The organism is Halomonas garicola (genome assembly GCF_031935715.1).
In the GTDB taxonomy this organism is placed as follows: Bacteria; Pseudomonadota; Gammaproteobacteria; order Pseudomonadales; family Halomonadaceae; genus Vreelandella; species Vreelandella garicola.
Map to the genome: position 1 here is coordinate 1 of NZ_JASSZF010000003.1, position 57671 is coordinate 57671.

Here is a 57671-nt window from a genome sequence, read left to right on the forward strand (position 1 = left end):
ATTGAAACCGTATCGCGCCATTGCGACGCGCTACGATAAGCTCAAACGAAATTACGAAAGCATGGTGGCCTTGGCATGCGGCTTTTTATGGCTACCAATGTGAAACGTCAACAGGCCCTAGGCGCCAGGCACAAAAAAACCGGCGGCCCCGGGTAAAAGGGGTCGCCGGTTTTTTTTATCTGCGGGGCATCGCCCGGCCTAGCTGATATCCATGCACAGGTACTTGGTCTCGAGGTATTCATCCAGCCCCTGGTGGCCGCCCTCGCGCCCCAGCCCCGAGGCTTTCATACCGCCAAACGGCGCCGCGGCGTTGGAGATCGCTCCGGTATTGATCCCTACCATGCCGTACTCCAGCGCATCGGCAACGCGCCAGGTGCGCGCCAAATCCCGGGAATAGAAATACGAGGCCAGGCCGTAGCGGGTGTCGTTGGCCATGGCCACGGCGGTTTCTTCGTCATCGAAGGGGAAAACCGCCGCCAGCGGGCCGAAGGTCTCTTCCTGGGCCACGCGCATGTCCGCGGTCGCCGCGCTGATCAGCGTCGGCGAGAAGAAGTTGCCGCCCAGCGGGTGCGGATGGCCGCCCAGCAATAGCTCGGCACCTTTATCCACGGCGTCCTTGACGTGCTCGTTGACTTTGTTGACGGCATCCTCGTCGATCAGCGGACCAATATTGTTGCTGGCTTCCTCGCCGTCGCCCACGTGGAGTTCGCTGTGCATGGCCACCGCGAGCTTTTCGCAGAAGGCATTGACCACGCTTGTCTGTACCAGAAAGCGGTTGGTGCAGATGCAGGTTTGCCCGGTGTTGCGGAACTTGGCGGCCATGGCGCCTTCCACCGCGGCGTCCAGGTCGGCGTCTTCAAAGACAATGAAGGGCGCGTTGCCGCCAAGCTCCAGGGAGATTTTCTGCACGTGCTCGGCGGCCTGGGACATCAGCTGGCTGCCGACCTCAGTGGAGCCGGTAAAGGTAATCTTGCGCACCTTGGGCGAGTGGGTCATGGCCTGGCCGATGTCCCTGGCGCTGCCGGGCACCACGTTGAATACGCCGCGGGGGATACCCGCCCGCTCGGCCAGCAGTGCCAGGGCCGTGGCCGAAAACGGCGTCTGGCTGGCGGGCTTGACCACGATGGTACAGCCGGCGGCAAGCGCCGCCCCGGCCTTGCGCGTGATCATTGCCGCAGGAAAATTCCACGGGGTGATGGCGCCCACTACGCCCACCGGCTGCTTGGTCACCACGATACGCTGGTTGACCTTGGCCGCGGGCACGGTTTCGCCGTAGGCGCGCCGCCCCTCTTCGGCGAACCAGCGCAGAAAGCTGGCGGCGTAGGCAATCTCGCCCTCGGCTTCCTTGAGCGGTTTGCCCTGCTCGTGGGTCATCAGCATGGCCAGGTCCTGCTGGTGCTCGAGCATCAGCCCGTACCACTTGAGCAGCAGGTCGCCGCGCTCCAGGGCGGTCATCCCGCGCCAGGCGGGCAAGGCGGCATCGGCGGCGTCAATGGCGCGCCGGGTTTCGTCTCCGCCAAGGCGCGGCACGTTACCGATGAGATCCCCGGTCGCCGGGTTGTAGACGCTGATTTGCTCGCCGCTGTCAGCGGCCACCCAGCTGCCGTCAATGTAGGCAAACGGACAGTAAAGCTGGGTCTCTTTTAGCGATTCCATGAGTGCTCCAGACCAGTTCGTGGCGTTAAGCATGAAAGACCGTCGCCTTCATGCTAGGACGAAATACTCTTCATGACCAAGAAAACAAAGCTTGCCGGTGCTTAGCTGATCAGCGTCAAGAATTCCTGGCGAGTGGACTGATTACTGCGGAAGGTCCCGAGCATTACCGAGGACGACATGCTCGAGTTCTGCTTTTCTACGCCGCGCATCATCATGCACAGATGCTGGGCTTCGATCACCACCGCTACGCCGCGAGCCTGAGTCACGCTCTGAACCGCCTCGGCGATCTGCAGCGTCAGATTTTCCTGGATCTGCAGGCGGCGGGCGAACATGTCGGTGATCCGGGCAAACTTGGACAGCCCCAGCACCTTGCCGTTGGGCATATAGGCCACGTGGCACTTGCCGATAAAGGGCAGCAGATGGTGCTCGCAGATGGAATATAGCTCAATATCCTTGACCAGCACCATCTCGTCTGTATGGGAGTCGAACACCGCGCCGTTGACGACTTCGTCAAGCGTCTGGTGGTAACCCGCGGTCAAGAACTGCATGGCCTTGGCCGTGCGTTTGGGGGTGTCCTTGAGCCCTTCACGATCGGGGTCCTCCCCCAGCTGCTCCATGATCTGGCGGTAATGCTGGGCTATTGCATCGGTCTCATTAGTCATCAATAGGGTCTCGTTGGTCATTCTTGTGAGTCATCCCGGGGCGTTGGCCTGGCGAACACCCCGAGAACGGGCAAGACTATACAGCAGGCAGCCGGCAATGTTGTCTGGCGCGTGGCGCTCGGGCGGCTGGCGTTGGCGGGTCATCGGCAAAACCTCATGCTGTGATATAATCGCCGGCATTATTGACCCGTTAATCCGTAGCTACCCAACACGCGAGACTCCGCTATGCCTTCCATCAACATGCCTCTCTTCTCCGCCTGCATGTCTGCCCGCACGGGCGCTGGCGCCCTGTTAGCGGCGCTGCTGGCCGCCCCGGCCGGCGCCTTTGCCGCCACGCTCAGCCTGCCAAGCGATGCTACCGTGGACGTGGAAGTCGTCGATACCATCAGCTTTGCCGGGGGCGAGTCTCGCCAGGAAGGCATTTTATTAAGACCGGCTGATATTAGCCAGGCCTCAGCCACCCTGCCCGAGTACTGCGTCATCGTCGGCGACGCCCAGCGTGACGATGACCGCATGCGCATCACCACACACGACGTCACCTGCATCGAAACTGACAGTGCCACCAGCTCGATTTTTTCCGGCGAAATAGACGCCGCGGCCTACGATAGCGACGGCCAGTACGGCATTCAGTGTGAGGGCGACGACTGCCGCCTGCCCGCCGGGCACGCCTTTACCCTGACCCTGGGCGCGCCGCTTGAGATCACCGAGCAGGCCAACCCCTCGGAAGAAATCAACAAGCAGCGTCGCGAAGCCAGCGGTGCAGGCGTGGCCAACCCGATTCCCTCAGAGCGGCCCGACCCCGAAGATAGCCAGAGCGCCGGGGACTGATTACAGTCGTGGCACTGCTCTAAAGCCGGATAGCCTCTATCTCTCGGGCTCGCCTGCCTTCAGGCGAGCCAGCGCGTTGTTTCCAGCCGCACCCGCTGCTGCTCCAGCTGGCGAATATGCGCGTCCCAGTAGCCGCTTTCGCCAAGCCAGGGAAACGCCCGGGGGAAAGCGGGGTCTTCCCAGCGCGCCGCCAGCCAGGCGCTGTGGCGCACCATGCGGTGGCTGCGCAGCGGCTCGATCAGCTCAAGCTGCTCCTGGGGAAACGCCCGCTCTTCTTCGTAGCCTTCGCTGATTTCGCTGAGCTGGGCGCGCCAGGCGTCGGGCTCGCCCGTGGGCAGCAGCATCCAGATATCGTGGACGGCCGGCGCCATCAGGCAGTCATCGAAGTCCACCAGGGTAAAGGCCTCGTCGCGCCCCAGGATGTTGCCCAGGTGGCAGTCGCCGTGGCAGCGCGTCAGTGCCGGCATGGCGTAGCCTTCCAGCGCCTTCACCAGGCGATGCGTCACCGCTTCGTAGGCGCGCCGCTGCTGCTTGCCCAGCCAGCCGCTGGCGAGCACGTCGGCGCTTGCCCGGGCGGTGTCCGCCGCCGGTGACAGTCGCGGCCGATGGGTAAAGGCGCGTCGACCGGCGACGTTGTGCAGCCGCCCGAGCAGCCCGCCCAGCGCAAACAGGTGGGCGGGGTTGTCAAGCTCCGGCGCCTGGCCCGGCCGCTGGGGAAACAGCGTAAAGATAAAGCCGTCGAACCGATGCAGCGTGTTTCCGCCGTCCAGGCGCACCGGCGGTGCCACGCTGACCCCGGCGGCGTGAAGTTCGAGCAGGTAGTCGTGCTCTTCCTGAATAGCGGCCGCCGTCCAGCGCTCGGGGCGGTAGAACTTGACCACCCAGCGCCCGCCGTCGTCATCGCGAAACATCAGCACGCGATTTTCGTAGCTGTTCAGCGCAAAGGGCTCGCCGGCCGGATACACGCCGACCGACTCGATGGCCGCCATAACAACAGACGGCGATAAGGCGCTAAACGCGTGATTCATGGAAGTCTCCGCCGGGCAAAACGCCATGGTATCAGGACGCGCCCAGCGATGTACGCGCCAGCGCGTAGACCACCACTTCCCGGGCGCCGGCCCGGCGAGCGGCCAGCGCCAGGGCGTTGACCGTAGCGCCGGTGGTCATGACGTCGTCGACCAGAGCCACCCGCTCGGGTAACGGCGTTGCCACCGCGAAAGCCTCCGCCAGGTTGGCAAAACGCTCGCCGCGAGAGAGCGGGCGCTGGCTGGGCGTATCGACCCGGCGGCTCGCCTCAATCACGGGAAGGCCCAGGCGCGTGCCCAGCTGGCCGGCAAGCCACCGGGCCTGGTTAAAGCCGCGCTGCCGCGCCCTCGCCGGGTGCAGCGGCACCGGCACCAGCGCCTCCGCTGGCGTCTCATCCAGCGCCGAGACAAACAGCTCCACCAGCAGCGTGCCGGCGCGCGGCGAGGCATGAAACTTGAAGTCCTGCACCAGCTCGCGCACCGCCCCCTGATACACTAGCGGCACCCGGGCGCGCGCAAATGCCGGCGACGCCGCGCGGCAGCGGCGGCACAGCGCCTGCGCCCGGCTCAGCGGCTCGGCACACAGGCAACAGCCGTTGCGGTTCCAGGCAAGCTCCCGATAGCAAGGCATACACCAGCTTTGCTCCGGCGCCGGCTCGCCCAGGCAGAACGCGCAGTGCCCGGGCATGGCGCGGCGCAGGTGCTTTTCCAGCGTCGCCAGCGCACCGGCCACCCTGTTACCCGCCGCCCGGCCGTTCGCCACACGTTTTTTGTCAATGAGTGGGCGCACCTCCGTCCCCCCTTCGCTGTCCCGAACTCTCGCGGGCTATTCGACGCTCCCCGCCAGCGTTGACTTTACGCTCATGGTCAGTAAAATCCGCATTCGATCTGCGGATGTGGTGGAATTGGTAGACACGCTAGATTTAGGTTCTAGTGCCGCAAGGCGTGGGAGTTCAAGTCTCCCCATCCGCACCAGCTTATAATGTAACCCACTGATTTTACTGCTTTTCATAAGCCTCCCTGCCCAAAATCAGACAGCCAGTAGCCAAATATCGGGCGTTCCCCCCGCCCTTACTTGCCGATTCCAAACGCCGCTGCTTACCTGAACTCGGGCAAAAACGTTGTCTATTTCGGGCGTATTGCTCTGTTTCTTGCCTGCCTTTCTGACTACAATCGGTTTCAATTATCCAGGCTTAAAATAAGGAAAACCAATGGATTGGCTCAACGAAAACAGTCAGGCCATCTCGGCTGTTACCAGTGTCGTGACGGTGTTCGTGTGGATATTTTATGCCCAGCTGCTGTACGACGGCTACGCGCGCCAACGGCGTCCGCGGATCATCATCAACCGCGGCAAGGGCGTCGGCATGGAAGCCCTGTGCCTGATCAGCAACATGAGTGTCGAAGCCATTTACGTACAGCACCTGATCGCCGTGCTGCACACCCGGGATAAAAGTTACAGCCTGGACGTGGTCGAATACCAGCAGGAAGGCGATGAGGAGGTAAAAGGTGGCTATCGCACTCACCAGGGACCGCTGGCTTCCGGCAACCATCTGCACGTCGAGACGTTCAACTCGATTTTGCACCAGATTCTTCGCTACTGGGAGCTCGACAACGACATCCTGGACCAGGAAGGCCTCTGCCTTGGCATACGCGTCGTTGCTATCTACGGCTCCGAAGACATGCCCACCGGTGCCTGGCGTACTTTCGAAATGGACCTTTCTCAACCCCCTGAGCGCCAATTAACTCCCAGCACCATCGACACCCACCGCATGAGCAGCAAGCGTCAGCGCAAGCGCGTACTGGAATGGGTGAAAGATATCGAAATACACAAGGTATACTGACCCCGGAAGTCATCACCACAACTCAGGGATGGCCTGCCGGCGTCGTTACGGCGCCGGTATCGTGCCGCACCCGATGCCTGGATAACGCGGCATGAGATTACGCTTTACCTACCTGTTATTGACGCCGCTGGCTTGCGCCTTATCCGGCCATGCCGGCGCCGAATCCGGCGACTCCGCCGCGCCGACCGATAGCGACCTGCCCGACTGGGCCATCGAGCAAGTCGAGCCGCTGCGCAACAGCCTGGGCACCTGGGTCGACAATACTTCGCGCAGCCTCGACGGTTTTTTTGGCACCCCGGAAAGCCACGACGTCGACAACGAGTCCTACCTTCGCATCGGCCACGAGGTCGACTGGATGGAAGGCGACGGCGTAGATAACGATTTCAATCTGCGCTACCGGGTCGACTTGCCCACCGCGGAAGAGCGCCTGCGGCTGATCATTGAAAGCGACCCCGAGGAAACCCAGGGGACGCTTGCCGAGCAGGGGTCAGGAAGGCTGGCCAACGACCAGCGCGACCGGCGTACCTCAACGCTGGGCCTGGGTTGGCTTGAAAGCAGCGACAAACGCAAGAGCTGGAGTAACCGCGTAAGCGCCGGCGTACGCCTGCGCCTGCCGCTGGACCCTTACGTGCGCTTCACCAGCAAACGCCTGTGGCAGCTAAGCGACGGCCCCTGGCAGCTGGAGTCCGACAACCGTCTTTCCTGGTTCAACCACAACGGCTACTCGGCGCGTACCCGCTGGGACGTCGGCCGCCCGCTGTCCGCCTCCCGTCACCTGCGCTTTATCACCAACGTGCAGTGGCGCGAAGAGGAAGACACCCTAGAGTACGGCGAAAGCGCCGAGCTCAACCATCGGATCAACCGCCGCAGCGCGCTGCGCTACTCCGCCATTGCCATCGGCTCAAGCGCGTCTAACCCGCGCATGACCGACTACTATCTACAGACCCGCTACCGGCGCGATCTGCACAAGGGCGTGCTGTTTGCCGATGTCATCCCCGAGCTACACTTCCCACGCGACGCCAGCTACGAATCGCGCTGGGCCATGACCCTGCGCCTGGAAATGTACTTTCAGCGCCGGCTTTCCCGGAATTACTTCAACTGACCCGCCTGTACGGCCGGTCGAGCGCTTGTTTTACCCGCATGCTGCCACCATATTCTGGGCAACGATCTCAACAACGTGACGGAAAACGACCTCGAAGCGATCGTGAAAACGATTTTTAAAACAGCGCCACTCAACCCTACTCACCTTGTCGCGCCTTTGGAATACAGCTTGAGCGAGCCGGAGCCAGCCCATGCCGATATTGCTTTTCATCACCCTGTTTACCCTGCTCGATTTTGTCGTGCTGTTCAGCATCGGCGGCCAGATCGGGCTGTTGGCCACCCTGGCGCTGGTGCTGATCACCGGCATCGGCGGCCTGCATCTGATCCGCCGCGAAGGCGCCTATACGTTTGCCCGGGCGCGGGCGCGCCTCAACGCCGGCGAGCTGCCCTCAAACGAGCTTGCGACCGGCGCCGCGCTCATTTTCGGCGGTGCCCTGCTCATGGCACCGGGATTTTTGTCCGACGCCCTGGGCCTTGCCTGTTTGATTCCCAACGCCCGACGCCTGCTGTTCAAACTGCTCACCTGGCTTGGTTTTCGCGCAAGCATGGCCGGCTACCGGCAAGAAGGGCCGTCCTCCCACGCTCACCGCCAGGCCGGGGACCCCAGCGACTGGAACAACGCCCGTCCGCGGCATCGCCAAAAAGACTCGCCCACCGGCGGCCGCCATCAGCAGGAAGACGATGCGCTGGAAGGCGAATTCATCGCCCGGGACGAGGCGTCGCGGCGGCGTTAGCGGGCTTAGGCGCTAGCGTCATGAAAAAAGTCGCTTTTTTTCATTTACGCCCCTTGAAAGGAAGCTGCCAGCCCCCATTTTTTAGCCAGCACACGGAATCGACGGAGCCTGCAGGGCTCCGTCAGTAACAAAGAGGGTACGTTGTGCCTTCGGCTCCTGCCGGCCTGCCCGGCAAGAGCGCCATGAAAATCGCCTGTAAAGGCATTTTGTCGAGACTTATCGTCAATACCAGGAGAGCGTGAATGAATATCCGTCCCTTGCACGACCGCGTCGTTATCCGTCGCGTCGAAGAAGAACAGACCACCGCTGGCGGCATCGTGCTTCCGGGCAACGCCCAGGAAAAACCCACCCGCGGCGAAGTGCTGGCAGTGGGTAACGGCCGGATTCTCGACAGCGGCGATGTGCGCCCGCTGGACGTGAAAGTCGGCGACACCGTGATCTTCAAGGACGGCTTTGGCGTCGAAAAGGAAGAAATCGACGGCGAAGAAGTCCTGATCATGAGCGAAGCCGACGTCCTGGCCGTTGTGGAAGGCTAACCGCCCCGCGCTTTTACGTTTCCCGTTGACCGTTTCACCATTCAGGAAAAATCAACATGGCAGCTAAACAAGTCAAGTTCTCCGATGATGCTCGCAAACGCATGACTCGTGGCGTTGACGTCCTCGCCAACGCGGTGAAGGCCACGCTTGGCCCCAAGGGCCGCAACGTCGTGCTGGACAAATCCTTTGGCGCGCCGACCGTGACCAAGGACGGCGTTTCCGTGGCCAAGGAAATCGAGCTCAAGGACAAGTTCGAGAACATGGGCGCGCAGATGGTCAAGGAAGTGGCTTCCCAGACGTCCGACGCCGCCGGTGACGGCACCACCACCGCCACCGTTCTGGCCCAGGCCATCGTTGCCGAAGGCCTCAAAGGCGTCACCGCCGGCATGAACCCCATGGACCTCAAGCGCGGCATTGACCACGCCGTCACCGCCGCGGTCAAGGAAATCCAGGCGCTGTCCGTGCCCTGCACCGAGACCAGCTCCATCGCCCAGGTGGGCACCATTTCCGCCAACGGCGACAAGGACATCGGCGCGATCATCGCTGACGCCATGCAGAAAGTCGGCCAGGAAGGCGTCATCACCGTCGACGAAGGTCGCGGCTTTGACAACGAGCTGGAAGTGGTCGAAGGCATGCAGTTCGATCGCGGCTACCTCTCGCCCTACTTCGTCACCAACCAGGAAACCATGGCGGTTGAGCTTGAAGACCCCTATATCCTGCTGGTCGACAAGAAGATCTCCAACATCCGCGAACTGCTGCCGACTCTGGAAGCCGTCGCCAAGTCCAGCAAGCCGCTCGCCATCATCGCCGAAGACATCGAAGGCGAAGCGCTGGCCACTCTGGTGGTCAACAACATGCGCGGCATCGTCAAGGTCGCCGCCGCCAAGGCGCCCGGCTTCGGCGACCGTCGCAAGTCCATGCTTCAGGACATCGCGATTCTTTCCGGCGGCACGGTGATTTCCGAAGAAGTCGGTCTGACCCTCGAGCAGGTGACCCTTGACCACCTGGGCACTGCTCGGCGCATGACCATGTCCAAGGAAAACACCACCATCATCGACGGTAACGGTGCCGAGGCGGACATCGAAGCGCGCGTCAGCCAGATCCGCGCCCAGATCGAGGAAACCTCCTCCGACTACGACAAGGAAAAGCTCCAGGAGCGCGTGGCCAAGCTGGCCGGCGGCGTCGCCGTCATCCGCGTGGGTGCCGCTTCCGAAGTCGAGATGAAAGAGAAGAAAGCCCGGGTGGAAGACGCCCTGCACTCTACCCGCGCCGCGGTCGAGGAAGGCGTCGTGCCCGGCGGCGGTACCGCCCTGGTGCGCGTGCTGACCAAGGTCAAGGGCCTGACCGGCGACAACGAAGACCAGAACCACGGCATCAACATGGCCCTGCGCGCCATGGAAGCGCCGCTGCGCCAGATCGTCATCAACGCCGGCGAAGAGCCCGCGGTCATCATCAACCGCATCAAGGACGGCGAAGGCAACTTCGGCTACAACGCCCAGACCAGCGAGTTTGGCGACCTGTTCGAAATGGGCGTGATCGACCCGGCCAAGGTGACCCGCAGCGCGCTGCAGTCAGCGGGCTCCGTCGCCGGCCTGATGATCACCACCGAGTGCATGATCGCCGACGATCCGGACGAGCAGGAAGCCGCGCCGGACATGGGCGGTATGGGTGGCATGGGCGGAATGGGCGGCATGATGTAAGCCGTCAAGCCCACGCCTGACCCGCGAGTCTTCCTGAAAGGCTCGCCCGTAAAAAAAACCCCGCTGCGGCGGGGTTTTTCTGTTTTCATGGCCTTTCCGGCCCTCGTTTCCATCACTCAGGAGGCGCTGTTGTGCTATCCCGACTCCGCATCGTGCTGGTGCAGACCTTCCACCCTGGCAATATCGGCGCCGCCGCCCGGGCGATGAAGACCATGGGGCTTGCCGAGCTTGTGCTGGTCAACCCCCGGGCGTTTCCCGACGACGAGGCCACCCGGCTTGCCGCCGGCGCCGCCGACGTAGTGGACAATGCCCGAGTGGTCGAGTCGCTTGATGAGGCCGTGGCCGACTGCGTGCAGGTCATCGGCGCCAGCGCCCGGCTGCGCAGCCTGCCGCTTCCCCACTTCGACGAGCCCGACGCCATGGCGCAAAGCGCGTTACATAACGCCCAAAGCGCCCCGGTGGCGCTGGTATTTGGCCGCGAGCGCTCGGGGCTGACCACCGCCGAGATCCGCTGCTGCACCCATCAGGTCAGCATCCCCGCCAATCCCGACTACGGCATCCTCAACCTCTCCCAAGCGGTGCAGATACTCGCCTACGAGCTTCACCGGGCCTGGCGCACTCGGGAAGACAGCGGCTTTATTTACCAGACGCCGACCCAAGCCACGCCGCCCACCCGGGAGCAGTTCGGCCACTTTCAGCGCCACCTGCACGAGGTGATGGAGAAAAGCGGCTTTTTGACCCAGCCCCACGCCCGCACCGAAGAGCAGCTGCAGGCGCTGTTTGCCCGGGCCGAGCCCTCGCGCCGCGAGCTTTCGCTACTCAGGGGCCTGCTCAGCGCTCTGGAACCCGAAAGCCCAGACGATCCCGAGAGAGCCAACGAGGGGGACGGTTAGAGTAGCATCGCCGCCGCCCAGCCAAAGGCAATCATCGGCAGGTTATAGTGCAAAAACGTCGGCACCACGCTGCCCATGATGTGGTCGTGCTGGCCGTCGATGTTGAGCCCCGAGGTCGGCCCCAGGGTGGAGTCCGACGCCGGCGAGCCGGCATCCCCCAACGCCGCCGCCGTGCCCACCAGCACCGTGGTGGCCAGCGGCGAGAAGCCGAACTGCACCGCCAGCGGCACGAAAATAGCGGCGATGATGGGAATGGTAGAAAACGACGAGCCGATCCCCAGGGTAATGAACAGCCCCACCAGCAGCATGGCAATGGCGGCCAGGCCGCGGTTATCGCCAAACAGGGCAAAGGCCCCCTGAACCAGGGCGTCGATCTCACCGGTGGTTTTCATCACCTCGGCAAAGCCGGCGGCAGAGATCATGATAAAGCCGATCAGCGCCATCATGCGCATGCCGCTGGTGAAAAGGTCGTCGGCCTCGCGCCATTTGAAGATGCCGCCCAGGGATAAAAGCGCAATGCCCACCAGGCCGCCGAGAATCATCGAGCCGCTGTAAAGCTGCAGGCCAAGGGCGGCCACAATGGCAAGCCCGGACATCACCAGCCCCAGCGCGTGGGGCGCGGGGACAGTATGGCCGTCGCCGGCACCGATGCCGGCCACTTCCCGAGTTTCGTAGGTGCGCGGCCGGCGGTAGCTTATAAACACCGCCACGGCGAGCCCCACGGCCATGCCGCCCACGGGCACCGCCATGGCAAGCGGCAGCATGCCTCGGGTGATCTCAAGGCCCAGCGGCGCGCCGGCACTGTTGATGTTGGCAAGCAGTATGTCGTTGAGAAAAATCGAGCCGAAGCCCACCGGCAGCAGCATGTAAGGGGCAGTCAGGCCAAACGTCAGCGCGCAGGCAATGGCCCGGCGGTCCAGGTGCAGCTGGTTCATCACCTTCAAAAGCGGCGGAATCAGGATAGGGATAAAGGCGATATGCACGGGGATCAGGTTCTGGGACGAGATGGCCACCAGCAGCACGGCCCCCAGCAGCAGGTACTTGACCCGGGCCTGGCGGGCGGCGTCGGCTTCCTGGCCCAACATGCTGATCAGCCGACGAGCCAGCATGTCCGGCAGGCCCGAGCGCGAAATAGCCACGGCAAATGCACCCAGCGTGGCGTAGGCAAGCGCCACCTGCGCGCCGCCTCCCACGCCCTCATTAAAAGCATCAAGGGTTTGTTCAAGCGTCAGCCCACCGGCGATCCCGCCCACCAGCGCCCCCAGCACCAGGGCAAACACCACGGAAACCCGCGCCAGCGCGAGAGCGACCATCACCAGGACGGCGAGAATGACTGCGTTCATCGGCAATATCCAGAAACGTCAGGAGTGAGAGAAAGTCAGAAAAGCGCCCGATTTTAGCAGATAAGATGCCGCTCGCCGCTGGTGTTGACGCCGAGAAACGGTAAAATGCCGACGCGATCCGACCCCTTCGCCGGGGGTCGCCGCGCCGTTCCCAGGGAGGCCAACGCCGCTATGCCTTACGCCAACATGCCCGCCGGGCGCTGCCCGGGCGCCAACGCCACGCCTTACCCTCATGCTTGAAGTCGTCACGCTGTCGTTTGCCTTCGTGTTCGGCATCCTGGTGCGCCAGATCGGGCTGCCGCCGCTGGTCGGGTTTCTCGGGGCGGGGTTTGCGCTCAACGCCTTCGGCCCCGCCGTGGGGCTGCCCACCGATGCCGGGCCGATCCTTGAGCATACCGCGCACCTGGGCGTGCTGCTGCTGCTTTTCACCATCGGGCTCAAGCTCAACGTCAAGAACCTGATTGAGCCGGTGGTGCTGGGCAGCGCCTTTGCTCACCTGCTGATCAGCGGCGCGATATTTACCGCCGGGTTTATCTGGCTGGCCGGCCTGCCCTTGGAAACCGCCATTCTTCTCTCTATTGCGCTGTCGTTTTCAAGCACGGTGCTCGCGGCCAAGGTGCTTGAGGGCAAGGGCGAGCTGCGCGCCTTTCACGGGCGCATCGCCATCGGCATTCTGGTGATGCAGGATTTGATCGCGCTTGCCGTGCTCAGCGTCTACAGCGGGCAGACCCCGTCCATCTGGGCGCTTTGGGTGCTCGCCCTGCCGCTGCTGCGTCCGCTGTTCTACTGGCTGATGCGGGTGGCCGCCCACGACGAGCTGCTGGTGCTGATGGGCGTGGTGCTGGCCGTCGCCGCCGGCGGCATGGGGTTTCAGGCGGTGGGGCTGAGCTCGGAGGTGGGGGCGCTGGCCATGGGGCTTACGCTCTCGCGCCACCCCCGCGCCCAGGAGCTGTCCCAGGCGCTGTGGGGGATCAAGGAAGTGTTTTTGATCAGCTTTTTCCTGCAGATCGGCATGTCCGGGCTGCCGGATACCGAGGCGCTCACCTTCGCCGCGATTTTTGCCCTGCTGCTGCCGCTCAAGGGCGTGCTGTTCTCCGCCCTGCTCATCGCCTTCCGGGTACGGGCGCGCAACGCCTTTCTCGGCGGGCTGAGCCTGTCGGCGTACAGCGAGTTCGGCCTGATCGTCGCCGCCAGCATCATGGAGGAATGGCTGGTGCCGCTGGCGGTGACCGTGGCGCTGTCTTTTGTCATCGCCGCCCCGCTCAACCGCTTTGCCCACCCGCTGTTCGACCGCCTGGAAAAATACCTGGTGCGCTTTGAAACCAACACCCGCCACCCCGACGAACAGCCCGCCGACCTTGGCCAGGCTAACGTGCTGGTGCTGGGCATGGGGCGAACCGGCAGTGCGGCCTACGACTTTTTTGTCGAGCAGGGGGTGAGCGTCATCGGCCTCGACTCGGACCCCAACAAAGCCGAACAGAAAGGGCGCCACGTTCTCTACGCCGACGTCGAAGACGCCGGCTTCTGGCATCACCTGGACATGACGCAGCTGAAAGCCGTTACGCTTGCCATGCCCACCGTCGAAAGCAAGCTGATGGCCACCCGGCAGCTGAGAAAAGGCGGCTTTCACGGCAATATTATCGCCGGCCTGCACTTTCAGGACGAAGCCAGCACCCTCCAGGCCGCGGGCGTCGACCATACCTATCTGCTGATGTCCGGTGCGGGCATCGGCATTGCCGAAAAAACCTGCGAGTGCCTCAAGGCTCAGGCCTAGCGCATCAGGCTTGCGCCGCTGTCGTCATCCAGCGCCACGCCTTCCACGCCGATGTCGGACTCCAGCGCCAGCAGGTAGTGGCGCAGGCCGCGCCTTGTGGCCTGCTCGTGCAGGCTGCGCCGCACCTGGTCGGTCACTTCGTCGTAGGGCAGCTGGCGGCTTTCTTCGCGGTGATCCACTATCACCAGATGCCAGCCGTAGCGCGAGGCCAGGGGCCGGTCGTGCAGGCCCACCGGCAGATGCTTAAGCGCCCGGTCAAGCTCGGCAACGGTTTGGCCCGGCATGAGCCGGCCCAGGCTCCCGCCGTCGTCCTTGGACGGGCAGTCCGAATGACGCTGGGCAAGCTCGGTCATACGCTCGGGGTGTTCGGCGAGCTCGGAAAGCAGCGCCACTCCCTTGTGATACTGGGCATCCCTGGCTTCGGCGTCGTCCGGCGGCGCGGCCAGCAAAATGTGGCGCACCTCGATCAGCACCGGCTGGCTGAAGCGCTCGGGGTGGGTCTCGTAAAAACGCTTGCAGTCGTCTTCCGAGGGCTCGGGCACGGCAAGCTCGGCTTCCAGCAGCGCGGCGATGGCGTCACCCGACGCTTGTGCTTCGCTGTCTTGCGCCGCCAGCCCCAGCATCTGGGCTCGCTGGTGCAAAAGCTCGCGCACCACCAGCGCCCGGGCGGCCTTTAGCTGGGCACTGCCGGCGCTGTCCGCCGGGTGGTACTGCATCTCGGCGGCAATGTCCGCCTCGCTGATCTCGCGGCCGCCAACGCTCACCGGCGGCGGGGTTTGCGTCCCTGGCAGCTGTTCCACATCAATCATCTGCATGGCGATACCTTTGTCACTGTCGAATGATTCCGCTGACTTTTACCCCCGCTTGCGCACCAGCTGGTAGCGCCGAGTGACGTAGCCAAAGGGTATGCTCCAGACGTGCACCAGGCGGGAAAACGGGAACAGCAGGATGATGGTCAGGCCGAGGAAGACGTGGATCTTGTAGATCCAGGCCACGTCGGCCATGTAGTCCGCCGCGCCGCCGCTGAAGAACACGATGGCCTGGGCCCAGGACGCCAGGGTCAGCATCATCGCGCCGTCCAGGTGGCCAAGGGAGAAGAACACGGTGGTCACGCCGAGGGCAGCCTGCAGTACCAGAATCGCCAGGATCAGGGTATCCATGGTGCTCGAAGACGCCTTGACCCGAGGGTTATACAGGCGCCGATAAAGCAGCATGCCGCCGCCGATCAGCACCATCACCCCGGCGATGCCGCCGATGACAATGGCCACGATCTGCTTGGCGCCGGCGCTGATGAACGGCGCATAGATCCAGTGCGGGGTGAGCATGCCGAACAGGTGGCCGAAAAAGATCACCAGGATGCCGATGTGGAAGACGTTGCTCGCCAGGCGCATGTTCTTTGACGAGAGCATCTGGCTGGAGCCGGTCTTCCAGGTGTACTGGCCGTAGTCGAAGCGCAACAGGCTGCCCACCAGAAACACCGTACCGGCCAGATACGGATAGTAGCCATAGATCAGGTGCTGCAGGTATTCGATAAACATGGCGTTTCTCCTTTAGCCAGCGGACGGGCCGGACGGCATGATTTTCACGGGGTCACTGGGTACCGTGTTCTTGCGCTCGGCGAGCCGGCGTCCTTCTGCCGACTGCATCGCGCAGTCCTGATCCGATTCGGCGGTGAAGCTTACCGCCTCTTCTTCCCAGACGGCGTCCAGGGCTTCCGGCGTATCGTCGCGCTCCTCGGTGCGCGCGGCTTCGCGGTGGGCCTCGACCTCGCCTTCGGCGCCGATCAGCGCCAGCAGCGCCACGGGCACCAGGGCGTGTTCGGCGTCGCGCTCTTCCATGCGCGCGGCGAGCAGCGCCAGAATATGGCGGATTTCGCCCAGCCAGCGGGCAATATCCGCCTCGCCCCGGGTCGACAGGTACTCCAGAAACAGCGGCAGGTAGTCCGGAAGCTCCCGGGCATCGAGTTCAAAGCCGGCGTTCTCGTACTCGTTCATCAGGTCGACCATGGCCTGGCCGCGATCCCGGGACTCGCCGTGGACGTGCTCGAACAGCAAAAGCGAGGTCGCCTTGCCCTTGTCAAAAAGCGCTACGTACTCGGCCTGAAGCTCCAAAAGCTCGGCATCGGCAATGCGCTGGCACCAGTTCATCAGGGTGCGCCGGCGCGAGGTCGTCCAGCGGCGCTCGGCGTCGATGATTTCGATCATCTCGCCGGCGGCCTCCTGCAGCTCGGCGGTGGGATAGTCCAGAAGTCTCGCCAGCACCCGCAGGCTGAGCATTTCCACGTCCGACCCCGGCGCCTGCGCGCCGGGCCCTTGCGCGTCCGGGGTGTACGCTTCGGCCGCGTTACTCATGGGTCACCTCCATCTTGGTCTCCGACGGGGCATTTTTCTCGGGCTCATAGACGTCCACCGGCTTTACCATGGTGGCGGTAGTGGGATGGCCGTTGAACAGGCTTGGCGAGCTTTCGCCGTGGCAGCCGTCGCCGAAGCTGAAGCCGCAGCCGCCGCGCTCGGGGAAGGCGTCGGTGGCCAGTTCCCGGTGGCTGGTCGGAATCACGAAGCGGTCTTCGTAGTTGGCAATCGCCAGGTAGCGATACATATCCTCGACCTGAGCTTCGGTCAGGCCGACCTCTTCGAGCACGCTGGCATCAAGCTTGCCCTCCACGTGCTTGCCGCGCATGTACAGGCGCATCGCCATCAGCCGCTTGAGCGCCAGCACAATGGGCGCCTCTTCGCCCGCGGTGAGCATGTTGGCCAGGTACTTCACCGGAATGCGCAGCGATTCGATCTTCGGCATGATGCCGTCGAACTCGACGTCGCCGGCCTCGGCTGCCGACTGGATCGGCGACAGCGGCGGCACGTACCAGACCATGGGCAGAGTGCGGTATTCCGGGTGCAGCGGCAGCGCCAGGCCCCAGTCCATGGCCAGCTTGTACACCGGCGATTCCTGGGCCGCCTTGATGACGTTGTCCTGCACCCCGTCCTTCTTCGCCTGGGCGATGACCTCGGGATCGTGCGGGTCGAGGAAAATCTCGCGCTGGCGGTGATAGAGATCCTGCTCGTCCGGGGTGCTGGCGACCTCTTCGATGCGGTCAGCGTCGTAGAGCAGCACGCCCAGATAGCGGATGCGACCCACGCAGGTTTCCGAGCACACCGTGGGCTGGCCGACCTCGATGCGCGGATAGCAGAAGGTGCACTTCTCGGACTTGCCCGACTTCCAGTTGTAGTAGATTTTCTTGTACGGGCAGCCGGAAATGCACATCCGCCAGCCGCGGCACTTGTCCTGGTCGATCAGCACGATGCCGTCTTCCTCACGCTTGTAGATCGCGCCGGACGGGCACGCCGCCACGCAGGTGGGGTTCAGGCAGTGCTCGCAGAGCCTCGGCAGATACATCATGAAGGTGTTTTCAAACTGGCCGTAGATGTCGGCCTGCACCTTTTCGAAGTTGATGTCCTTGCGCCGCTTGGCAAACTCGGTGCCAAGTATCTCTTCCCAGTTGGGGCCCCACTCCACCTTGGTCATGCGCTGGCCGGAAATCAGCGAGCGCGGCCGCGCGGTGGGCTGGTGCTCGCCCTGCTTGGCATTGTGCAGGTGCTCGTAGTCGAAGGTGAACGGCTCGTAGTAGTCGTCGATTTCGGGCAGGTCGGGGTTGGCGAAAATATTTGCCAGCACCCGCCACTTGCCGCCGATGCGCGGGGTGATCTTGCCGTTCTTGCCGCGCATCCAGCCGCCGCGCCACTTGGCCTGGTTTTCCCATTCCTTGGGGTAGCCGATGCCGGGCTTGGTCTCGACGTTGTTGAACCAGGCGTATTCCACGCCTTCGCGGCTGGTCCAGACGTTCTTGCACGTCACCGAGCAGGTGTGACAGCCGATGCACTTGTCGAGGTTCAAGACCATGCCGACCTGGGAGCGAATTTTCATTTAACGGCCTCCTGAACGTAGTCGTTGTTTTCGCCGTCGAGCCAGTCGATGTTGTGCATCTTGCGCACCAGCACAAACTCATCGCGGTTGGAGCCCACGGTGCCGTAGTAGTTAAAGCTGTAGGAAAGCTGCGCGTAGCCGCCGATCATGTGAGTCGGCTTGGGGCATACCCGAGTGACCGAGTTGTGAATGCCGCCCCGGGTGCCGGTGATCTCGGAGCCGGGGATGTTCACGATGCGCTCCTGGGCGTGGTACATCATCGCCATGCCGTTCTTGACCCGCTGGCTGACCACCGCCCGGGCGGCAATGGCGCCGTTGGCGTTGTAGGCTTCGATCCAGTCGTTGTCTTCCACGCCGATGGACTGGGCGTCGTCTTCGGACATCCAGATGATCGGCCCGCCCCGGGACAGCGTCTGCATCAGCAGGTTGTCCGAGTAGGTCGAGTGGATCCCCCACTTCTGGTGCGGGGTGAGGAAGTTGAGCGCGATTTCCGGGTTGCCGTTGCCCTGGGGCTCGGACACGCTGGCCGCCGCCTTGGTGTCGATGGGCGGACGATACACCAGCAGGCTCTCGCCGAAGGCGCGCATCCAGGGGTGATCCTGATACAGCTGCTGGCGGCCGCTCACCGTGCGCCACGGAATCATCTCGTGAACGTTGGTGTAGCCGGCGTTGTAGGACACGTGCTCGTCTTCCAGGCCCGACCAGGTGGGACTTGAGATAATCTTGCGCGGCTGGGCCACCACGTCGCGGAAGCGAATCTTTTCGTCTTCCTTGGGCTTCGCCAAGTGGGTGTGGTCGCGACCGGTGATTTTCGACAGCGCCCCCCAGGCTTTTACCGCTACCTGGCCGTTGGTTTCCGGCGCCAGGGTGAGAATCATCTCGGCGGCGTCAATGGCGCTGTCGAGCAGCGGCTGGCCTTTCGCCGGGCCGTCGAGTTTGCGGTGGTTGAGGTTGCGCAGCAGCTCGACTTCACTTTCGGTTTGCCAGTTGATGCCCTTGCCGCCGTTGCCGACGCTCTCAAGCATCGGGCCCACCGAGGTAAAGCGCTCGTAGGTTTCCGGGTAGTTGCGTTTGACCTCGACCAGGCTCGGCATGGTCTTGCCCGGAAGCGGCTCGCACTCGCCCTTCTTCCAGTCGAGCACCGCGGTTTGCGCAAGCTCCCCGGGGGAGTCGTGCTGCATGGGCAGGGTGACCAGGTCGGTCTCCTCGCCCAGGTGGCCTACGCAGGCCTTGGAGAACGCCTTGGCAATGCCCTTGTAGATGTCCCAGTCGCTGCGCGACTCCCACGCCGGGTCGGTGGCCGCGGTCAGCGGGTGGATGAAGGGGTGCATGTCCGAGGTGTTGAGGTCGTTTTTCTCGTACCAGGTGGCCGTGGGCAGCACGATGTCGGAATACAGGCAGGTGGTGGACATGCGAAAGTCCAGGGTCACCAGCAGGTCGACCTTGCCTTCCGGGGCCTCGTCGTGCCACTTGACCTCTTCGGGCTTGTGCGCGCCGGCCTCGCCCAGGTTCTTGCCCTGGATGCCGTGGCGGGTGCCCAGCAGGTACTTGAGCATGTACTCGTGGCCCTTGCCCGAGCTGCCCAGCAGATTGGAGCGCCAGATGAACATGTTGCGCGGGAAGTTCTGCGGGTTGTCCGGGTCTTCCGAGGCAAAGCTTAGCTTGCCGCTCTTGAGCTGGTCGACCACGTAGTCGGCGGTGCCCATGCCGGCCTTTTCCGCCGCGCCTGCCAGGTGCAGCGGGTTGGTGTTGAGCTGGGGCGCGGACGGTAGCCAGCCCATGCGCTCGGCGCGCACGTTGTAGTCGATGAGGTTGCCGGAGTAGTCCTTGGCCTGGGCCAGCGGCGAGAGCAGCTCCTTGATCTCGAGTTTCTCGTAGCGCCACTGGCTTGAGTGGTTGTAGAAAAACGAGGTGCCGTTCATGTGGCGCGGCGGGCGCTGCCAGTCCAGGCCGAAGGCCAGCGGCGTCCAGCCGGTTTGCGGGCGCAGCTTTTCCTGGCCCACGTAGTGCGACCAGCCGCCGCCGGTTTGGCCGATACAGCCGCACATGATCAGCATGTTGATCAGGCCGCGGTAGTTCATGTCCATGTGGTACCAGTGGTTCATCCCGGCACCGACGATGATCATGGAACGGCCGCTGGTCTTGTGGGCGTTGTCGGCGAACTCCCGGGCAATGCGGGTCGCCTGTTCGGCGGGCACGCCGGTGATCTTCTCCTGCCACGCGGGGGTGTAGGGGCGCAGCTGACCGTAGTCGGTAGCGCCGTCGTCTTCGCCTTCGGCGCCAAAGCCGCGGTCGATGCCGTAGTTGGCGCACATCAGGTCAAAGACGGTGACCATCAGCACTTCCGTGCCGTCGGCTTTGGTGACCCGCTTGACCGGCAGGCTGTGGTAGAGGATCTCGTCGTGGACGCCTTCGTTCTTGACGCTTTCGAAGTGCTTGTGCTCGATGCCGCCAAAGTACGGAAACGCCACCCGAGCCACTTCGTCACGACGTTTGTCGAGGCTCAAAAGCGGCGCAAGCTCGGCGCCGTCGGCGTCCAGGGACTCCAGGTTCCACTTGCCGCGGTTGACCTCGTCCTCGTCCCAGCGAAAGCCGATGGAGCCGCGCGGCACCACCAGCTGGTCCCGGGCTTCGTCCCAGACCACGGTTTTCCATTCGGGGTTGTTGCCCTGGCCAAGGCTCGCCTCGAAGTCGCTGGCGCGCATCTGCCGGCCCGGCGCGTAGCTGCCGTCTTCGCGCGGCTCGAGCTCGACCAGGCACGGCATGTCGGTGTAGCGGCGCACGTAGTCGGTGAAGTAGGCGCTGGGGTTGTCGAGGTGGAATTCCTTGAGGATCACGTGCCCCATGGCCAGCGCCAGCGCGGCGTCGGTGCCCTGCTTGGCGGACAGCCACTCGTCGGTGAGCTTGGAGACTTCGGAATAGTCCGGGGTGATCGAGACGGTCTTGGTGCCCTTGTAGCGGACTTCGGTGAAGAAGTGGGCGTCGGGCGTGCGCGTCTGGGGCACGTTGGAGCCCCAGGCGATGATATAGCCGGAATTGTACCAGTCGGCGGATTCGGGCACGTCGGTCTGCTCGCCCCAGGTCTGGGGGCTGGCCGGCGGCAGGTCGCAGTACCAGTCGTAGAACGACAGGCAGACGCCGCCGATCAGCGACAGATAGCGCGCCCCGGAGGCGTAGGAAATCATCGACATGGCGGGAATCGGCGAGAAGCCGATAATGCGGTCCGGCCCGTACTGCTTGGCGGTGTAGACGTTGGAGGCGGCGATGATCTCGTTGAGCTCGTCCCAGTCAGCGCGGACGAAGCCGCCCATGCCCCGGGCGCGCTTGTACTGCTTGGTATGGGCCGGGTCTTCGACAATCGCCGCCCAGGCCTCAACCGGGTCTTTCTTGTCCGCGAGCACCTTGCGCCACAGCGCCAGCAGCGGCTTTCTGATCAGCGGATACTTGAGCCGGTTGGCGCTGTACATGTACCAGGAGTAGCTGGCGCCCCGGGGGCAGCCGCGGGGCTCGTGGTTGGGCAGGTCCGGGCGGGTACGCGGATAGTCGGTCTGCTGGGTTTCCCAGGTGACCAGGCCGTTCTTGACGTAGATTTTCCAGCTGCACGAGCCGGTGCAGTTGACGCCGTGGGTGGAGCGCACGATCTTGTCGTGCTGCCAGCGGCGGCGGTAGCTGTCTTCCCACTGGCGAGACTCCTGGCGCCGCTCGCCGTGGCCGTCGGCAAACGGCTCGCGAGGCTTGCGGAAAAAATTCAGCCGGTCAATGAAGTGACTCATGGTCGATCTCCCTGGCTTTTACAAAAACGCTTCAAAAAAAGGCTTTCATAAAACGCGATGGTCTAAAGCACTTACCTGGTAGCAGGTATCTTGAGATCGATTTTGACGGATTGAACGGCCGATTTCTGCCCGGTTACCTCTATAAACTCACCCCCTACCACTAAGGGGATAGGGGGTGAGGTCAAACCTTCGCGATCGGCTGAGGCGCGGCGTGCCGCGCGGGCGGCTTAGGCGGCGCTTAGCGCCTTGGCCGGGCCGAAGTATTCATAGTGGCGGTGGGTTTGAGGCACGCCCAGGTGCGCAAGCCCCTGATTCACCGCGTCCATGAAGCCGTGGGGGCCGACAAAGTAGCAGCGCGCGCTGTCGGGCAGGCAGGCTTCCAGCAGCGCCTGGTTCACTCGGCCCTGGTAGTCCGCCGCATCGCCCTGCTCATGCACGGTGACGGCTTTCAGCGTCTGCGGGTGCTGGCGCGCAAGGCTTGCCAGCGCATCGGCAAAGGCGTGGTGCTCGGCATCTATTGCGGCGTGCACGTAGGTGACCCGGCGGCCTTCGGCAAGCGCCTGGCGCGCCATGGGCAGAAGCGGCGTCTGCCCCACCCCGCCGCTGATCAGCAGCAGCGGCTCGTCGCCCTGGGCCAGGGTCAGCTCGCCGGCGGGCGGCAAAAGCTCGATGCTGTCGCCGACATTCAGACGGTCGTGGAAGTGGCGGCTGGCAAGGCCTTCGGGCTCGCGCTTGATCGACAGCCGATAGCTCTGCCCGTTGGGCACGTCGGACAGGCTGTAATGGCGATATACCGGCTTGCCGTCGATCTCGAGCTTGACGCCGATATACTGGCCCGGCGCATGCTCGGCTACCGGATCGCCGTCTTCGGGCTCGAGGATAAACGAGCGGATCACCCGGCTTTCCTGGTGGGTCGCCGCAATGCGGAACCGCCGGGTGCCGCGCCAGCCGCCGGGGCTGTTTTCAAACTGCTGATAGCGCTGCTCTTCAAGCTCGATCAAAAGCCCGGCGAGCTCGTTGTAAAGCGCCGTCCAGGCGTCGGCTACCTCGGGGGTGACGGCGTCGCCCAGCACCTCGGCGATGGCTGCCATCAGGCACTCGCCAACGATGGGGTACTGCTCGGGCTGGATATCCAGCGAAACGTGTTTGTTGACCACGGTTTCCAGGGTGGCGCGCGCGGTTTCCGGGGTCTGACGCAGCTGCACATAGGCCAGAATGGCGCTGGCCAGCGCCCGGGGCTGCCCGCCGTCCTGCTGGTGGGCCTGGTTAAACAGCGAGGCTACCTCGGGGTAGCGTTCAAACATCAGGGGGTAAAAGCGCTGGGTAATGGCGTCGAGGTGTTCGGCGACCACGGGGGCGGTGGTATCGATGATCTGTTCTTGGGCCTGCGTAAGCATGGCTACCTCTTGTGTCAAGCGTGTATTGCTATCAAACGTTGCTACCGGCTCATCTCAAGGCGAGGGGGAACGCCATAAGATGTATATAAAATGCATCTTAAATATACCAAGCATGCCCCCTCGCGGCAATTAAACCGCGACAATTGACCGCCGCTAGCCGAGCCTTTTGGCGCCCTTCCGCGTTAGCAAAATACGGCAGAGCTCGTACAATAGAGGAAAGGTTTTTCAGGCGACATTTTATGCATTTAACGCGATTTACCGACTATTCCGTTCGCGTGCTGCTTTATCTGGCCACCAAAGGGGAAGAGCGCTCGACCATCAGCGAAATCGCCAAGACGTTTGATATTTCGCGCAACCATCTGATGAAGGTCGTCCAGGAGCTGAACCAGAAAGGCTACCTGAAAGCCATGCGCGGCAAGCACGGTGGGCTTTTGCTCAACCGGCCGCCGTCCAGCATCAACCTCGGCGCCGTGGTCCGCGATACCGAGCAGGAAATGGCGCTGGTCGAATGCTTCCGCGAAGACAACGCCTGCGTGATCACCCCCCACTGCCGATTGCAGCCGATTCTTGCCGAGGCGCTGAACGCCTTTCTCGGCGTGCTCGACAAATACACCCTGGCCGACATGCTCGACGGCCGCAGCACAGAGCTTGCCCGGCTGCTGAGAATTCCCGCCGCCAACGTCTCTTGACGCCCGCCGCGCCACCGCGGCCATCAGCCCAAAGAGGTAGCGCGACCACTTCTTATACCTCCAAAGACGTAATACACTGCCCGTGCCCAGGGATGATCCACAGGCCGCGCCTTACCCTGGAACTGATTCGCTCACGGGAGTTGCATGAACGCTTTACGGCATTCGCTTGTTGCGCGCATTGTCGCTTATCTGGTGCTGATCAGCAGCCTGGCACTCGCCAGCATCGGCCTGACCGTGGTCATGGCGAACAGCACCCGGGGCAATGCCGCGGCGATCAACGAAGCCGGCGCGCTACGCCTGGCCGGCGCCCGCATCATCCATGCCCTGAGCCTGGCTGACGCCGAACCTCTCGACCGGGTGCTGGCGCTGGAAAACCGGCTGGATAGCACCACCCTCGAGGCCCGTTCGCACTGCGACGTCATCGGCCGACAGGCCGCCGATAATATCAACGCCGCCCTTGAGCAGCTGCGCGATCGCTTTCACCGCCACGTCGTACCCGCCGTGGACGCGGCGGAAAACGGCGGCCGGGCGCAGCGGACCCGAGCCACCGCCCAACTCAACGCCTATATCCGCGAGGTTGACCGCTTCGTCGCCCTGCGCGCCCGCACCACCGAAGCGCGGATCAGCCTGATGGGCACGACCCAGGTGGTGTTTCTCGGCATAGTGGCGCTTTTGCTGCTGGTTGCCCTTGTCGACATGCGCCGCAGCCTGGCCCGCCCGGTGCGCCGGCTGATGGAGCTCAGCCGCCAGTTCAGCCAGCGCCGCTTTGACGGCCGCAGCCATTTCGCCAGCCGCAACGAGATGGGCAAACTGGGACGTACGCTTGACCACATGGCCGCCGAGCTGGATGTCAGCTACCAGGCGCTGGAAGACCGAGTGGCGCAGAAAACCGCCGAGCTCGAGCGCCACAACCACGCCCTGCAGATCATACACGACAGCAGCCACGCCCTGTACGGCGGCGGCAACGACCTCTGCGCCAGCGCCGCGCCGCTGCTGCGCCGGCTGGAAAACGTGCTCGACATCGGCCCCATTGTGCTGTCGCTGCACAACGAGCACGACGGCAGCGACATGGAGATTCTGGCCACTCATTCGCCGGAGCGCCCGCTCTACTGCCGGGATCTTGACTGCTTTGCCTGCCTGGGCACCGACGACGACACGTCTGGCGCCAACAACATTCCCCTGGTTGACGCCAACGCTCGGGCGCTGGTGCTGCCCATGGTGGCCGGCCGCCTGACCCTGGGCTACCTCACGGTGAGCTACCTAAAAGCGCCCGGCGCGTCCACGCACCGGCTGCTGAACACCCTGGCCGACCAGCTGGCCACCGCGATCTATTTAGAGCAGCGCATCGAAGAGCAGCAGCAGCTGTCGCTGATCAAGGAGCGCACGATCATTGCCCGGGAGCTGCACGATTCGCTAGCCCAGTCGCTTTCATATCTCAAGATGCAGGTCGCAAGGCTTGAGCGCATGCAGACCAAGGGGCTGCCCGCCGAGCGCCAGACCGAGGTGATCGGCGATCTGCGCGAAGGGCTCAACAGCGCCTACCGCCAGCTGCGCGAGCTGTTGACCACCTTCCGCCTGTCGCTGGACAAGTCCGGCCTGCAGCCTGCCCTCGAGCAGACCGTGCAGGAGTTCAGCGAGCGGCTGGAATTCGACATCGAGCTGATTTACCAGGTGCCTCCCCACCTGCTCAGCGCCAACGAAGAGGTTCACCTGCTGCAGATCACCCGCGAGGCCCTGGCCAATACCGTCAAGCACGCCCACGCCCACTGGGCCCGCGTCAGCCTCACCTTTCGCCAGGCACGCCTGCACCTGGCCATCGAGGACGACGGGATCGGGCTGGAAAACGATGACTCGCCGCCCATGCACTACGGGCTTGTGATCATGCGCGACCGGGCGCGGCATATCGATGCCCAGCTTGACCTGCACAACCGCGCAGGGGGCGGTACCGGGGTGCATCTTTACATGACCCCCCTGGCTGACCGACTGATTAAAGAAGAGAGTTTGTGACCATGACAACTGTCGACACCGAATCTCCCGCCACCATCATGGTGATTGACGATCATCCCCTGCTGCGCCGCGGCGTCCGCCAGCTGCTGGAAATCGAAGATGACCTGACGCTGGTGTTTGACACCGGCTCGCCCCGAGAGGGATTGGAACAGGCCCTCGCCCAGGAGCCCGACATGCTCCTGCTGGACCTGAACATGCCCGAGATTGACGGTCTGGAGCTGCTCAGGCGGCTGCGCGACGGCGGCTTTGCCGGCCGCATCATCATGTACACGGTATCCGACCAGGAAGACAACGTAGTCGATGCCCTGCGCAGCGGCGCTGACGGCTACCTGCTCAAGGACATGGAGCCTGAAGAGCTCGTCCACCAGCTGCGCCAGGCCACGCTGGGCCGCATGGCCATCAGCGACGACTTGACCAACCTGCTGGCCCGGGCCCTGCGCAGCCAGCGCCACGCCGAGACCGCCCCCACGCTGGACGTGCTTACCCGGCGCGAGCGCGAAATTCTCCACGAGCTCGCCGCCGGCATGTCCAACAAGCTGATCGCCCGCAAGCTGGAGATCACCGAAGGCACGGTCAAGGTCCACGTCAAGCACCTGCTGAAAAAGCTCCGCCTGCGCTCCCGGGTCGAGGCCGCGGTCTGGGCCGTGCAGCAGGGTCTTGCGCCAGATCATTAAAGCGCTCGTTCCCGGCGGCTACCTCCAAAGAACCGGGTGGTAGCCGGAAAAGCGCATCCGGCGCCGACGTATCGTGAAAACAACAGCAAAAACAGATGATTAGCCAAAAACAAAGCTACCCCAAAAGGAGTAGCCAACGGGAACGCCGCCCGCCATGCCCCCGTTTATTCCCGTCCCGGCAATGCGTATCTTCCCCGTAGCGCTGCTTTTTGCGGTAACTGCGTCCAAGGGGATACGCCATGACCAGAAAAAACGCCGATATTGACCGCTGGGATATCGAAAACTCCGACTTCTGGGAAAAGGAAGGCAAAGCCGTCGCCACCCGCAATCTCTGGGTTTCCATCCCCAGCCTGCTGCTCGGGTTTGCGGTATGGATGATGTGGGGCATGATCACCACCCAGATGCAAAACCTGGGGTTTGACTTCAGCGTCGATCAGCTGTTCTCGCTCACCGCCATTGCCGGGCTTGCCGGCGCCACGCTGCGCATTCCCGCCTCCTTCATGATCCGCGTCGCCGGCGGGCGCAACACCATTTTTCTGACCACTGCGCTGCTGATGATACCGGCACTGGGGACCGGTATTGCGCTAATGAATCCGGCCACGCCGTTCTGGATATTTCAGGCATTGGCGCTGCTGTCAGGAATAGGCGGCGGCAACTTCGCCTGCTCCATGAGCAATATCTCCGGCTTCTTCCCCAAAAAACAGCAGGGCTATGCGCTGGGCATGAACGCGGGCCTGGGCAACTTTGGCGTTACCACCATGCAGATTCTGGTGCCGCTGGTGATGACCGTGGGGCTATTCGGCTCCCTGGCCGGCGGCCCCATGGCCCTGGAAAGCGCCAGCGGCACGCTGATCGGCCGCATCGACGCCGGCACCGACACCTGGATCCAGAACGCCGGCTTCGTCTGGATGCTGTTTTTGATTCCGCTGGCCTTTGCCGGCTGGTTCGGCATGAACAACCTCAAGACGCTCTCGCCCCAGACCGGCAGTCCCGCGACGGCGTTCGGCAAGATACTGGGTCTCTACGCGCTGGGGATGGTCGCCACGCTTGCCGGCGTGCTGGCGCTTGGCTGGATCAACATGTGGCTGGCGCTGCCCTTGACCATTCTGCTCACCCTGGGGCTTTTACTGCTGCTGCCGGGTAGCCTCAAGCCGGCCATCCGCAACCAGTACCGGATATTCGGCAACTCCCACACCTGGGCGATGACGATTATCTACACCGCCACCTTCGGCTCCTTTATCGGCTTTTCCGCCGCGCTGCCGCTGTCGATCAACATTATCTTCGGCAACATGATGGACGTGGCCGCCGACGGCAGCGTCACGCGCATTACCAACCCCGACGCCCCCAGCGCCCTGACCTGGTCGTGGATTGGCGCCTTCGTCGGCGCATTGATCCGCCCGGTGGGCGGCTGGATCGCCGACAAGTTTGGCGGCGCCATCGTTACCCAGATCATTTCGATAGTGATGGTGCTGGCATCCGTTGCCACCGGCTACGTGATGATGCTGGCCTACAACGCCACCGACCCCAACCAGTATTTCTGGGCCTTCCTTGCGCTGTTCATCGTGCTGTTTGCCGCCAGCGGCATCGGCAACGGCTCCACCTTCCGCAGTATCGGGGTGATCTTTGACGCCACCCAGAAAGGCCCGGTGCTCGGCTGGACCTCGGCCATCGCCGCCTACGGCGCCTTCATCGCCCCACGGGTCATCGGCGACCAGATCAAGGCCGGCACGCCGGAGCTCGCCATGTACGGCTTCGCCGCCTTCTACGCCGCCTGCCTTGTGATCAACTGGTGGTTCTACCTGCGCAAAAATGCCTACGTCAAAAACCCATAACCCTGCCGCGCCGGGCGCCTTCCGAGAGCCCGGCCACAAGGGGTAGGCAGCGCTACCCCATAGGTAATAGCTCGCCGGTCTTTCAGAGGTAGACACAGCAAACGCTTGATGTGTATCAAGAACGTTCGACGGCGGGGCGCCAGACTGAAACAGGCAACCTCAGTCGCCACCCATGGAGAGACATCATGAAACATCTCGAGGGGGTCACCCGCCCCCAACAGTATCGAGCCCTGTCGTTCAGTACTCTGGCGTTTACGGTCTGCTTTGCGGTATGGACCATCTTTTCCATCATCGGCGTCAAGATCCAGCAGGACCTGGGCCTCAGCGAGACCCAGTTCGGGATTCTGGTGGCCACGCCGGTATTGACCGGCTCCGTGAGCCGTATCTTCCTGGGTATCTGGACCGAACAGCTGGGCGGACGGCGCGTATTCAGCCTGCTGATGCTGGTCACGGCGGCCTGCGTCTTTTTACTCTCCTACGTCGAATCCTACGCCATGTTCCTGGTCGCCGCCCTCGGCGTAGGCCTGGCCGGGGGCTCCTTCATCGTCGGTATTGCCTACACTTCCTACTGGTTCGAGAAGGAGGCGCAGGGCACGGCGCTGGGTATCTTCGGTGCCGGCAATGCCGGCGCGGCGGTGACCAATTTCGCCGCCCCCTTCTTACTGCTGGCAGTGGGCTGGGAGCGTACCGCGGTGGTCTATGCCATCGTCCTGGCGGTGATGGCCGTTGTCTTCTGGGTATTCACCCAGGAAGACCCGCTGACTCGCACAAGGCGCGGCCAGGGCGGCAAGGCAACCTCCGCCCGGGAGCAGCTGGCGCCTCTCAAAGATATCCAGGTGTGGCGCTTTTCCCTGTACTACTTCTTTGTCTTTGGCGCCTTCGTGGCGCTGGCTTCCTACCTGCCGCGCTATTACGTCGGGGCCTACGACGTGAGTATCGCCGTGGCGGGTACCCTAACGGCCCTCTACTCCCTGCCGGCGAGCGTCTTTCGCGCTCTCGGCGGCTGGCTGTCGGACCGCTACGGAGCGCGCGCCATCATGTATCTGACTTTCATTACCTCGCTGATCTGCCTGTTCCTGCTCGCCTACCCCGAGACTCGCTATGTGGTCCAGGGCAAGGAAGGCGAGTTAGCCTTCTCCCTGGCGATGCCGCTGTGGGGCGTGGTGATATTGACCATGCTGCTGGGCTTTTTCATGTCGCTGGGCAAGGCGGCGGTCTACAAGCACATCCCGGTCTACTACCCGCACAACGTCGGCTCGGTAGGCGGATTGGTTGGCATGATTGGCGGGCTTGGCGGCTTTTTCCTGCCGATCCTGTTCGGCGCAGTGCTCGACCTTACCGGGATCTGGACCAGCTCTTACATGGTGCTATTCCTGCTGGTGGCAATATCGCTGATCTGGATGCACGGGGCGATTCGCCGCATGGAGCGCCAGCGCGTTCCGGAACTGGGCGAGGAACGCTACCGCTACCTGCCGGAGATCCAGGAGCCGGCGCAGGCTCACGCCCAGCGGCAACAGAGCAACCAGCCCGGCGCCTGATACCGTCACCTGACGACAGCAGGACGACAGCATCGAATGCCACCTTCGGGTGGCATTCCTGCTTCTGGCGGCTGGCTATCCGACCGCTATGCCCCCTTCGACCTGTTCCCGGCTCCTCGGGGCATATTCAACGGCGATAGCTCTGATCTTGTGCGAACGATATCTACTGCTATGCTGAATGTTGTAAAAAGATCACATTCAATAAAGCAGAGGCGCCTGCATCAGTAATAGCTTTCCTATTAAATCCTGAATTTATAGAATAACAACAGCCGCAAACGTTCGGCCGGGAGATGAGAGAATGAGCAACGCAAAACGCACCATGGCAAGGACATTCAGAACACTGCCATCGCTGGTATTGGGTGGAATGCTGACTTTCGGGTTGACGGGGACGGCATTGGCCGAAGACCAACAGGAATCCACCACCTCTGAGCAATGGCTTCCAAGCCTGATCACTGAGACACCCCAGGAAGGCTTTGCGCTAGCGGTCACGCTCTCCCAGAAAGGCGTAGGGACCACTCAGCCGGACACCAGCGTACGCAAGGGGCTGCGGGAAACCTATGCCAACGACCCCGATAGTCTGATCGCTGCTTCCCAGGTAATCGCTACCCACTTCCAGACCGTCGCCGCCGCCAACGATTACTGGCAGGAGGAGTGATAGGCACTTGCTGGCTATAAACCTGACGCCTTAGTCTATCTTTTTCAGCGTACCTTCCTTATGCGCTGCAATATGAACTGTTTTGTCGCTTTCAATCTCATACTGCGGCTCTTCCTTCGAAGCGCGACGCGGATGGCCTTTGTAGGTAAAATCCCGAGTATGAACCTTGATGATGTGGCCGCTAACCCACCCCGCTTCCGAGTTCCAGGTTACATGATCGCCAATCTTGTATTTCGCTGACATAGCCTACTCCTTGTTTAAGGGTCTTCACAGCTGATAAGTATTATTGGTGAGCGGCGCTCCACCCTCGGGGGTGACCCGCACGGTGTCGCTCATGCCAACCCCCCACTGGCCCGGCAGCCGCAGGCAAAGCGGCAGATGGAAGACCATATCGGTGGCAAATTCGGCGTACTGACCGCGAGCGATATAGCCCGTCCCCTCAACCCAGCTGGGCGGAAACTGGGCCCCCACCGCATAGCCAAACACTCCCGAAAAGAACACGCGCTCGATGTGGGGCGCCAACACCGCCTCGGCGGCCTGCGCCGCATCGTCGAAGGAGGCACCCGGTCGCATGGCGTCGCACAGCGCCTCAAACATCCCACGGCAGACATCGCGCAACGCCTGCATTTCGGCGCTGGCCAGGCCCGCCACGGCGGTGCGCATCATCGGCGCGGTATAGCGCTGGAAAGCGGAGCCGAACTCCAGAAACACCGGGTCGTCGCGCTCAATGACCTGACGCTTATGGTTGACGTGAATGGTGCCGATACGTCGGCCGACAGTAACGATGGGCTGCAGGCTCATGAACTCGCTGCCCGCCGCCAGCATGGCCCGGCTGCCCTCCGCCGCCACCGCGTTGTCGGTGACGCCCGGCACAATAATCGCCTCGGCCGCGCGCAATCCCGCCGCGGTAATTCGTGCACTCTCTCGCAGGCAGTCGAGCTCCGCGGGTGTCTTGACGATACGGATGCGGTCGAGCAGCTCGCCCCCATCATCACGGAAACGCCCGGCCCCGAGACGCGCCTGCAGTTCGCGAATGACCCCAAAGCGCAGGCCAGCGCCGAAGGCGTCCAGGCCGATGGACTGGTACGGAGCCAGGATATCGATCAGTGGCTCGATGACTTCACCGATGCCTTCCCAGCGGTAGTCCAGTATCTCGTCTACCGCGGCGGTGACCACGGCGGGGCCGACCTCGATGGAGGGCACCTGTAGCACCAGCCGCTCGGCCGACACCACCAGGCACACGTGCACCGAGACTTCAAAGGTGTGATACCCCGTTAGGTAAAAAATATCGGCGGGATCGGTGAGCAACAGCGCCTCGAGCCCGGCAGTCTGCATGGCTTCGTGCACTCGCCGGCGACGCGCCGCGAGCTCGGCGGGGGCAAAGGGCAGCTCACTCTCGGCCAGGCGCTCGGCCAAGGCATAGCGGTAGGCGTGATGATCCACGGGCAGCGCTCCTGAAAACAAGACTCCCCTCAGTGTAGTCATGGCTCTGCCAGCATGTCACTGTGGCTCATCCGCTATTATATGAACGAGTACGGCATGGGCATCCAGGTCACCGCGCTCTTGGCGGTCGGCATCGACTGGGGTTGTGCACAAACCGTGCGGTAACGGGTATCATCGACGTAAAGCTCACAACGTTCAGGTGCTCACAATGGCAGGCGGCTGGGCGCGCGACGGCGCCGTACAAGATCAGATTGACGCAAGCGTTGAAGACGCCGTAGAGCGTGCCAGAAGCGGTCTGCACGCCGGCGACTCGGCGGAGTTTTGCGAAGAGTGCGATGCGCCGATTCCTCAGGCGCGTCGCGAAGCCATCCCCGGCGTGCAGCTGTGTATTCACTGCCAGGCCGAAGCGGAAAAGCATCAGGCCGCCTCAAGCGGCATCAACCGGCGGGCCAGTAAAGACAGCCAGCTGCGCTAGCTCCCCATCGCCTCCCGGGCCAGGTCGATCACTCTGGCGCTGGTGGCAAGGGCGGGGTTTTCGATCTCGTCGAGCCGGAACCAGCGGGCGTCAAGGGCATCGCTGGCGGCGGCGAGAGTACCGCTCGGCTCGCAGCAGAGCACGGCGATGAGCACGAAATGGTGCTTAAGCGCGGCCCCGGCATCGCGGTCGAGCACGTCAATGGCGGTGAGCACGCGTTCGGCGGCGGCGTTTAGCCCGGTTTCTTCGCGAAGCTCGCGCACGGCGGCCTCGTGTACCGTCTCCCCCGGCTCGATCCTGCCGCCGGGAAAGCCCCAGAAACCCTTGTTCGGCGATTTGGAACGCTGCACCAGCAGCGCGGAGTCGCCCTTGACCACCACCGAGATAACGGCCGGCACCGGCCGTACGGCACCGCCCTGCTGCGTCTGTTGTTGCTTCTCTGCCATTATTTCCCCCGGGTTGCTGGGCGGTTATTCCTCAAGGCTTGCTGAATCTAGCCGATCCTTCAGCCAATCCCAAAGCAGTGCGGCCTCTGGCCGCGGCCGGGGCCGCGCCGGGCGCACTAGCCAGAACCCTTCGTGGCTTTCTACCGGTCGGTTAAGCGCGACCACGAGGTCGTGGCGGTGCTCTACCAGCCGGCGGTGGGTCAAGGCAACGCCTTCGCCCTGGGCGGCAAGCGCGAGCGTCATGGTCTGGGTATCGCAGATTAGCGGCGCGCAGCGCGAAGAAAGCGCCGGCACTCCCACGGCATCCAGCCAGGTAGGCCAGCCGACGGCAAACCCCGCCGCGTGCAGCAGGGTATGCGCTGCCAGGTCTTCCGGCCGGGCAATCGCTTCGGCCAGCGCCGGGGAGCACACCGGCAGCATAGTCTCTCCGCCAAGCGGCAGCGCCTCCATGCCGGGCCAGGCACCCTCACCATAGCGTATTTCCAGATCGGCGCCTTCGGGGCCGAAATCGTCCGGCCAGATGGCGCTGACGAGCCGCAGCGCCACTCCGGAATGCTGCCGCCGGAAGGCGGGTAGCCGCGGTGCCAGCCAGTTCTGCTGCACCACCGGCGTGGTGCGCAGGGTGACCGGCGCGTCGCTGGCGTCGCCGAACACTTCCCGAGTGCCTTCGGTCAGCCGGGTGAAGCCGTCCTGAAGGCTCGGCAGCCACGCCTGCCCCGCCGGCGTAAGGCTCAGGCTGCGCGGATGGCGGACAAAAAGCCGCTGGCCCAGGCGGTCTTCGAGCAGGCGTACGCGCTGGCTGATGGCCGCCTGGGTCACGCCCAGCTCCTGGCCGGCGGCGGTAAAGCTCAATGTTCGGGCGGCAGATTCGAAGGCCTGCAGCCAGATTAGCGGCGGCAGCGCGCTCATGAAAAAGTCTGGCATAAGTTATATCGGGTCATAGCGGCCAGATTAATCGTTTGTGACGGTGCCGGGCAAGCTCCATCCTTGCCACGCAGCCAAGACGTCACCAAGGAGTCAATATGACCACAGCCGCCGAACAGCGCCCCGTTTTGCCCATGGGCGAGCTAAGCGATTACGCCGGAGGCCCCGCTCTGATGCGCGCCGAGACCGCCAGCGACCGCCTCACCCTGACCTGGGAAAGCGGCGAACAGTCGGCCTTTTCCCTGACCTGGCTGCGCGATCACTGCCCCTGCCCCGAGTGCCGGCACGCCAAAACCCGGGAGCGCCTGACGATTCCCCTCGAGCCTCCCGAGCGCGCCCCCGGGGCGCAGCTGATGGAAGGCAACCTTGAGCTTGTCTGGGCCGACGACCACCAGAGCCGCTTCGACGCCGGCTGGCTACATCAGCGCCGTCCCGGCCAAACGCCAGGCGACACTATCCCCGCGCGCCGCCCCTGGGCCGAGGGCTTTCAGCCGGTCAGCGTCGACCACGCCGACTTTACCGGCAGCGCCGAGGGCGAGCGCGCCTGGCTTGACGCCCTGCTGCGCGACGGTCTGGTGCTGTTGGACAACGGCCCGTTGGCCGACGAAGAGGTTAGCCGCCTGGCCGAGCGCATCGGCCCGCTGCGCCCGACCAACTTCGGCGCGCGGTTCGACGTGCGCTCCAAGCCCAACCCCAACAATGCCGCCTACACGGCGATCGGCCTGGCGCCGCATACCGATCTGCCCAACTGGCGCCAGCCGCCGGATATCCAGCTGCTCTACTGCCTGGAAAACGGCGCCGACGGCGGCGAGTCCACCTTCAGCGACGGCTTTGCCGCCGCCACAGCGCTCCGCGAACGCTCGCCGGAGGCGTTCCGGCTGCTCAGCGAAACGCCCATCGACTTTCGCTTCCAGGACGATCACCACGACATTGCCTGGCGCGCGCCCATCCTCACCCTGGGCGCCGACGGCGAGCTTTTAGAAGTGCGCTTCAACAACTGGATACGCGACACCCTGCACCTGCCCCCGGAGCAGGCCGACGCCTGGTACCGGGCCTACCGCGAGTTCTGGCATCTGGTGCACGAGCCCAACCAGCAGCTCGAGTTTTCCCTGGCACCCGGGCAAATGGTCGCCTTCGACAACCGCCGCATGCTCCACGGGCGCAAGGCCTTCAACCCCGAAAGCGGCCGGCGGCACCTGCAAGGCACCTATCTGGACCTTGACCTGCTGGAGTCGCGCTTGCGGGTGCTGGCCCGCCGGGCGTAAGGCCAGCGCTCGCCCCGCCCATACGCCGCCATCTATAGCGTGGCAGCGTTTAACTGCCAACGTTGTTTTATCGCCAACGTTTAGCCGCTAATGTTTAACTGCCACTATTCAACAAAGGTATGTGAATGCGTATTCCCCTGACCGCTGCACTAATACCCCTCCCCCTGACGCTTGGCCTGGCAGGCCCGGCCCAAAGCGATGACGGCACCGTCAATATCGGCGTACCCGCCTGGCCCGGCATCACCGTCAAGACGGAGATAGCCAGCCAGCTTCTCGCGCCGATGGGCTACACCGCCAATACCCAGGAAGTGGGTATCCAGATCATCTACCAGGGGCTCGACACCGGCGACCTCGACGTCTTTCTGGGCGGCTGGCTTCCCGCCCAGGAGCCGCTTTATACGCCGCTCGATGAAAGCGGCGCGATCACCACGGTGGTCAATAACGTCGACGGCGCGCAAATGACCCTGGTCGTCCCCGACTACCTCTACGAGCAGGGCATCCAAAGCTTTGCCGATCTGGACGAAAACCGCGATCTCTTCGACGGCAAGATCCACAGCTTCGGCGCCGGCTCGGCGGCAAGCCAGGTGCTCGACAAGGCCATCGATAGCGACGCCTGGGGGCTCGGCGACTGGCAGCTGGCAGATACCAGCGTGGTCGCCATGCTCGGCGCGGCGCGCAACGCCATCGAGCGCGAAGAGCCCATTGTCTGGGTCGGCTGGCGCCCCCACTGGATGAACCTTGAGTTCGACATGCGCTACCTCGACGACCCCAAGGACCTGTTCGGCGAGAACAACGGCGAAAGCCAGGTGCTGACGCTGATGCGCACCCCCTATGCCGACGGCCACGCCAACCTGGTCGGCTTCTTTAAAAACTTTACCTTCTCCGCCGAAGAGCAGAGCTGGATGATCAACGAGTTCGGGCAAAAGGAGCGCGCTCCGGACGTCGTCGCCCGGGAGTGGCTGGAAGACCACCCCGAGCGCGTTCAGGCCATGCTGGAAGGCGTGACGACCCGCGACGGCGATCCGGCCTGGCCGGCGGTCGAGGCCAGCCTGTAAGCCTCCCGGCTTACCGCCCCGCCCGGCGTCATCACCCGGCGGTGAAACGCAGCCGATACGGCGGGGCAATGGCATTTTTTGCCGGCTTCATGCAGGCTAGGGGGTCCATTTTCACGACGCGAGGCATCGCTATGACCCTACCCCCCACCCCACGGCGCCCTTTGATGAACGGCGTACTCTCGACGGGCCTGCTCGCTCTGCTGGCGATGCCCGTCGCCCAGGCAGCGTCCGCGCAGCACACCCTGGATGAAGTGCGTTTCGGCGTCCCTCCGTGGCCGGGCATTACGGTCAAGAGCGAAGTCGCCAGCCAGCTTCTGGAAGCGCTTGGCTATGATACCCAGCAGCGTCAGCTGGCCGTCAGCGTGATTCTCAACGCGCTCTCCCAGGGCGATCTCGAAGCCTACCTGGCCGGCTGGTACCCCCAGGAGCGGGACATGCTCGCGCCGCTGCTCGAGGACGGCTCGGTCATCGAAATTGTCGACAACATCCCGTCGGCGATCACCGGTATCGCCGTCACCGACAACGCCTGGCAGGCGGGCGTGCGCAGCATCACCGACCTTGACGAGCACGCGGATCGCTTCGGCAGCCGCATCTACGGCATTGAAGCCGGCTCGGGCATCAACGACGCCGTCCTCAAGGTCATCGACGAAGAGCGCTTCGGGCTCGGCGACTGGCAGCTGCAGGAATCCAGCGCCTCGGCCATGCTCGCCCAGGTAGGCCAGAAGGTCGAGAAGGACGAATGGGTCGCCTTCATCGGCTGGCAGCCGCACTGGATGAACGTCGCCTACGACATGCACTACCTCGAGGATGCCGACAACTCCGGCGCCGCCGAGCTGGAAGGCCATGTGGCAACGGTGGTGCGCTCCGACCTTGAAGACTTGGATCCCAACGTCGCGCGTTTCTTTGAGCAGTTCGTGGTGGGCAGCGATGTCCAGAGCGAATGGGTCAACGCCTACTCGCGTGAAGAGCGCGACGCCGAAGACGTCGCCGGCGAATGGATCACCGCGCACGAGGATACCGTGGCCGAGTGGCTTGACAGCGTCACCACCCGTGACGGCGACCCCGCCATGGAAGCGGTGCGCGAACAGCTGCTGTAGTCGCTTAGGCGGCAACCTCTGGAGATAGCCCATGGCACCTGCCCCCTCCCCTGAATCGGCTACCCCCCAGCCCCGTCGCCTGGCGGGCATGAGCTGGGCGCACTTTCTCAACGACGGTGCGGCCAACTATTTGCCCGGCGTACTGCCGGCGATTCTTGTTTCGCTGAATCTGTCGGTGGCGCTTGCGGGCACCATCATGGCCGCGCTGCTGATGGGCCAGGCGCTGCAGCCGCTGGTGGGCCTGCTGGCCGACCGCGTGGGCGGGCGCATCATGGTCGTTTTGGGGCTGGCCGGCTCGTCTCTGGGCGGGGCGCTGGTCGGCTTTGTCACCCACTTTTGGTCATTGCTTGGGGTGCTGGCGCTGATCGGCATCGCCAACTCGTTTTTCCACCCCCAGGCGCTGGCCGGCATCCGCCAGCTGGGCGGCAACCGGCCGGGCATGTCCATGTCGATCTTCATGGTCGGCGGCGAAGTGGGCCGCGGGGTATGGCCGGCCATCGCCAGCTGGGTGGTGGTGCAGTGGGGGCTTGGCTACCTGTGGATTCTCGCGCTGCCGGCGCTTTTTACCCTGCCGCTGCTCTTGCGGTTTGCCCCGCGGCTGTCGGCGCGCACGACCCAAGCCACGCCGATCGCCTGGCGCCAGCACGCCGGCCCCATTACCCGGCTCACCGCCTTTTCCACCCTGCGTTCGCTGATGATTTTTTCGATCATCACCTTTGTCCCGGTCGCCTGGGCGCAGACCGGCGGCTCGCTGACCACCGGCGCCAGCTTTATCACGGTGATGCTGGTGGTCGGCGTGATCGGCAACGTAGGCGGCGGCCACCTGTCCGATAAAATCGGCCGCCGGCCGCTGCTGATCGCCGCCATGTGCCTGGCCACTTTGATGCTCGCCGCTTTTCTGCTGGCAAGCGGCGGCTGGCTGTGGCTGGTGCTCGGCGTTTTGGGGATCAGCCTCTTTGCCACGCTGCCGCTGAGCGTGCTCATCGCCCAGGATATCCTCCCCGAAAACCGTTCGCTGGGGTCCGGGCTGGCGCTGGGCCTTTCCAACGGCCTGGCGGCGCTGGGCATTATGATCCTGGGGCCGGTGGCCGCTCACTGGGGGCCGGAGGCGCCGCTGTGGGTCGCTCTGGTCGGCGGGATGATCAGCGTCCCGCTGGCCGCGGGCCTGCCGGAACACACCCGTTTAGCCCGGTAACCAGCGCAACGCGCGGTCGCTGCCGGCGCTGCCAAATTTCTCCATTCACCTGCACGACGGACAACCATGAGCTACACAGACATTGCCCCAACCCGCTGCTGGGCGCCCTCCGAGCGCCAGCGCCAGGCAACACAGATGATGCGCTTTGCCAGGCAAGTGGGCCTGGAAAATGCCGGCTACGCGGACCTGCACCGCTACTCGGTGGCCTGCCTGGAAGACTTCTGGGCCGAATTCTGGGACTTTGCGCAGCTCAAGGCGAGCCCTTACGACCAAGTGCTGACCACGCCAAGCGGCAAACGCATGATGGAAGCGCGCTTTTTTGACGGCGCGACGATCAACTTTGCCGAGAACATGCTGGCCGGCGACCCCGCAAGCGTGGCCGTCATCGAAAGCGACGAGCGCGGCCTGGGCAACGAAGTCACCCTGGCCGAGCTGCGCGCCCGGGTCGCCGGCGCCCAGCAGGCGCTGCGACGCCTCGGCGTCGAAGAAAACGACCGAGTCGCGGGACTCATGCCCAACAGCCTGGACACTTTGGTCATGGTGCTGGCCACCGCCTCGATCGGCGCCATCTGGTCGGTATGCGCGCCGGAGTTCGGCGTCTCGGGCGTACTCGACCGCTTCGGCCAGATCGAGCCAAAGGTCCTCGTGGCAGTGTCTCGCTACCGCTACAACGGCAAGATCCACGAGCTGGGCGAGCGCATCGGCACCGTAGCCAAAACGCTTGGCGTCGAGCAAGTGCTGCTGACCAATGACGATGAGATCGACGCCGCGCCGATAGGGGTTTCCCGGCTGGGCGAGCTTGCCGCCGGCAGCGCCGAGGTGCCGGACTATCCGCGCTTCGACTTCAACCACCCGCTCTACATCATCTATACCTCGGGCACCACCGGGCTTCCCAAGTGCATCGTCCACAGCACCGGCGGCACGCTCATCGAGCACCGCAAGGAGCACATGCTGCACTGCGACATCGGCCCCGGCGATCGCGTGCTCTATTACACCTCGACCGCCTGGATGATGTACAACTGGATGGTCACTACCCTGGCCAGCGGGGCGACGCTGGTGCTTTACGACGGCGCCGCGGTGCCCAAGATCGACGCCGAAGGGAACACCGATACCGACCTGCTCTGGCGCCTGGTCGCCGAGACCGGCGCCACCCACTTCGGCACCAGCCCGCAGTATCTCAAGCTGATGATGGACGGCGACTACCGCCCGGGGGATACCCACGACCTGGCCGCGCTGCGCATGATCCTCACCTCGGGCGCGCCGCTGACGGCCAACCTCTTCGACTGGGTCTACGACGCCGTGGCGTCCGACCTTTGCCTGGCCTCCATCTCCGGCGGTACCGAGATTCTCGGCTGCTTTGTTATGGGCAACCCGGCGGAGCCCGTGTACCGGGGCGAAATCCAGGGCCCCGGGATGGGCATGGCCATGGCCGTGGTCGACGAGCGGGATATCCCCATCTTCGGCCGCGAGGGGGATGTCGTCTGCACCGAGCCCTTCCCCTCCATGCCGCTGGCGTTCTGGGGAGAAGACGGTCGCCAGCGGTACCTGGACACCTACTTCAGCGACCGCGACGACGTCTGGACCCACGGCGACGTCGCCGAAATGCGGCCCACCGGCGGCGTAGTGATCACCGGGCGCAGCGACACCATGCTCAAGCCCGGCGGGGTACGCATGGGGCCGTCGGAAATCTATCGCGTCGTCGAAGCGCTGGATGAGGTCGACGATTCGGTGGTGGTCGGCTATCCCACCGGCGACGGCAACATGGACCTGTGGCTGTTCGTCGTGCCCGCGGGCGGCCGCTCGCTCGACGACGCCCTGCGCGACACCATCCGCAAGCGCCTACGCGCCGAGGCGTCGCCGCGCCACGTCCCCAAGCGCATTTTCCCGGTAGCTGCGGTCCCCTACACCTTCAACGGCAAGAAGGTGGAAAAAGCCGTGCTGCAGCTGGTCACCGGCAAGCCGGTGAAAAACCGCGGCTCGCTGCGCAACCCCGACTGCCTGGACGAGTACGCCGCCCTCGCCGACGGCACGGCCTGAGGCCTCGCGCCTCCCGGCCTTGAATGACAAAGCCTGCTGGATTAGCGTCGATCCGGCAGGCTTTGCGGCCACTAAAGCCGAGTCATCCAGGATCCGCCCTGGCTGTACCCATCACAGGAGGCGCCTTATGCCCGCCCAGCACCCGGATCGACAGCGTCTTGAGCGCTATGACGAGACGACGGACGAATACACCCTCGCCATCATCACGGATGAAGATCACGCCTCCCAGGTAGAGCTTGAGGACGGGCAAACGGCCTGGCAGTCCACGCTGCGCTACGACAAGCTCTATCGTCACCTGGATCCGGCCACCGGCAGCGCCCGCTACCGCATGGCAGCAAGTCCACATAAGGAAGGCGGAGAACATCGGCTGATCAGCCTGATCGCGGAGAGCGGCCGCGGCGCCGAATTCTCCGAGCTGGTGCTGTTCGGCGAGCGGCTGATCACCTTCGATGATCGTACCGGCCTGGTGTGCGAAATCCGCCACAACCACCAGCTGGTGCCCCGCCACATCCTCATGACCGGCAGCGGCGACGAACAGTTCAAGGGCTTCAAGAGCGAATGGGCCACCCTGAAAGACGACCGGATGATCGTCGGCAGCCACGGCAAGAACGCCCAGGAAGAATGGATCAAGATTTTGGACCGCCACTACAGTCTGGAAAGCGCAAACTGGCATCGTCACTACCAGCGCATCCGCGATGCCCTGGGGGTGGGCGAACAAGGCTACGTGACCCATGAGGCAGCGGAATGGCACCCCTACCGCCAGTGCTGGATTTTCTTCCCACGGAAAATTTCCACGACGCCGTTCGAGGAAGCCGTAGACGAGCGAGAGCGCGGCGGCAATACGCTGATCATCGCCAGCGCCGACTTCAGCGACATCAAAACGCTGGAGGTCGGTGAGCGAATACCCGAGCGCGGCGTGTCTTCCTTCAAGCTGGTTCCCGGCCGTACCGACGAGTGTATTGGCCTGAAAAGTGTGGAAATCAATGACCGCACGGAAACCTACCTGTTCTGCTTTGACCTTGAGGGCAACGTCCTGCAGGAAGACACCCTGATCGGCCATTATAAATGTGAAGGTGTAGAGATTCTCTAAGCCGTTGAGTCCCGGCGCCTTCTCTCCATGTTTTCAAACCCTCCTTTCAAACCCTCCTTTCAAACCCGGTTTTCAACCCCGACCCCGGAGCATTCTATGTATAAACTGATCTACTCCAGCCTTCTCGGCTGCGCCCTTCTCGCCACCACCTCTGCCTGGGCGCAGGACACCCTGCCCACCGTCGAAGACCGTGACGGCTGGGCCGTGCACCAAAGCGAGATGTCGTACCCATCGCTGGTCGATAGCGTCAAGGCCGCTGCCGAGGCGAGCGACCTCGGCGTCGTCACCGAAGCCGGCCCGACCCAGGCGGCCGCCGATCGCGGCGTCGACATTCCCGGCAATCGCGTCATTGGCCTGTTCAATAACGACTACGCCGTGACCGTTCTGCACGCCTCCACCGCCGCGATGATCGAAGCGCCGATCCGCATGTACGTCACCGAAGCCCCCGACGGCACCGCCACGCTATCCTATAAGCTTCCGACGTCCGTTTATGAGCCCTATATGGAAGAAGGCGGCGACGCCCTGGCCGAGGCTGCCGAAGCGCTCGAGGCCGACTTCGAGTCGGTGGCAAAGGACGCGCTGGAATAAGCCAATGGGCAACGCCAGAGGACAACGTTCGGATAGCGCGCAGGGAAGCGCCTGAGACGGAGAACGAATAAGAAAGGATATAATAGAGAAGCTAAAATGGAGGCGGCCCCAAAAGCCGCATCCCGGCACACGCGTCCACCACTACCGTTGCTCCCTTCCGGGCCTGGCGGGGTTTGCAGTTTAGCGTTGCGGGAGGACCTGAGGGGCCACCATCGCCGCAGGCTGGGCCTGCGCTTGTTCGCTGTGGTGGCTACGCCCTGATTCGAACAGGGGACCCCATCATTATGAGTGATGTGCTCTAACCAACTGAGCTACGTAGCCTTTTCGCCATCAGCGGGGCAGCATTATGCCCGCGGATAGCGGCAAAGGCAAGCCCTTTTTTCCTGCCCTTGCCGCCGATGACGTCATTCGATCCGAATCAGTTAAGCGCGGAGCGCACCGCAGGCGCGCCCGGCTCGCCGTCAACGGTGGTGACGCCGTCAAGCCATTCGTCGAGCAGCTCGTCGTTGGCCGTCAGGTAGGCGCGGGCGGCATCCCGAGGATCTTCGCCCTCGTCCATGATGCTTGCCATCAGCTGGTTTTCCATTTCCAGGGTAAACGTCAGGTTGTCCAGCAGCGCGCCGACGTTGGGGCACTCGTCCACGTAGCCTTCGCGGGCGTTGGTGTACACCGTGGCGCCGCCGAAGTCAGGGCCGAAATAGTCGTCGGCGCCGGACAGATAGGCCATGTCGAAGTTGGAGTTCATCGGGTGCGGCTCCCAGCCCAGAAACACCATCCACTTCTCCTTGGGCGTGCGGGCCTTGAGCTCTGAGAGCATGCCCGCTTCGCTTGAGTCCACCAGCTGCCAGCCGTCCAGGCCGTAGGCGCCGTCGTCGATCATGTCCTGGATCATCTGGTTGCCGTCGTTGCCGGCCTCGATGCCGTGGATGCGCGAATCGAACTTGTCCGCGTGGTCGGCAAGATCGGTCACCGAGGTCACCCCGGCGTCGTGGACGTACTGGGGAACGGCCAGGGTGTACTTGGCGCCTTCGAGGTTGGCCTCCAGACGCTCGACGCTGCCGCCGTCGACGTACCTGTCGCTGATGGTGGCCATAGTCGGCATCCAGTTGCCGAGAAAGACGTCAAAGTCGTTGTTCTTCATGCCCGAGTAGGCAATCGGCACGGAAACGGTGTCCACCCGAGTGTCATAGCCCAGGCCTTCCAGCACTTCGGCGGTGAGCGCGGTGGTGGCGGTGATGTCGGTCCAGCCGACTTCGGCGAAGCGCACGGTGTCGCACTGCTGGGCCATCGCGGTCGCCGGCACGCCGGCGGCGAGCGTCAGCGCGGCCACCCAGCGCAAGGGTGAGGGAGCAGAGAAGCTCATGGGATTCCTCCGAATACGTTATTAATTGAACGTTCAATAAAAAAATGTCACCCTGCACAGGTAATCACGCCTTCATGCTGGTTTCAAGGGCAAGGCATCAACGCCATGGCGCATAGCGCCGCCGGACAATGGCATAATCGGCCGTTTTAGCGTGTCTTGTTCAACGAGTTTCGGGAGAGTACGCCGTGCCCAAGGTAGGAAACGAGCCGCTGCGCCGCCGGCAGCTGATCAGCGCCACCATGAACGCCATTGACGAGGCGGGGCTCGCCGACGCGACCATTTTGCGCATCGCCCGCCGGGCGGGCGTCTCGGCAGGCATCATCAGCCACTATTTCGGCGGCAAGGACGGCCTTCTGGAAGCCACCATGCGCCAGATCCTCACCGACCTTGGCAACGCCGTCGGCGAGCGCCGCCGCGCGCTTGACGATGATTCGCCCCGGGCCTGCCTCGGCGCGGTGATCGAGGGCAACTTCGATGACTCCCAGGTCACCGGGCCCGCCGCCAAGACCTGGCTGGCGTTCTGGACGAGCAGCATGCATAAGCCCGACCTGGCGCGGCTGCAAAACGTCAACGATCGCCGGCTGTACGCCAATCTGTGCTTCCATTTTTCCCGGGTGATGCCCCGCGCCGAAGCGCAGGACGCCGCCCGGGGCCTGGCGGCAATGATCGACGGCCTCTGGCTGCGCGGCGCGCTCACTCCCGAAGGGCTCGGCGCCGAAGGCGCCCGACGCCTCGCCTTCGCTTGCCTTGACCAGCTTTTGGCCCAACACGGCGGCGCGCCGGCATCGCCGTCCGCCGCCATAGGAGAGACCCATGATGAATGACATCCAGCCGCTCTATATCGACGGCCGCACCGTCGCCGCTACCTCGGGCGACACCTTCGACGTGACCAATCCCTTTGATGCCACCCGGCTGGCAAGCGTCGGCCAGGCAAGCGAGGAAGACGTCGATACCGCAGTCGCCAGCGCCGTCCGGGGCCAGAAAACCTGGGCCGCCATGACCGGCATGGAGCGCGGCCGGGTGCTCAACCGCGCCGCTGCCATGCTGCGCGAGCAAAACGACGCCCTGGCCGAGCTTGAAACCCGCAACACCGGCAAGCCGCTGAGCGAAACCATCGAAGTGGACGTTCAGACCGGCGCCGACGCCCTGGAGTACTACGCCGGCCTGGCCCCTGCCCTGGAAGGCAGCCAGATTCCGCTGCGCGAAAGCTCCTTTGTCTATACCCGCCGGGAGCCGCTGGGCGTGATCGGCGCCATCGGCGCGTGGAACTATCCGCTGCAGATCGCCTGCTGGAAGGCCGCCCCGGCGCTGGCCGCGGGTAACGCCGTGGTGTTCAAGCCAAGCGAAGTGACCCCGCTCACCGCAATGCAGCTGGCCGAGACGCTCACCGCCGCCGGCCTGCCCGACGGCGTGTTCAACGTGGTGCAGGGCGACGGCCGCGTGGGCAAAATGCTCACCGGCCATCCGGACATCGCCAAGATCACCTTCACCGGCGAAGCCGGCACCGGCCGTCAGGTCATGGCCGACGCCGGCGGCTCCACGCTGAAGGACGTCACCATGGAGCTTGGCGGCAAGTCGCCGCTGCTGGTGTTTGCCGATGCCGACCTGGACCGCGCCGCCGACGCCGCGATGATGGCCAACTTCTACTCCAGCGGCCAGGTGTGCACCAACGGCACCCGGGTCTTCGTCGAGCGCGGGATCAAGGACGCCTTCGAGGAAAAGCTGCTGGAGCGCGTGGCGCGCATCCGCGCCGGCGACCCGCTGGACCCCGAGGTCAACTTCGGCCCGCTGGTGAGCTTTGAGCATCAGGAAAAAGTGCTTTCCTATCTCGCCCTGGGCCGCGCAGAAGGCGCGCGGGTGCTGACCGGCGACGACGCGGCCTTTACTCAGGGCACGTTCGCCAGCGGCGCCTGGGCGGCGCCCACTATCTTTACCGACTGCCGCGACGACATGCGCATCGTGCGCGAGGAGATCTTCGGCCCGGTGATGTCGCTGCTCGCCTTTGACGACGAGGCCGAAGCCGTTCGTCGGGCCAACGACACCGACTACGGGCTGGCCGCCGGCGTGTTCAGCGAGAGCCTCAACCGCGCCCACCGCGTCATCCACCAGCTCGAAGCCGGCATCTGCTGGATCAACACCTGGGGCGACTCCCCCGCCGAAATGCCCGTGGGCGGCTACAAGCGGTCCGGCATCGGCCGGGAGAACGGTCTCGAAACCCTCGGCCACTACACCCAGACCAAGTCGGTCCAGGTCGAAATGGGCCCCTTCGAGTCGGCGTTTTAATACGCTTCAAGGAGAATGCCATGTCCCGGACACGCGAATTCGACTACGTCATCATCGGCGCCGGCTCGGCGGGCAACGCGCTCGCCGCGCGCTTGACCGAAGACAGCGACACCACCGTGCTGCTGCTTGAGGCCGGCGGCCCCGACTACCGCCTGGACTTCCGCACCCAGATGCCCGCCGCGCTTGCCTACCCGCTCCAGGGCACGCGCAACAACTGGGCCTTTCATACCGAGCCCGAGCCGCACATGGGCGGCCGGCGCATGGAGTGCGGGCGCGGCAAGGGCCTCGGTGGCTCTTCACTGATCAACGGCATGTGCTACATCCGCGGCAACGCCCTGGACTATGACAGCTGGGCGCAGCGCCCGGGGCTCGAGGACTGGGATTACCTCAGCTGCCTGCCCTACTTCAGAAAGTCCGAGCGCCGGGACATCGGCGCCAACGACTACCACGGCGGCGACGGGCCCATCGATGTGGCCACGCCCAAACCGGGCAACAACCCGCTGTACCGCACCTTTATCGACGCCGGGGTGCAGGCCGGCTACGCCGAAACCGACGACGTCAACGGCTATCGCCAGGAAGGCTTTGGCCCCATGGACCGCTTCGTCACGCCCAACGGCCGGCGCGCTTCCACCGCCCGGGGGTATCTCGACACCGCCAAAAAGCGCGATAACCTGACCGTGGAAACCCACGCGCTGACCGACGTCATCGAATTCGACGGCAAGCGCGCCCTGGGCGTGCGCTACGCGCGCAAGGGCAAGCCGCAGCGGGTTCACGCCCGGCGCGAGGTGCTGCTGTGCGCCGGAGCGATTGCCTCGCCGCAGATTCTCCAGCGCTCGGGCGTCGGCGACCCGGCCCTGCTCGAGCGCTTCGGCATTACGCCGGTTAAGGCGCTGCCCGGCGTAGGCGAAAACCTCCAGGACCATCTGGAAATGTACCTGCAGTACGAGTGCAAGGAGCCGATTTCGCTCTACCCCGCGCTCAAGTGGTACAACCAGCCCAAGATCGGCGCTCAGTGGCTGTTTGGCGGCACCGGCATCGGCGCGAGCAACCAGTTCGAGGCCTGCGCCTTCATCCGCTCGAGCGAGGACGAAGCCTGGCCCAACCTGCAGTATCACTTTCTGCCCATCGCCATCAGCTACAACGGCAAAAGCGCGGTGCAGGCCCACGGCTTTCAGGCCCACGTCGGCTCCATGCGCTCGGAAAGCCGCGGCCGGGTACAGATCACGTCGAAAGACCCCAGCGCCGCGCCCAGCATCCTGTTCAACTACATGGCCACGGAAAAGGACTGGCAGGAGTTCCGCGACGGCATCCGCCTGACCCGGGAGATCATCGGCCAGGCGGCGTTCGACGCCTACCGGGGGCGCGAAATAGCCCCCGGAGCGGACGCCCAGAGCGACGCCGAGCTGGATACCTTCATCCGGGAAAACGCCGAAACCGCCTACCACCCCTGCGGCACCTGCCGCATGGGCGAGGATGAAGGGGCGGTGACCGACGGCCAGGGCCGGGTTCACGGCGTTGACGGCCTACGCGTGGTAGACGCTTCGCTGTTTCCGGTGATCCCCACCGGCAACCTCAACGCGCCGACGATCATGCTTGCCGAAAAGATCGCCGACCGGATCCGCGGCCGCGAGCCGCTGCCCCGCCGCGAGGTGCCCTACTACGTGGCGGATGGGGCTTCTGCCGAGGAGGCGGCAAAGGCCAACCTGGCGACCCCCACCTGAGGCGATGCCGGCTCGGCGGCCAACGCCGGCCGGCGAGGATACCGCCTACCATGAACAAGCGCTGCGGCCGAGCCGCAGCGCTTTTTTTGTGCGCCGACGGTTTCGGCGATACATTGAACGGACCCGGGATAGATAGCCGGATAAGCATGGCATGATGCTTGCGCCCGCGGGGCGGAGTCTGCCACTATCCAAACAGGCATCCAAACGACTGTTTGAAACCTGTCATAAAAACTGACATAAAAACCCGTCGTTACGCTCGATAGACACCCACAAGGACCGGCGTCTCGCTCGGACGCCATCGGGAGAAAACCTATGCTCACCCTGCTGTTGATCGTGCTGGCCGTGGTTGGCCTGCTGGTGGCGATGCGGCGCGAGGCCGGTGCCGGCGCCGCCCTGCTGGCCACCGGCATCCCCGGCCTGCTGGGCCTTGGCCTGGGCGCGCCGGTGATCGGCGTGCTGCTTTTGATCGTCGCGGCGGCCATTGCCGTTGCCGGCCTGCCGGCGCTGCGCCGGCTATGGCTGACGCCCCGGCTGTTTGTCCTGTTCCAAAAAGTCGCGCCCCGGGTATCCGACACCGAACGCACCGCCCTTGAGTCCGGCACGCTGTCCTGGGACGGCGAGCTGTTCTCCGGCCGCCCCCGGTGGGAGTCGCTGCTCGGCTATACCGACGACGGTCTGACCGACGCCGAGCAGGCGTTTCTCGACGTGCAATGCGCCAGGGCTGCCGGCATGTGCAACGCCTGGGACATCACCCGGGAGCGTGCCGACCTGCCCCGGGCGCTTTGGGATTACCTGAAAAAGGAAGGCTTTTTCGGGATGATCATTCCCGAGGCCTACGGCGGGCTGGGGTTTTCCGCCAAGGCCCAGTCCATGGTGCTGCAAAAGCTCGCCGTCAACGAAACGCTGATGGTCACCGTAGGCGTGCCCAACTCCCTGGGCCCCGGCGAGCTGTTGCTCAAGTACGGCACCGAAGAACAGAAGGACCACTACCTGCCGCGCCTCGCCGACGGCCGAGAAATTCCCTGCTTTGGCCTCACCGGCCCCCGCGCCGGCTCGGACGCCACCTCGCTTCCGGATACCGGCATCGTTTGCAAAGAGACCGTTGACGGCGAGGAAGTGCTGGGCGTGCGCCTGAACTTCGAGAAGCGCTGGATCACGCTGGCCCCCATCGCCACCGTCGTCGGCCTGGCCTTCCGCCTGTTCGACCCGGACGGCCTGCTCGGCGACGAAGCCGACCGCGGCATTACTCTGGCGCTGATCCCCCGGGACACGGCGGGCATGGAAATCGGCCGGCGCCACGTGCCCATCGGCAGCCCCTTCTTGAACGGCCCGATCAAGGGCCAGGACGTGTTCGTGCCGCTTTCCACCATCATCGGCGGCGAGGCGATGATCGGCGAAGGCTGGCGTATGCTGGTGGAGTGCCTGGCCATCGGCCGCTGCGTCACCCTGCCCTCCGGCGCCACCGGCACCGCGCGCTACGCGCTTGGCTGGAGCGGCGGCTTCACCCGCATCCGCCGCCAGTTCAACGTGCCGGTAGCGGAGATGGAGGGCGTCCAGGAGCCGCTGGCGCGCATGGCCTCCCACGCCTACATTGCCAAGGCCGCGGTGTACCAGACGGCCAACCTCATCGACCACGGCGAAAAGCCCGCGGTGCCCTCGGCGATCCTGAAAAGCCAGCTCACCGAGTACCAGCGCGCGCTGCTGGGCGACGCCATGGACGTCCACGGCGGCAAGGCGGTCACCCTCGGGCCGCGCAACTACCTGGGGATAGGCTACAGCGCCAACCCGGTGGCCATCACCGTGGAAGGCGCCAACATCATGACCCGCAACCTGATGATTTTCGGGCAAGGGGTCATCCGCTGCCACCCTTACGTGCTGGACGAGCTGGCGGCCAAGGACGCCGGCGACGCCCGCGCCTTTGACAAGGCGTTTTTCAGCCACGCCGGGCTTGTCTTCGGCAACGCCGCCCGGGCCTTCACCCTGGGGCTCGGGCTTGGCAAGCCGACCGTGCCCTTTACCGGCCCGGCCGTTGAGTACGCCCAGGAAATTTCGCGGCTCTCCGCCGGTTTCGGCCTGTGCGCCGACGCCGCCATGGCGAGCCTGGGCTCGGCGCTGAAAAAGCGCGAAATGGTGTCCGCACGGCTGGGCGACGTACTCTCCAACCTCTACCTGGCCTCGATGGTGCTCAAGCACTGGGAAGCCGGGAACAAGGTGGAAGGCGAAGAAGCGCTGTTGCACTACAGCTGCCGCTTTTTGCTCCAGCGCGCCGAGCAGGCGTTTATGGAGCTTTTCGACAACCTGCCCAACCGGGCGCTGGGCAAGACCCTGAAGCTTGTGGCGATGCCCGCCGGCCGGCGCTTTAGCAAACCCCACGACGATCTCGCCCGGGATATCGCCAAACGCGTGTCGACCCACTCGGCGCTGCGCACGCACCTGCTGGAAAATACCTGGGACAAAGACGACGGCGATCAGCCCAACCCGCTGGCGGCCTACAACGCTCTGCTGGTCGATTACGACCGCGCCGAGGCGCTGTATCGCACGCTCAACAAGGCCTACGCCAAGGGCGAGCTGCCCGGCACCGCGCTGCACCCCGAGCAGCGGGTAGAAGCCGGGCTGGAAAAAGGCCTGATCAGCGATGAGGATGCGCAGTTCATGCGCGGCTTCGAAGCCGAAGTGCTTGAACTTCTCACCGTGGACGACTTCGCCTTTGACGAGCTGGCAAGCAACAAGGACGAAGTGATTTACCACGCCGGCCAAGCGCCCTCTGCCTGACCCGTCCATGCCGGCCCCCGGCCGGCACCTGCTCTCAGCCCCGGCCCTGGCGCCGGGGCTTTTTTGTGCGCCTTCAGTAGGAGCGCACCCGCCCCACGGCGTCGAGCCAACCCTGGTAGAGCGCCTCGCGCTGATCTTCGGCCATGGTGGGGGTAAAGCTCGTCTCGCAGCGCCAAAGCTCGGCCAGCTCGTCGAGGCTTTGGTACCAGCCAAGCCTGAGCCCGGCGAGAAACATAGCACCCAGCGCGGTGGTTTCCAGCACCTCGGGACGGTCCACCTGAACCCCCAGCATGTCGGCCAAAAACTGCATGACCCAGCTATTGCTGACCATGCCGCCGTCCACCCGCAGCCGGCCCGGCGGGGCCTGCATGTCGTCGTGCATGCAGCGCTGCAGGTCCCGGGTCTGATAGCACACCGCCTGCAGCCCGGCGGCCACGATCTCGGCAATGCCGGTATCCCGAGTCAGGCCGAAAATCGCTCCGCGCGCCTTGGGATCCCAGTACGGCGCGCCCAGCCCGGTAAACGCCGGCACCAGGTACACGCTGTGGCCGCTGCGGGTGCGCCGCGCCAGCGCCTCGGTATCGGCGGCGTCGGCAAATAGCTTGAGCCCGTCGCGCAGCCACTGCATGGTGGCGCCGGCGACGAAAATGCTGCCTTCCATGGCATAGGTCGGCACGCCGTTCAGGCGGTAGGCCACCGTGGTTAACAGGCGATTGCGCGAGCGCGCCGGCTCTTCGCCGGTGTTGACCACCATGAAGCAGCCGGTGCCGTAGGTGCTCTTGGCCATGCCCGGGCTGAAGCAGGCCTGGCCCACCAGCGCGGCCTGCTGGTCCCCGGCTACGCCGGCAATGGGCAGCTCGCGGCCGAGCCAGCGCGCCTCCAGGGTGCCGAAGTCGTCGCTTGAGTCCCGCACCTCGGGCAGCAGGCCGGCGGGGATGCCAAACAGCTCAAGCAGCGCGTCGTCCCACTGCTGGGTGTGAATATTGAACAGCGCGGTGCGCGAGGCATTGGTGGCGTCGGTCAGGTGGCGTCGCCCGCCGGTCAGCCGCCAGATGAGGAAGGTATCCACGGTGCCGAAAGCCAGCTCACCGCGCTCGGCCCGCTCCCGGGCGCCGTCGACGTTGTCCAGCAGCCAGGCAAGCTTGGTGGCGGAGAAGTAGGGGTCGATCAAAAGCCCGGTGCGCGCCTGGACGGTCTCGTTGTGGCCGGCGTCGCGCAGGCGCTGGCAGTGCTCGGCGGTGCGCCGGTCCTGCCACACGATAGCGTTGTACAGCGGCTCGCCGGTGGCTCGATCCCACACCAGGGTCGTCTCGCGCTGGTTGGTAATGCCAAGTCCGGGCACCTGCTCAAGGGGCGCGTCGCTTTCGGGCAGCGTGCCCAGCACCTCGCGGCAGGTGGCAAGCACCCCCTCCCAGATTTCCTCGGGATCGTGTTCGATCCAGCCGTCTCGGGGATAGTGCTGGGTAAACGCCTGCTGGGAAATACCCGCCATCTGGCCGTCGCGGTCGAACAGCATGGCGCGGGTGCTGGTCGTGCCCTGGTCAACGGCGAGAATATACGACGCCATGGTTCACCCCCTGGTCAATTACCTGAATTCAAGACAATGGTGCCGAGACCATGATGACAGCCACCCGCTTACAGCGGCCAGCGCCATAAAATCATGGGGATGGCCACCGCCATCACCGTAAGCGAAAGCGGTAAGCCAAGCTTCCAGTAGTCGCCGAAGCGGTAGCCCCCCGGCCCCAGCACCAGCGTATTGGACTGGTGACCGATGGGCGTTAGAAACGCGCACGAGGCGCTGACCGCAACGGCCATCAAAAACGGATCCAGCGAGACGTCCAGGCCGTTGGCCAGACTCGCCCCAATGGGCGCCATCAGCAGCGCCGCCGCGGCGTTGTTGACCACGTTGGAGAGCAGCATCGACACCACGAACAGGCCGCTCAGGGTCACCACCGCCGGCCACTGGCTGCCGGCCTGGAGCATGGCGCCGGCAATCAGCTCGGCGCCGCCGCTGCTGTCCAGCGCCTTGCCCACCGGCAGCATCGCGCCCAGCAGCACGATCACCGGGCCGTCGAGGGCCTGGTAGCCGTCGCGCAGCGGCAGCACTCTTGCCAGCAGCGTGGCCACCGCAGCGCCCGAAAGCGCCACCGCGGCCGGCAACAGATCCAGCAGCATGACGGCAATGGCCAGAGCAAACACGCCCAGCGAGAGCGCCATCTTGCGCGGCTGGCCGAACGTCAGCTCGCGGCTGGCCAGCGGCAGGCAGCCAAGCGTCGCCAGGCTTTCGCGCATTTCCTTTTCGCTGCCCTGAAGCAGCAGCACGTCGCCGGCCTGGAAACGAATATCGCGCAGACGCTGTCTGAGCCGGGTGCCGTCCCGGGCGACGGCCACCAGGTGCAGGCCGAACTGATGGTGCAGCCGCAGCTGGCGCACGCTGCGGTGGGACATCATCGAGTCGTTGCGCACCACCGCCTCCACCAGCTGCAGGCCTTCGATATTGACGCCGCGCGAGGTGCCCTTCTTGGCCGACCCGGCGTCTTCCCCTTCTTCGGCTCCGTCCTCCCCTGCCTCACCGGGCTCGCTGACCACGCTCAGGCCAACCTTGTCTTCCAGCAGCTTGAGCTCGTCGGGCGCCGCTTCCAGCAGCAGGATATCGCCGGTTTGCAGCGTGCCGTAAAACGCATAGCCGGCGCGGCGCCTGTCATCGCGCACCACGGCCAGCACGGGGATCGCCTCGTCGATTTCCTGGCGCAGCTGCTGCAGCGTCAGGCCGTTGGCCCTGGCGTCCTCGCCGACCTTGAGCTCGGCCAGGTAGCTTGCGGTATCGAACATGTCGGCGCTGGAGGCCTGCCCGGCGCGCCGGGGCGTCAGCCGCCAACCCACCAGCACAATGAACGCCAGCCCGGCAAGCGCCACCGCGACCCCGACCGGGGAAAAGCTGAACAGGCTGAAGTTTTCTCCAGTGATATTGCCCCGATAGCTTGCGATGATGATATTGGGCGGCGTGCCGATCAGCGTGGTCAGCCCGCCCAGCAGCGAGCCGAACGCCAGCGGCATCAGCAAAAGCGAGGGTGAGGTATCGTGTTCCCGGGCCAGGCGCAGCGCCACGGGCAGCAGCAGCGCCAGCGCGCCGACGTTGTTCATCACCCCGGAAAGCACCACTACCGTGCCCACCAGCACCGTCAGCTGCACGATCAGCCGGTCGCCGGCTTTCAGCACCTGTTCGGCAATCAGGTCCACAATACCGGCACGTTCAAAGCCGCGGCTGAGCACCAGCACCGCGGCAACGGTGATCACCGCCGGGTGGCCGAACCCGGAAAACGCCTCGTCGGCGGGTACCAGCCCCAACACCACCGAGGCCAGCAGCGCACAGAGGGCGACCAGGTCATAACGCAGGCGTCCCCACATAAAAGCGCCCAGCGTCGCCCCCAGAATGATAAACGCCAGGGTGCTTGGCGCCACGTCGAAGGGTATTGCCTCTATCATCCGGACTCCTGTCAGCGGCGGGAAAGCGTCATGAAATCAGCCGGTCGTGCCCCCGGGCAATAAAAAACGGGCATCTGTCAGCAACAGATACCCGTTCGGCTCGATCGCCAACTACCCTATCGTTAACTACTCCAGGGCCGATAGCTCACGACCGGCAGCAAGGCTTCAGGCGCTCTTATCCTGCTTGTCGTCGGACGCGTCCTTATCCTGCTTGTCGCTCTTGTCCTGCTTGTCGTCCTTGCCGCTCTTGTCCTGCTTGTCGCCGGCACTGTCCTTCTTATCCTGTTTCTTAGCGTCCTTGCTCTGCTCGTCGCCCTTATCCTGCTTATCGCTCTTGTTCTGCTTCTCGTCGCCTTTGTCCTTGCCGGCGTTATCACCCTTTTCGCCGCCGGCCGCTTCAAAGCTCACGTTTTTGGACTGATCGGCCTGCTTCTTCGAGTCCTGGTCTTTCTTATCGGCGTCTTTCTTATCGCCGTCTTTCTTGTCGGCCTTGTCAGCGCTCTGCTGATCGCCCGACTCGTCGTTGCTGTCGGTTAGCCGCTGTTCCAGCGCGCCCAGGTCGCCGCGCCACTGATCCAGCTGCTTTTGCAGGCTCTCAAGCTGACCCTGGCGCTGGCTGATACCGCTATTGACGCTGTTCAGCTTGTCGCTGCCGCTGGCAAGCGATGAGGTCAGCTCTTTCAGCCGGCTGCGGGTATCCTCGAGCTCCTCGGTACGCTTATCACGCTTCTCTTCCAGGGTATCCACTTCTTTTTGCAGGGTCTGAACATCTTCACGCATGTCGTCGCGCTGCTGAGACAGCTCGTCGCGTTCCCGGGTGACGCTGGCGACTTTCTGGCGCACGTCGTCCAGCTCGCTTTCGGCGCTGTCGATGTCTTCATTCAGGCTCTGCAAGCGTTTCTCGGCCTGCTGGCGCTGCTCGACGGCCTGCTGGCGTTCATCCTCGGCTTTCTGGCGGGCCTTTTCGGCTTTCTGGCGGGCCTCTTCGGCCTCCTGACGCGCCTCTTCGGCTTCGTCGCGCGCCGCTACCGCCTCTTGCTGCGCGGATTTGATCTGCTCTTCCTGCTCGCGAAGCTCGGAAAGCTCCTGCTCGCTGTCACGGACCTTCCCGTTGAGGGAGTCGAGCTTTTGCTGCTGCTCGTCGCGCTCGCTTTGCTGCTCCTTCAGGGTGGCTTCGGCGCTTTCGATCTCGCTACGGGTGTCGGCAAGCGAGGCTTCGGCTTCCTGCTGCTGCTGCTTCAGCGAGTCAATGCGCTCTTCCAGCTCGGCCATGTTGCGCTCGGCTTTTTGTTGCTCGGAGAGCTTGTCGTTGAGCTGGCTGTTTTCCTGCTGGGTATCAGCCAGCTTTTCTTCCAGGCTTTCGATGCGGTCTCCCCGAGAGCCGGCGCTGGACTGGGCAATGATCGCCCAGACCACGGCGATGGCGGCAATGCCGGCAATGGCCTTGACACGATTGTCCTTCATCAGCGCGCCCGCCGACGGCTTGGGCGAGGGCGTGCTGCCGTGCCTGGGCGGCGTGCCCCCGCCGCCGTTACCGCCGCCCTTGCTGCCCTGGGCGCTTTCCGGCTTGCTGTCTTCCGGACGCTTGTCTTTTGAGCTTTCATCTTTCGGACGGTTGTCTTCCGGACGGTTGTCGTCTGCCATGGTGGAGTCCCCCTTCGCGTTGACGCGGTCAAGAAAGCGTGCTGAATGTCGAGTTATCGTTGCTGATTGGCACTATGACGGAATAAACGGCCAGTGCTGAAAGTATCCTACCTTAACAGCATACACGCCGAGGCGCGTCTGGCTACCCAAAGGAGCGCAGCGGTGGCGCAGGGCGCAACGACGCCGAGGGCTTCCCCGGGAGAAAACCGCCGGCGCGCCCGCTTTTAGCATCGAACCAGTCAAGCGTGTGATTCACCCCCACCACCTCGCCGATAATCAACAGCGTCGGCGTTTTGACGGTGCCGGCCAAGTACTCCTCGGGCAGCGCCGCAAGGCGGCCGATATGCACCGCCTGGTCCCGGGTGGTGCCCTGGGACACCAGCGCCAGCGGCGTCGTCGCCGCCAGCCCGTGCGCCCTCAGCGCCGCGCAGATAGTCTCCAGATTGCCAAGGCCCATATAAAACACCAGGGTTTGCCCCGGGCGGGCAAGGGAGGTCCAGTCGAGCTCGCAGCGGCCGCTTTTCACATGCCCGGTGACCAGCCGCACCGACTGGGCGTAGTCGCGGTGGGTCAGCGGAATGCCGGCGTAGCTGGCGCAGCCCGAGGCGGCGGTGATGCCGGGAATCACTTCGACCGGGATGCGCCGGGCCATCAGCGTCTCCAGCTCCTCGCCGCCGCGGCCGAAGATAAAGGGGTCGCCGCCTTTCAGGCGCACCACCGCGTGCCCTTCCAGCGCCCAGTCGACAAGCGCCCGGCTGATGCCCTCCTGGGGCACACTGTGGTGGGAGCACGCCTTGCCTACGTATCGCTTGCGGGCCCCGGCGGGAATAAGAGCCAGCACCTCCTCGCTCACCAGGCGGTCGTGGAGGACGATATCGGCATTCAGCAGACGCTGGTACGCCTTCAGCGTCAAAAGCTCCGGGTCGCCCGGGCCGGCGCCGACCAGGCTGACGCTGCCTCGCGGCTGTCGGGAAATACGGTCTAGCAAAGCCACACGGCACCTCGGTCAGTCATGGCAGGCCGTTGACGCCCGGGCTGAAGGGGCGGGCGTCAACGGCGGACAAAAAGACGATCAGCGGGCAACATAGCGAACTTTCAGGATCACAAAAAGAAATAAATAATTAACTATTAATTCATTAATGGAATATAAAGCGCCGCAATCGACACCGCCCCAGTGGCAGAGCCGGCAGCGGAATGGCATGATGAAGGGTTCACGAGGTTCGCGCTTTGGCGTAAGCGCGGCGCCTGCGGGTTTCGTCTACGCCAAAGCTACTTCACTGACTTATTCCCTTACTTAGCCGCCAGACAATGAGGAACCCCGATCCATGTTCGAACGTATTGAGCGAGTCCCCGGCGATGCCATTCTCGGGCTGATCCAAGCTTTCAAGGAAGACACCAACCCGCAGAAAGTCGACCTGGGCGTCGGCGTCTACCGCGACGCCGGAGGCAACACGCCGGTCATGCGGGCAGTGAAGGAAGCCGAAGCTCGCCTGCTCAAAAATGAGTCGACCAAGACCTACATCGGCTCCCACGGCTCGGCGGCCTACGGCGACGCCGTGCTGCCGCTGGTGCTGGGCGCCGATTCCCCGGTGCTGGAAGCCGGCCGCGCCAGCGCCACCCAGTCCCCCGGCGGTACCGGCGCGCTGCGCCTGGCGGCGGACTTCATCGCCGGCGAGCTTCCGGGCAGAGGCATCTGGGTCAGCGACCCGACCTGGCCCAACCACCACGGCATTTTCACCGCCGCGGGCATTGCCTTGCACAAGTACCCTTACGTGGACGCCGATAACCGTCTGGATTTCGACGGCATGCTGGCCGCCTTCAACAAGATTCCCGAAGGCGACGTCGTGGTGCTCCACGCCTGCTGCCACAACCCCACCGGCTTTGACCTCTCTGCCGAGCAGTGGCAGGACGTGCTCGAGGTGGTGCGCGAGCGCAACCTGCTGCCGCTGATCGACTTCGCCTACCAGGGCTTCGGCCAGGGGCTCGACGAAGACGCCTACGGCGTGCGCCTGTTGGCCGAGCAGCTCGACGAAGTGCTCATCACCAGCTCCTGTTCGAAAAACTTCGGCATCTATAACGAGCGCACCGGCTGCCTGATCGCCGTGGCCAAGGACGCCGAGCAGATGGAAAACGTGCGCTCGCAGTTTGCCGTGGTCGCCCGGGAGAACTACTCCAACCCGCCGGCCCACGGCAGCGCGATCGTCGGCG

The 57671-nt window shown here is 64.2% G+C and carries 47 protein-coding genes, 2 tRNA genes, 1 other RNA gene and 1 pseudogene (1 of these 51 running past the window's edge); 29 read left to right on the forward strand and 22 right to left on the reverse strand.

Going from position 1 to position 57671, the window contains the following annotated elements; translation table 11 throughout:
* Positions 1-103: pseudogene (locus tag RS027_RS01810) on the forward strand (IS5/IS1182 family transposase); the annotation flags it as partial.
* A gap of 95 nt (positions 104-198) precedes the next feature.
* Here RS027_RS01810 and RS027_RS01815 read toward each other — a convergent pair.
* Both RS027_RS01815 and folE read right to left on the reverse strand, forming a co-directional pair.
* Positions 199-1656, reverse strand: a complete 1458-nt coding sequence (locus tag RS027_RS01815) for an NAD-dependent succinate-semialdehyde dehydrogenase (protein WP_311953094.1) — start codon at positions 1654-1656, stop codon at positions 199-201.
* A 101-nt stretch (positions 1657-1757) separates the two neighbouring features.
* Positions 1758-2318, reverse strand: coding sequence for a GTP cyclohydrolase I FolE (gene folE / locus RS027_RS01820; RefSeq protein WP_311953097.1), 561 nt, complete (start codon positions 2316-2318; stop codon positions 1758-1760).
* Between the two features lie 225 nt (positions 2319-2543).
* On the opposite strand from folE, the gene RS027_RS01825 reads away from it, so the two are divergent.
* Entirely contained in the window at positions 2544-3146 is a 603-nt protein-coding gene (locus tag RS027_RS01825; RefSeq protein WP_311953099.1) for a hypothetical protein, read from the forward strand.
* Positions 3147-3205: 59 nt separating this feature from the next.
* Here RS027_RS01825 and RS027_RS01830 read toward each other — a convergent pair whose 3' ends face one another.
* The gene (locus tag RS027_RS01830) at positions 3206-4174 is read right to left on the reverse strand and encodes a serine/threonine protein kinase (protein WP_311953102.1); all 969 of its coding nucleotides are present in this window, start codon (positions 4172-4174) and stop codon (positions 3206-3208) included.
* A 31-nt stretch (positions 4175-4205) separates the two neighbouring features.
* Positions 4206-4961 carry a ComF family protein gene (locus tag RS027_RS01835; protein WP_311953104.1) on the reverse strand — a complete coding sequence of 252 codons (756 nt, stop codon included), beginning with the start codon at positions 4959-4961 and terminating at the stop codon, positions 4206-4208.
* 100 nt (positions 4962-5061) lie between these two features.
* Between RS027_RS01835 and RS027_RS01840 the strand changes: the two genes are divergently transcribed.
* The 7 genes from RS027_RS01840 to RS027_RS01870 all read left to right on the forward strand — a co-directional run bounded on the left by RS027_RS01840 (position 5062) and on the right by RS027_RS01870 (position 10976).
* Positions 5062-5146, forward strand: a tRNA-Leu gene (locus tag RS027_RS01840).
* Between the two features lie 236 nt (positions 5147-5382).
* Complete coding sequence (locus tag RS027_RS01845; RefSeq protein WP_311953105.1) at positions 5383-6012, forward strand: hypothetical protein; 630 nt, start codon at positions 5383-5385, stop codon at positions 6010-6012.
* 91 nt (positions 6013-6103) lie between these two features.
* Positions 6104-7114 carry a hypothetical protein gene (locus RS027_RS01850; protein WP_311953107.1) on the forward strand — a complete coding sequence of 337 codons (1011 nt, stop codon included), beginning with the start codon at positions 6104-6106 and terminating at the stop codon, positions 7112-7114.
* Between the two features lie 190 nt (positions 7115-7304).
* Complete coding sequence (locus RS027_RS01855; protein ID WP_311953109.1) at positions 7305-7847, forward strand: FxsA family protein; 543 nt, start codon at positions 7305-7307, stop codon at positions 7845-7847.
* Positions 7848-8089: 242 nt separating this feature from the next.
* Positions 8090-8383, forward strand: a complete 294-nt coding sequence (locus tag RS027_RS01860) for a co-chaperone GroES (protein ID WP_311882108.1) — start codon at positions 8090-8092, stop codon at positions 8381-8383.
* A 56-nt stretch (positions 8384-8439) separates the two neighbouring features.
* Positions 8440-10083 (forward strand): chaperonin GroEL, encoded by a 1644-nt coding sequence (gene groL, locus RS027_RS01865; protein WP_311953111.1) that lies wholly within the window; start codon positions 8440-8442, stop codon positions 10081-10083.
* Positions 10084-10214: 131 nt separating this feature from the next.
* Positions 10215-10976 carry an RNA methyltransferase gene (locus RS027_RS01870; RefSeq protein WP_311953114.1) on the forward strand — a complete coding sequence of 254 codons (762 nt, stop codon included), beginning with the start codon at positions 10215-10217 and terminating at the stop codon, positions 10974-10976.
* On the opposite strand, the gene RS027_RS01875 is transcribed toward RS027_RS01870, so the two are convergent.
* Positions 10973-12319: a Na+/H+ antiporter family protein gene (locus RS027_RS01875; protein WP_311953117.1), complete on the reverse strand. Its 1347-nt coding sequence runs from the start codon at positions 12317-12319 to the stop codon at positions 10973-10975. The two genes, RS027_RS01870 and RS027_RS01875, sit on opposite strands and share 4 nt — an antisense overlap.
* A gap of 232 nt (positions 12320-12551) precedes the next feature.
* On the opposite strand from RS027_RS01875, the gene RS027_RS01880 reads away from it, so the two are divergent.
* Positions 12552-14093: a cation:proton antiporter domain-containing protein gene (locus RS027_RS01880; protein ID WP_311953120.1), complete on the forward strand. Its 1542-nt coding sequence runs from the start codon at positions 12552-12554 to the stop codon at positions 14091-14093.
* On the opposite strand, the gene RS027_RS01885 is transcribed toward RS027_RS01880, so the two are convergent.
* The 6 genes from RS027_RS01885 to hmpA form a co-directional block, all read right to left on the reverse strand.
* Positions 14090-14908 (reverse strand): peptidylprolyl isomerase, encoded by an 819-nt coding sequence (locus RS027_RS01885; RefSeq protein WP_311953124.1) that lies wholly within the window; start codon positions 14906-14908, stop codon positions 14090-14092. The two genes, RS027_RS01880 and RS027_RS01885, sit on opposite strands and share 4 nt — an antisense overlap.
* A gap of 39 nt (positions 14909-14947) precedes the next feature.
* Complete coding sequence (narI, locus tag RS027_RS01890) at positions 14948-15631, reverse strand: respiratory nitrate reductase subunit gamma (protein ID WP_311953127.1); 684 nt, start codon at positions 15629-15631, stop codon at positions 14948-14950.
* 12 nt (positions 15632-15643) lie between these two features.
* Positions 15644-16369, reverse strand: coding sequence for a nitrate reductase molybdenum cofactor assembly chaperone (gene narJ / locus RS027_RS01895; protein WP_376717570.1), 726 nt, complete (start codon positions 16367-16369; stop codon positions 15644-15646).
* Between the two features lie 67 nt (positions 16370-16436).
* Entirely contained in the window at positions 16437-18014 is a 1578-nt protein-coding gene (gene narH, locus RS027_RS01900; protein ID WP_311953134.1) for a nitrate reductase subunit beta, read from the reverse strand.
* The gene (locus RS027_RS01905) at positions 18011-21787 is read right to left on the reverse strand and encodes a nitrate reductase subunit alpha (RefSeq protein ID WP_311953137.1); all 3777 of its coding nucleotides are present in this window, start codon (positions 21785-21787) and stop codon (positions 18011-18013) included. The genes narH and RS027_RS01905 overlap by 4 nt, the downstream gene beginning before the upstream one ends.
* Before the next feature lie 227 nt (positions 21788-22014).
* Complete coding sequence (gene hmpA, locus RS027_RS01910) at positions 22015-23184, reverse strand: NO-inducible flavohemoprotein (RefSeq protein ID WP_311953141.1); 1170 nt, start codon at positions 23182-23184, stop codon at positions 22015-22017.
* A 239-nt stretch (positions 23185-23423) separates the two neighbouring features.
* Between hmpA and RS027_RS01915 the strand changes: the two genes are divergently transcribed.
* From RS027_RS01915 to RS027_RS01940, 6 genes are all read left to right on the forward strand, one after another.
* On the forward strand, positions 23424-23873 hold the full coding sequence (locus RS027_RS01915) for an Rrf2 family transcriptional regulator (protein WP_311953144.1): 450 nt from the start codon (positions 23424-23426) through the stop codon (positions 23871-23873).
* A gap of 144 nt (positions 23874-24017) precedes the next feature.
* The gene (locus RS027_RS01920) at positions 24018-25880 is read left to right on the forward strand and encodes a histidine kinase (RefSeq protein WP_311953148.1); all 1863 of its coding nucleotides are present in this window, start codon (positions 24018-24020) and stop codon (positions 25878-25880) included.
* Positions 25877-26554 (forward strand): two-component system response regulator NarL, encoded by a 678-nt coding sequence (gene narL / locus RS027_RS01925; RefSeq protein WP_311953152.1) that lies wholly within the window; start codon positions 25877-25879, stop codon positions 26552-26554. The genes RS027_RS01920 and narL overlap by 4 nt, the downstream gene beginning before the upstream one ends.
* Positions 26555-26793: 239 nt before the next feature.
* Positions 26794-28386, forward strand: coding sequence for an MFS transporter (locus RS027_RS01930; RefSeq protein ID WP_311953157.1), 1593 nt, complete (start codon positions 26794-26796; stop codon positions 28384-28386).
* Between the two features lie 185 nt (positions 28387-28571).
* Entirely contained in the window at positions 28572-29924 is a 1353-nt protein-coding gene (locus tag RS027_RS01935; RefSeq protein WP_311953162.1) for an MFS transporter, read from the forward strand.
* Between the two features lie 394 nt (positions 29925-30318).
* Positions 30319-30579: a hexameric tyrosine-coordinated heme protein gene (locus RS027_RS01940; RefSeq protein ID WP_311953167.1), complete on the forward strand. Its 261-nt coding sequence runs from the start codon at positions 30319-30321 to the stop codon at positions 30577-30579.
* 30 nt (positions 30580-30609) lie between these two features.
* On the opposite strand, the gene RS027_RS01945 is transcribed toward RS027_RS01940, so the two are convergent.
* Together RS027_RS01945 and RS027_RS01950 are read right to left on the reverse strand one after the other, a co-directional pair.
* A complete protein-coding gene (locus RS027_RS01945; protein ID WP_311953174.1) occupies positions 30610-30822 on the reverse strand; it encodes a hypervirulence associated TUDOR domain-containing protein in 213 nt (70 codons plus the stop codon).
* A gap of 24 nt (positions 30823-30846) precedes the next feature.
* A complete protein-coding gene (locus RS027_RS01950) occupies positions 30847-32022 on the reverse strand; it encodes a M24 family metallopeptidase (RefSeq protein WP_311953178.1) in 1176 nt (391 codons plus the stop codon).
* 208 nt (positions 32023-32230) lie between these two features.
* Here RS027_RS01950 and RS027_RS01955 point away from each other — a divergent pair, with 208 nt between their 5' ends.
* Positions 32231-32497: a DksA/TraR family C4-type zinc finger protein gene (locus RS027_RS01955; protein WP_311953182.1), complete on the forward strand. Its 267-nt coding sequence runs from the start codon at positions 32231-32233 to the stop codon at positions 32495-32497.
* Here the strand turns inward: RS027_RS01955 and RS027_RS01960 are convergent.
* Complete coding sequence (locus RS027_RS01960; RefSeq protein WP_311953189.1) at positions 32494-32943, reverse strand: NUDIX hydrolase; 450 nt, start codon at positions 32941-32943, stop codon at positions 32494-32496. The two genes, RS027_RS01955 and RS027_RS01960, sit on opposite strands and share 4 nt — an antisense overlap.
* Positions 32944-32967: 24 nt before the next feature.
* Positions 32968-33852: a LysR substrate-binding domain-containing protein gene (locus RS027_RS01965; protein WP_311953521.1), complete on the reverse strand. Its 885-nt coding sequence runs from the start codon at positions 33850-33852 to the stop codon at positions 32968-32970.
* Positions 33853-33965: 113 nt separating this feature from the next.
* On the opposite strand from RS027_RS01965, the gene RS027_RS01970 reads away from it, so the two are divergent.
* The 7 genes from RS027_RS01970 to RS027_RS02000 all read left to right on the forward strand — a co-directional run bounded on the left by RS027_RS01970 (position 33966) and on the right by RS027_RS02000 (position 42194).
* Entirely contained in the window at positions 33966-35132 is a 1167-nt protein-coding gene (locus RS027_RS01970; protein ID WP_311953194.1) for a TauD/TfdA family dioxygenase, read from the forward strand.
* A 125-nt stretch (positions 35133-35257) separates the two neighbouring features.
* The gene (locus RS027_RS01975) at positions 35258-36187 is read left to right on the forward strand and encodes an ABC transporter substrate-binding protein (protein WP_311953200.1); all 930 of its coding nucleotides are present in this window, start codon (positions 35258-35260) and stop codon (positions 36185-36187) included.
* Positions 36188-36351: 164 nt separating this feature from the next.
* Positions 36352-37284, forward strand: a complete 933-nt coding sequence (locus RS027_RS01980) for an ABC transporter substrate-binding protein (protein WP_311953204.1) — start codon at positions 36352-36354, stop codon at positions 37282-37284.
* Between the two features lie 31 nt (positions 37285-37315).
* The gene (locus tag RS027_RS01985; protein ID WP_311953209.1) at positions 37316-38479 is read left to right on the forward strand and encodes an MFS transporter; all 1164 of its coding nucleotides are present in this window, start codon (positions 37316-37318) and stop codon (positions 38477-38479) included.
* Between the two features lie 66 nt (positions 38480-38545).
* Positions 38546-40516, forward strand: a complete 1971-nt coding sequence (locus RS027_RS01990) for an acetoacetate--CoA ligase (RefSeq protein WP_311953215.1) — start codon at positions 38546-38548, stop codon at positions 40514-40516.
* Between the two features lie 127 nt (positions 40517-40643).
* On the forward strand, positions 40644-41606 hold the full coding sequence (locus RS027_RS01995; RefSeq protein WP_311953227.1) for a hypothetical protein: 963 nt from the start codon (positions 40644-40646) through the stop codon (positions 41604-41606).
* 96 nt (positions 41607-41702) lie between these two features.
* Positions 41703-42194: a DUF302 domain-containing protein gene (locus RS027_RS02000; RefSeq protein WP_311953231.1), complete on the forward strand. Its 492-nt coding sequence runs from the start codon at positions 41703-41705 to the stop codon at positions 42192-42194.
* Positions 42195-42300: 106 nt separating this feature from the next.
* Here the strand turns inward: RS027_RS02000 and ffs are convergent.
* The 3 genes from ffs to RS027_RS02015 form a co-directional block, all read right to left on the reverse strand.
* Positions 42301-42397, reverse strand: an RNA gene (gene ffs / locus RS027_RS02005) — signal recognition particle sRNA small type.
* Positions 42398-42438: 41 nt separating this feature from the next.
* Positions 42439-42515 (reverse strand) — tRNA-Met (locus RS027_RS02010).
* 97 nt (positions 42516-42612) lie between these two features.
* A complete protein-coding gene (locus tag RS027_RS02015) occupies positions 42613-43557 on the reverse strand; it encodes a choline ABC transporter substrate-binding protein (protein WP_311953234.1) in 945 nt (314 codons plus the stop codon).
* A 185-nt stretch (positions 43558-43742) separates the two neighbouring features.
* On the opposite strand from RS027_RS02015, the gene betI reads away from it, so the two are divergent.
* The 4 genes from betI (at position 43743) to RS027_RS02035 (ending at position 50333) form a co-directional block, all read left to right on the forward strand.
* On the forward strand, positions 43743-44381 hold the full coding sequence (gene betI, locus RS027_RS02020; protein WP_311953237.1) for a transcriptional regulator BetI: 639 nt from the start codon (positions 43743-43745) through the stop codon (positions 44379-44381).
* Complete coding sequence (gene betB, locus RS027_RS02025; protein WP_311953240.1) at positions 44371-45840, forward strand: betaine-aldehyde dehydrogenase; 1470 nt, start codon at positions 44371-44373, stop codon at positions 45838-45840. Before betI ends, betB begins: the two co-directional genes overlap by 11 nt.
* A gap of 20 nt (positions 45841-45860) precedes the next feature.
* Positions 45861-47561 (forward strand): choline dehydrogenase, encoded by a 1701-nt coding sequence (betA, locus tag RS027_RS02030; protein WP_311953242.1) that lies wholly within the window; start codon positions 45861-45863, stop codon positions 47559-47561.
* 312 nt (positions 47562-47873) lie between these two features.
* Entirely contained in the window at positions 47874-50333 is a 2460-nt protein-coding gene (locus tag RS027_RS02035; protein WP_311953245.1) for an acyl-CoA dehydrogenase, read from the forward strand.
* Between the two features lie 73 nt (positions 50334-50406).
* Here the strand turns inward: RS027_RS02035 and glpK are convergent, their stop codons facing one another.
* The 4 genes from glpK to cobA form a co-directional block, all read right to left on the reverse strand.
* Complete coding sequence (gene glpK / locus RS027_RS02040) at positions 50407-51900, reverse strand: glycerol kinase GlpK (protein ID WP_311953248.1); 1494 nt, start codon at positions 51898-51900, stop codon at positions 50407-50409.
* 68 nt (positions 51901-51968) lie between these two features.
* On the reverse strand, positions 51969-53819 hold the full coding sequence (locus tag RS027_RS02045; protein ID WP_311953251.1) for an SLC13 family permease: 1851 nt from the start codon (positions 53817-53819) through the stop codon (positions 51969-51971).
* Positions 53820-53984: 165 nt separating this feature from the next.
* Positions 53985-55463: a coiled-coil domain-containing protein gene (locus RS027_RS02050; protein WP_311953254.1), complete on the reverse strand. Its 1479-nt coding sequence runs from the start codon at positions 55461-55463 to the stop codon at positions 53985-53987.
* A gap of 142 nt (positions 55464-55605) precedes the next feature.
* Entirely contained in the window at positions 55606-56457 is an 852-nt protein-coding gene (gene cobA / locus RS027_RS02055; protein WP_311953257.1) for a uroporphyrinogen-III C-methyltransferase, read from the reverse strand.
* Between the two features lie 331 nt (positions 56458-56788).
* Between cobA and RS027_RS02060 the strand changes: the two genes are divergently transcribed.
* A protein-coding gene (locus RS027_RS02060) for an amino acid aminotransferase (RefSeq protein WP_311953260.1) crosses the window boundary here: on the forward strand, positions 56789-57671 show its 5' portion. 323 nt of this gene lie beyond the right edge of the window; 883 of the gene's 1206 nt are visible here — the first part of the coding sequence; its start codon is at positions 56789-56791; the stop codon falls past the right edge of the window.

Coding starts and splice junctions, on each gene's coding strand:
- RS027_RS01830 (WP_311953102.1), bottom strand. CDS start 4,174: ATGAATCACGCGTTTAGCGCCTTATCGCCGTCTGTTGTTATGGCGGCC.
- RS027_RS01855 (WP_311953109.1), top strand. CDS start 7,305: ATGCCGATATTGCTTTTCATCACCCTGTTTACCCTGCTCGATTTTGTC.
- RS027_RS01825 (WP_311953099.1), top strand. CDS start 2,544: ATGCCTTCCATCAACATGCCTCTCTTCTCCGCCTGCATGTCTGCCCGC.
- groL (WP_311953111.1), top strand. CDS start 8,440: ATGGCAGCTAAACAAGTCAAGTTCTCCGATGATGCTCGCAAACGCATG.
- RS027_RS02015 (WP_311953234.1), bottom strand. CDS start 43,557: ATGAGCTTCTCTGCTCCCTCACCCTTGCGCTGGGTGGCCGCGCTGACG.
- RS027_RS01965 (WP_311953521.1), bottom strand. CDS start 33,852: ATGAGCGCGCTGCCGCCGCTAATCTGGCTGCAGGCCTTCGAATCTGCC.
- RS027_RS01875 (WP_311953117.1), bottom strand. CDS start 12,319: ATGAACGCAGTCATTCTCGCCGTCCTGGTGATGGTCGCTCTCGCGCTG.
- RS027_RS01885 (WP_311953124.1), bottom strand. CDS start 14,908: ATGCAGATGATTGATGTGGAACAGCTGCCAGGGACGCAAACCCCGCCG.
- RS027_RS02000 (WP_311953231.1), top strand. CDS start 41,703: ATGTATAAACTGATCTACTCCAGCCTTCTCGGCTGCGCCCTTCTCGCC.
- RS027_RS02045 (WP_311953251.1), bottom strand. CDS start 53,819: ATGATAGAGGCAATACCCTTCGACGTGGCGCCAAGCACCCTGGCGTTT.
- RS027_RS01960 (WP_311953189.1), bottom strand. CDS start 32,943: ATGGCAGAGAAGCAACAACAGACGCAGCAGGGCGGTGCCGTACGGCCG.
- RS027_RS01990 (WP_311953215.1), top strand. CDS start 38,546: ATGAGCTACACAGACATTGCCCCAACCCGCTGCTGGGCGCCCTCCGAG.
- RS027_RS01905 (WP_311953137.1), bottom strand. CDS start 21,787: ATGAGTCACTTCATTGACCGGCTGAATTTTTTCCGCAAGCCTCGCGAG.
- narI (WP_311953127.1), bottom strand. CDS start 15,631: ATGTTTATCGAATACCTGCAGCACCTGATCTATGGCTACTATCCGTAT.
- RS027_RS01955 (WP_311953182.1), top strand. CDS start 32,231: ATGGCAGGCGGCTGGGCGCGCGACGGCGCCGTACAAGATCAGATTGAC.
- hmpA (WP_311953141.1), bottom strand. CDS start 23,184: ATGCTTACGCAGGCCCAAGAACAGATCATCGATACCACCGCCCCCGTG.
- narH (WP_311953134.1), bottom strand. CDS start 18,014: ATGAAAATTCGCTCCCAGGTCGGCATGGTCTTGAACCTCGACAAGTGC.
- RS027_RS01880 (WP_311953120.1), top strand. CDS start 12,552: ATGCTTGAAGTCGTCACGCTGTCGTTTGCCTTCGTGTTCGGCATCCTG.
- RS027_RS01995 (WP_311953227.1), top strand. CDS start 40,644: ATGCCCGCCCAGCACCCGGATCGACAGCGTCTTGAGCGCTATGACGAG.
- RS027_RS01915 (WP_311953144.1), top strand. CDS start 23,424: ATGCATTTAACGCGATTTACCGACTATTCCGTTCGCGTGCTGCTTTAT.
- RS027_RS01970 (WP_311953194.1), top strand. CDS start 33,966: ATGACCACAGCCGCCGAACAGCGCCCCGTTTTGCCCATGGGCGAGCTA.
- RS027_RS02050 (WP_311953254.1), bottom strand. CDS start 55,463: ATGGCAGACGACAACCGTCCGGAAGACAACCGTCCGAAAGATGAAAGC.
- RS027_RS01860 (WP_311882108.1), top strand. CDS start 8,090: ATGAATATCCGTCCCTTGCACGACCGCGTCGTTATCCGTCGCGTCGAA.
- RS027_RS01975 (WP_311953200.1), top strand. CDS start 35,258: ATGCGTATTCCCCTGACCGCTGCACTAATACCCCTCCCCCTGACGCTT.
- folE (WP_311953097.1), bottom strand. CDS start 2,318: ATGACTAATGAGACCGATGCAATAGCCCAGCATTACCGCCAGATCATG.
- RS027_RS01985 (WP_311953209.1), top strand. CDS start 37,316: ATGGCACCTGCCCCCTCCCCTGAATCGGCTACCCCCCAGCCCCGTCGC.
- RS027_RS01945 (WP_311953174.1), bottom strand. CDS start 30,822: ATGTCAGCGAAATACAAGATTGGCGATCATGTAACCTGGAACTCGGAA.
- RS027_RS01845 (WP_311953105.1), top strand. CDS start 5,383: ATGGATTGGCTCAACGAAAACAGTCAGGCCATCTCGGCTGTTACCAGT.
- RS027_RS01920 (WP_311953148.1), top strand. CDS start 24,018: ATGAACGCTTTACGGCATTCGCTTGTTGCGCGCATTGTCGCTTATCTG.
- glpK (WP_311953248.1), bottom strand. CDS start 51,900: ATGGCGTCGTATATTCTCGCCGTTGACCAGGGCACGACCAGCACCCGC.
- RS027_RS02035 (WP_311953245.1), top strand. CDS start 47,874: ATGCTCACCCTGCTGTTGATCGTGCTGGCCGTGGTTGGCCTGCTGGTG.
- RS027_RS01935 (WP_311953162.1), top strand. CDS start 28,572: ATGAAACATCTCGAGGGGGTCACCCGCCCCCAACAGTATCGAGCCCTG.
- RS027_RS01850 (WP_311953107.1), top strand. CDS start 6,104: ATGAGATTACGCTTTACCTACCTGTTATTGACGCCGCTGGCTTGCGCC.
- betA (WP_311953242.1), top strand. CDS start 45,861: ATGTCCCGGACACGCGAATTCGACTACGTCATCATCGGCGCCGGCTCG.
- narJ (WP_376717570.1), bottom strand. CDS start 16,369: ATGCTCAGCCTGCGGGTGCTGGCGAGACTTCTGGACTATCCCACCGCC.
- RS027_RS01815 (WP_311953094.1), bottom strand. CDS start 1,656: ATGGAATCGCTAAAAGAGACCCAGCTTTACTGTCCGTTTGCCTACATT.
- RS027_RS01930 (WP_311953157.1), top strand. CDS start 26,794: ATGACCAGAAAAAACGCCGATATTGACCGCTGGGATATCGAAAACTCC.
- RS027_RS01980 (WP_311953204.1), top strand. CDS start 36,352: ATGAACGGCGTACTCTCGACGGGCCTGCTCGCTCTGCTGGCGATGCCC.
- betB (WP_311953240.1), top strand. CDS start 44,371: ATGATGAATGACATCCAGCCGCTCTATATCGACGGCCGCACCGTCGCC.